At 50.5% G+C, this 57,671-nt stretch carries 51 protein-coding genes (1 of these 51 running past the window's edge); 34 read left to right on the forward strand and 17 right to left on the reverse strand.

Translation table 11 applies throughout. The annotated features are described in order from the left end of the window. The 3 genes from KK062_RS21055 to KK062_RS21065 form a co-directional block, all read left to right on the forward strand. On the forward strand, positions 1-688 hold a 688-nt coding region (locus KK062_RS21055; protein WP_317195801.1), incomplete at its 5' end, for a P-loop NTPase family protein. 179 nt (positions 689-867) lie between these two features. Continuing rightward, on the forward strand, positions 868-1,980 hold the full coding sequence (locus KK062_RS21060; RefSeq protein WP_254086327.1) for a GmrSD restriction endonuclease domain-containing protein: 1,113 nt from the start codon (positions 868-870) through the stop codon (positions 1,978-1,980). Then, positions 1,977-2,786, forward strand: coding sequence for an MAE_28990/MAE_18760 family HEPN-like nuclease (locus KK062_RS21065; protein ID WP_254086328.1), 810 nt, complete (start codon positions 1,977-1,979; stop codon positions 2,784-2,786). Before KK062_RS21060 ends, KK062_RS21065 begins: the two co-directional genes overlap by 4 nt. Before the next feature lie 274 nt (positions 2,787-3,060). Here KK062_RS21065 and KK062_RS21070 read toward each other — a convergent pair whose 3' ends face one another. Together KK062_RS21070 and KK062_RS21075 are read right to left on the reverse strand one after the other, a co-directional pair. After that, a complete protein-coding gene (locus tag KK062_RS21070; protein ID WP_254086329.1) occupies positions 3,061-3,480 on the reverse strand; it encodes a hypothetical protein in 420 nt (139 codons plus the stop codon). 12 nt (positions 3,481-3,492) lie between these two features. After that, entirely contained in the window at positions 3,493-4,113 is a 621-nt protein-coding gene (locus KK062_RS21075; protein WP_254086330.1) for a hypothetical protein, read from the reverse strand. A 234-nt stretch (positions 4,114-4,347) separates the two neighbouring features. Here KK062_RS21075 and KK062_RS21080 point away from each other — a divergent pair, with 234 nt between their 5' ends. Further along, complete coding sequence (locus KK062_RS21080) at positions 4,348-6,924, forward strand: DEAD/DEAH box helicase (RefSeq protein ID WP_254086331.1); 2,577 nt, start codon at positions 4,348-4,350, stop codon at positions 6,922-6,924. Between the two features lie 1,116 nt (positions 6,925-8,040). Here KK062_RS21080 and KK062_RS21085 read toward each other — a convergent pair. Next, positions 8,041-8,751, reverse strand: coding sequence for a hypothetical protein (locus KK062_RS21085; protein WP_254086332.1), 711 nt, complete (start codon positions 8,749-8,751; stop codon positions 8,041-8,043). A 282-nt stretch (positions 8,752-9,033) separates the two neighbouring features. Between KK062_RS21085 and KK062_RS21090 the strand changes: the two genes are divergently transcribed. After that, positions 9,034-9,444, forward strand: a complete 411-nt coding sequence (locus tag KK062_RS21090; RefSeq protein WP_254086333.1) for a DUF6943 family protein — start codon at positions 9,034-9,036, stop codon at positions 9,442-9,444. 29 nt (positions 9,445-9,473) lie between these two features. On the opposite strand, the gene KK062_RS21095 is transcribed toward KK062_RS21090, so the two are convergent. The 4 genes from KK062_RS21095 to KK062_RS21110 are packed head-to-tail and all read right to left on the reverse strand — an operon-like array spanning position 9,474 to position 11,050. Then, entirely contained in the window at positions 9,474-9,656 is a 183-nt protein-coding gene (locus KK062_RS21095) for a hypothetical protein (RefSeq protein WP_254086334.1), read from the reverse strand. Then, positions 9,643-9,882, reverse strand: coding sequence for a hypothetical protein (locus KK062_RS21100; RefSeq protein ID WP_254086335.1), 240 nt, complete (start codon positions 9,880-9,882; stop codon positions 9,643-9,645). The genes KK062_RS21095 and KK062_RS21100 overlap by 14 nt, the downstream gene beginning before the upstream one ends. Next, positions 9,879-10,283, reverse strand: a complete 405-nt coding sequence (locus tag KK062_RS21105; protein WP_254086336.1) for a DUF5675 family protein — start codon at positions 10,281-10,283, stop codon at positions 9,879-9,881. The genes KK062_RS21100 and KK062_RS21105 overlap by 4 nt, the downstream gene beginning before the upstream one ends. Further along, positions 10,283-11,050 carry a hypothetical protein gene (locus tag KK062_RS21110; protein ID WP_254086337.1) on the reverse strand — a complete coding sequence of 256 codons (768 nt, stop codon included), beginning with the start codon at positions 11,048-11,050 and terminating at the stop codon, positions 10,283-10,285. The genes KK062_RS21105 and KK062_RS21110 overlap by 1 nt, the downstream gene beginning before the upstream one ends. 213 nt (positions 11,051-11,263) lie before the next feature. On the opposite strand from KK062_RS21110, the gene KK062_RS21115 reads away from it, so the two are divergent. The 3 genes from KK062_RS21115 to KK062_RS21125 all read left to right on the forward strand — a co-directional run bounded on the left by KK062_RS21115 (position 11,264) and on the right by KK062_RS21125 (position 12,558). After that, positions 11,264-11,464, forward strand: coding sequence for a hypothetical protein (locus tag KK062_RS21115; protein ID WP_254086338.1), 201 nt, complete (start codon positions 11,264-11,266; stop codon positions 11,462-11,464). Positions 11,465-11,881: 417 nt separating this feature from the next. Then, on the forward strand, positions 11,882-12,157 hold the full coding sequence (locus KK062_RS21120) for a hypothetical protein (RefSeq protein WP_254086339.1): 276 nt from the start codon (positions 11,882-11,884) through the stop codon (positions 12,155-12,157). 128 nt (positions 12,158-12,285) lie between these two features. Continuing rightward, positions 12,286-12,558, forward strand: coding sequence for a hypothetical protein (locus KK062_RS21125; RefSeq protein ID WP_254086340.1), 273 nt, complete (start codon positions 12,286-12,288; stop codon positions 12,556-12,558). Here the strand turns inward: KK062_RS21125 and KK062_RS21130 are convergent. Further along, positions 12,555-13,169, reverse strand: coding sequence for an alpha/beta fold hydrolase (locus KK062_RS21130; protein ID WP_254086341.1), 615 nt, complete (start codon positions 13,167-13,169; stop codon positions 12,555-12,557). The two genes, KK062_RS21125 and KK062_RS21130, sit on opposite strands and share 4 nt — an antisense overlap. Positions 13,170-13,179: 10 nt before the next feature. Then, positions 13,180-13,434 (reverse strand): alpha/beta fold hydrolase, encoded by a 255-nt coding sequence (locus KK062_RS21135; protein ID WP_254086342.1) that lies wholly within the window; start codon positions 13,432-13,434, stop codon positions 13,180-13,182. Positions 13,435-13,551: 117 nt separating this feature from the next. Between KK062_RS21135 and KK062_RS21140 the strand changes: the two genes are divergently transcribed. Then, the gene (locus KK062_RS21140) at positions 13,552-13,920 is read left to right on the forward strand and encodes a MerR family DNA-binding protein (protein WP_254086343.1); all 369 of its coding nucleotides are present in this window, start codon (positions 13,552-13,554) and stop codon (positions 13,918-13,920) included. Positions 13,921-14,005: 85 nt separating this feature from the next. On the opposite strand, the gene KK062_RS21145 is transcribed toward KK062_RS21140, so the two are convergent. Then, positions 14,006-14,758, reverse strand: a complete 753-nt coding sequence (locus KK062_RS21145; RefSeq protein ID WP_254086344.1) for an SDR family NAD(P)-dependent oxidoreductase — start codon at positions 14,756-14,758, stop codon at positions 14,006-14,008. Positions 14,759-14,921: 163 nt separating this feature from the next. Between KK062_RS21145 and KK062_RS21150 the strand changes: the two genes are divergently transcribed. Next, on the forward strand, positions 14,922-15,287 hold the full coding sequence (locus tag KK062_RS21150) for a winged helix-turn-helix transcriptional regulator (RefSeq protein WP_262899285.1): 366 nt from the start codon (positions 14,922-14,924) through the stop codon (positions 15,285-15,287). A 12-nt stretch (positions 15,288-15,299) separates the two neighbouring features. On the opposite strand, the gene KK062_RS21155 is transcribed toward KK062_RS21150, so the two are convergent. Beyond that, positions 15,300-15,893, reverse strand: a complete 594-nt coding sequence (locus KK062_RS21155) for a methyltransferase domain-containing protein (protein ID WP_254086346.1) — start codon at positions 15,891-15,893, stop codon at positions 15,300-15,302. 86 nt (positions 15,894-15,979) lie between these two features. On the opposite strand from KK062_RS21155, the gene KK062_RS21160 reads away from it, so the two are divergent. Beyond that, positions 15,980-16,855 carry a helix-turn-helix domain-containing protein gene (locus tag KK062_RS21160; protein ID WP_254086347.1) on the forward strand — a complete coding sequence of 292 codons (876 nt, stop codon included), beginning with the start codon at positions 15,980-15,982 and terminating at the stop codon, positions 16,853-16,855. On the opposite strand, the gene KK062_RS21165 is transcribed toward KK062_RS21160, so the two are convergent. Then, positions 16,829-17,335, reverse strand: coding sequence for an SRPBCC family protein (locus tag KK062_RS21165; RefSeq protein WP_254086348.1), 507 nt, complete (start codon positions 17,333-17,335; stop codon positions 16,829-16,831). The two genes, KK062_RS21160 and KK062_RS21165, sit on opposite strands and share 27 nt — an antisense overlap. A 139-nt stretch (positions 17,336-17,474) precedes the next feature. On the opposite strand from KK062_RS21165, the gene KK062_RS21170 reads away from it, so the two are divergent. Continuing rightward, positions 17,475-17,831 (forward strand): nuclear transport factor 2 family protein, encoded by a 357-nt coding sequence (locus tag KK062_RS21170; protein ID WP_254086349.1) that lies wholly within the window; start codon positions 17,475-17,477, stop codon positions 17,829-17,831. A 10-nt stretch (positions 17,832-17,841) separates the two neighbouring features. Here the strand turns inward: KK062_RS21170 and KK062_RS21175 are convergent, their stop codons facing one another. Beyond that, positions 17,842-20,592 carry a T9SS type B sorting domain-containing protein gene (locus KK062_RS21175; RefSeq protein WP_254086350.1) on the reverse strand — a complete coding sequence of 917 codons (2,751 nt, stop codon included), beginning with the start codon at positions 20,590-20,592 and terminating at the stop codon, positions 17,842-17,844. An 87-nt stretch (positions 20,593-20,679) separates the two neighbouring features. Here KK062_RS21175 and rlmD point away from each other — a divergent pair, with 87 nt between their 5' ends. The 18 genes from rlmD (at position 20,680) to KK062_RS21260 (ending at position 44,580) form a co-directional block, all read left to right on the forward strand. After that, on the forward strand, positions 20,680-22,101 hold the full coding sequence (rlmD, locus tag KK062_RS21180; protein WP_254086351.1) for a 23S rRNA (uracil(1939)-C(5))-methyltransferase RlmD: 1,422 nt from the start codon (positions 20,680-20,682) through the stop codon (positions 22,099-22,101). 105 nt (positions 22,102-22,206) lie between these two features. Then, positions 22,207-22,782, forward strand: a complete 576-nt coding sequence (locus KK062_RS21185) for a gluconate 2-dehydrogenase subunit 3 family protein (protein WP_254086352.1) — start codon at positions 22,207-22,209, stop codon at positions 22,780-22,782. After that, positions 22,779-24,488 carry a GMC oxidoreductase gene (locus KK062_RS21190; RefSeq protein WP_254086353.1) on the forward strand — a complete coding sequence of 570 codons (1,710 nt, stop codon included), beginning with the start codon at positions 22,779-22,781 and terminating at the stop codon, positions 24,486-24,488. The genes KK062_RS21185 and KK062_RS21190 overlap by 4 nt, the downstream gene beginning before the upstream one ends. A gap of 164 nt (positions 24,489-24,652) precedes the next feature. Beyond that, the gene (locus KK062_RS21195) at positions 24,653-25,957 is read left to right on the forward strand and encodes a pyridoxal phosphate-dependent aminotransferase (RefSeq protein WP_254086354.1); all 1,305 of its coding nucleotides are present in this window, start codon (positions 24,653-24,655) and stop codon (positions 25,955-25,957) included. Positions 25,958-26,540: 583 nt separating this feature from the next. After that, the gene (locus KK062_RS21200) at positions 26,541-29,024 is read left to right on the forward strand and encodes an ABC transporter permease (protein WP_254086355.1); all 2,484 of its coding nucleotides are present in this window, start codon (positions 26,541-26,543) and stop codon (positions 29,022-29,024) included. A 320-nt stretch (positions 29,025-29,344) separates the two neighbouring features. After that, positions 29,345-29,467 carry a hypothetical protein gene (locus KK062_RS30790; RefSeq protein WP_262899281.1) on the forward strand — a complete coding sequence of 41 codons (123 nt, stop codon included), beginning with the start codon at positions 29,345-29,347 and terminating at the stop codon, positions 29,465-29,467. Between the two features lie 87 nt (positions 29,468-29,554). After that, positions 29,555-30,442, forward strand: coding sequence for a branched-chain amino acid transaminase (locus KK062_RS21205; RefSeq protein WP_254086356.1), 888 nt, complete (start codon positions 29,555-29,557; stop codon positions 30,440-30,442). 140 nt (positions 30,443-30,582) lie between these two features. Next, a complete protein-coding gene (gene ilvD / locus KK062_RS21210; RefSeq protein ID WP_254086357.1) occupies positions 30,583-32,268 on the forward strand; it encodes a dihydroxy-acid dehydratase in 1,686 nt (561 codons plus the stop codon). Further along, positions 32,243-34,009 (forward strand): biosynthetic-type acetolactate synthase large subunit, encoded by a 1,767-nt coding sequence (gene ilvB / locus KK062_RS21215; protein WP_254086358.1) that lies wholly within the window; start codon positions 32,243-32,245, stop codon positions 34,007-34,009. Before ilvD ends, ilvB begins: the two co-directional genes overlap by 26 nt. 30 nt (positions 34,010-34,039) lie before the next feature. After that, complete coding sequence (locus tag KK062_RS21220; RefSeq protein WP_254086359.1) at positions 34,040-34,336, forward strand: ACT domain-containing protein; 297 nt, start codon at positions 34,040-34,042, stop codon at positions 34,334-34,336. A gap of 54 nt (positions 34,337-34,390) precedes the next feature. Further along, entirely contained in the window at positions 34,391-35,464 is a 1,074-nt protein-coding gene (ilvC, locus tag KK062_RS21225; protein ID WP_254086360.1) for a ketol-acid reductoisomerase, read from the forward strand. A gap of 54 nt (positions 35,465-35,518) precedes the next feature. Beyond that, positions 35,519-36,772 (forward strand): threonine ammonia-lyase IlvA, encoded by a 1,254-nt coding sequence (gene ilvA / locus KK062_RS21230; protein WP_254086361.1) that lies wholly within the window; start codon positions 35,519-35,521, stop codon positions 36,770-36,772. A 151-nt stretch (positions 36,773-36,923) separates the two neighbouring features. Continuing rightward, positions 36,924-38,660 carry a hypothetical protein gene (locus KK062_RS21235; RefSeq protein WP_254086362.1) on the forward strand — a complete coding sequence of 579 codons (1,737 nt, stop codon included), beginning with the start codon at positions 36,924-36,926 and terminating at the stop codon, positions 38,658-38,660. Positions 38,661-39,213: 553 nt separating this feature from the next. After that, positions 39,214-40,620 carry a 3-isopropylmalate dehydratase large subunit gene (gene leuC, locus KK062_RS21240; RefSeq protein ID WP_254086363.1) on the forward strand — a complete coding sequence of 469 codons (1,407 nt, stop codon included), beginning with the start codon at positions 39,214-39,216 and terminating at the stop codon, positions 40,618-40,620. A 59-nt stretch (positions 40,621-40,679) separates the two neighbouring features. Next, the gene (gene leuD / locus KK062_RS21245) at positions 40,680-41,267 is read left to right on the forward strand and encodes a 3-isopropylmalate dehydratase small subunit (RefSeq protein WP_254086364.1); all 588 of its coding nucleotides are present in this window, start codon (positions 40,680-40,682) and stop codon (positions 41,265-41,267) included. Positions 41,268-41,317: 50 nt separating this feature from the next. Further along, positions 41,318-42,418, forward strand: coding sequence for a 3-isopropylmalate dehydrogenase (gene leuB / locus KK062_RS21250; protein WP_254086365.1), 1,101 nt, complete (start codon positions 41,318-41,320; stop codon positions 42,416-42,418). A 61-nt stretch (positions 42,419-42,479) separates the two neighbouring features. Further along, the gene (locus KK062_RS21255) at positions 42,480-43,640 is read left to right on the forward strand and encodes a 2-isopropylmalate synthase (RefSeq protein ID WP_254086366.1); all 1,161 of its coding nucleotides are present in this window, start codon (positions 42,480-42,482) and stop codon (positions 43,638-43,640) included. 106 nt (positions 43,641-43,746) lie between these two features. Continuing rightward, on the forward strand, positions 43,747-44,580 hold the full coding sequence (locus tag KK062_RS21260) for a sugar phosphate isomerase/epimerase family protein (protein ID WP_254086367.1): 834 nt from the start codon (positions 43,747-43,749) through the stop codon (positions 44,578-44,580). A gap of 23 nt (positions 44,581-44,603) precedes the next feature. Here KK062_RS21260 and KK062_RS21265 read toward each other — a convergent pair whose 3' ends face one another. The 4 genes from KK062_RS21265 to KK062_RS21280 form a co-directional block, all read right to left on the reverse strand. Beyond that, the gene (locus KK062_RS21265) at positions 44,604-45,521 is read right to left on the reverse strand and encodes an aspartyl protease family protein (RefSeq protein ID WP_254086368.1); all 918 of its coding nucleotides are present in this window, start codon (positions 45,519-45,521) and stop codon (positions 44,604-44,606) included. 236 nt (positions 45,522-45,757) lie between these two features. Further along, positions 45,758-47,446 carry a S8 family peptidase gene (locus KK062_RS21270; RefSeq protein WP_254086369.1) on the reverse strand — a complete coding sequence of 563 codons (1,689 nt, stop codon included), beginning with the start codon at positions 47,444-47,446 and terminating at the stop codon, positions 45,758-45,760. Between the two features lie 318 nt (positions 47,447-47,764). After that, the gene (locus tag KK062_RS21275) at positions 47,765-49,201 is read right to left on the reverse strand and encodes an aminotransferase-like domain-containing protein (RefSeq protein ID WP_254086370.1); all 1,437 of its coding nucleotides are present in this window, start codon (positions 49,199-49,201) and stop codon (positions 47,765-47,767) included. 81 nt (positions 49,202-49,282) lie between these two features. Then, the gene (locus tag KK062_RS21280) at positions 49,283-49,885 is read right to left on the reverse strand and encodes an RNA polymerase sigma factor (protein WP_254086371.1); all 603 of its coding nucleotides are present in this window, start codon (positions 49,883-49,885) and stop codon (positions 49,283-49,285) included. 297 nt (positions 49,886-50,182) lie between these two features. Here KK062_RS21280 and KK062_RS21285 point away from each other — a divergent pair, with 297 nt between their 5' ends. The 4 genes from KK062_RS21285 to KK062_RS21300 form a co-directional block, all read left to right on the forward strand. Next, positions 50,183-51,286, forward strand: coding sequence for a FecR family protein (locus KK062_RS21285; protein ID WP_254086372.1), 1,104 nt, complete (start codon positions 50,183-50,185; stop codon positions 51,284-51,286). Positions 51,287-51,461: 175 nt separating this feature from the next. After that, positions 51,462-54,920: a TonB-dependent receptor gene (locus tag KK062_RS21290; protein WP_254086373.1), complete on the forward strand. Its 3,459-nt coding sequence runs from the start codon at positions 51,462-51,464 to the stop codon at positions 54,918-54,920. A gap of 11 nt (positions 54,921-54,931) precedes the next feature. Then, positions 54,932-56,803 (forward strand): RagB/SusD family nutrient uptake outer membrane protein, encoded by a 1,872-nt coding sequence (locus tag KK062_RS21295; RefSeq protein WP_254086374.1) that lies wholly within the window; start codon positions 54,932-54,934, stop codon positions 56,801-56,803. A gap of 29 nt (positions 56,804-56,832) precedes the next feature. Next, positions 56,833-57,671, forward strand: partial view of a T9SS type B sorting domain-containing protein gene (locus KK062_RS21300; protein WP_254086375.1) — the 5' portion only. 1,540 nt of this gene lie beyond the right edge of the window; only the first 839 of its 2,379 coding nucleotides appear in the window; it begins with the start codon at positions 56,833-56,835; its stop codon lies beyond the right edge, outside the window.

Below are 57,671 nucleotides of genomic sequence, written 5' to 3' on the forward strand. Positions count from 1 at the left end.
AATTACGCGGAGCCCCTGTAGCCCACCCCCGCCCAGGGTTCCCCCGGCCGGGGGAACCGCTGCCGGCGGAGATTCCATTGCTGGCTACGATTTCACCTGGCTCACCCTGCAGTTGGAGAAGTATGGCAAGCAAAACTTCGGCGACCACTTCCACATCCACCAGGAGAACCACGACATTATACGCCGTCTGTTGGTATACTTCCTGGAAGACGTCCCCCAGGCCCGCCACCTGGGCATCGATCTCACCAAAGGGATTTTACTGACCGGCCCTATCGGTTGCGGTAAAACCGATCTCATGACCCTCATGCGCCTCGCCGCCAAGCCCGAACGCATCTTTACCATCAAAACCATCCGCGACGTATCCTTCGAGTTCATCCAGGAGGGCTACGAAGTAGTCCACCGCTACAGCAAGTTATCCTTCAATCCCAAAGGCCCTCGCACCGTTTTCTTCGATGACCTAGGCGCCGAGCAAGCCCTAAAGTACTATGGCAATGAGTGCAACGTCATGGCCGAGATACTACTATCCCGTTACGATCTTTATATTTCTTTCGACATGCTCACTCACCTTACCACCAACCTCTCCGCCACAGAGATCGAAACCATGTACGGTCCCCGCGTCCGTAGTCGCATGCGCGAGATGTTCAATCTAATCCCATTTAACGAATCGTCTGATGATCGAAGAATTTGAGAATTTCACATGTCGGGTTCCAAAGTCAGACAAAAAACATTCCTAGCCATTTAAAATCTCATTCTCTCGATGGAATCAGAACTTGATTGATAGCACGAATGACCTTTTATTTCGTTTCACATGTTCAATACATAGTGATTTGCAGATTATCATTTTTATATTGTAAGAAAAATAAGAGAATGTCGCTGAAAGGAAATTTGGACAATCTGCAGACTAAAGCAAAGGAACGGACTGTCAAAACGCAAAGCATTGAGTATGATCTTGAGACGCTCGTAAAAAAAATCCAAAAAGGTATTATTAAACTTGATCCTGACTACCAAAGACGACATCGATGGGACGAATCAACATCGTCTCGCTTAATGGAGAGTTTAATTCTAAATATTCCTATTCCAATTATCTATCTTTCCTACGATATTGATGTTGACACAAATGAAGAAGGGGCACGCTATTCCGTAATTGACGGACAACAAAGGCTAACTGCAATACTACAATTCTTTGAAGGTACGTACGCTTTACAAAACCTGGACATACTTGATGACTTGGAAGGTTGTTTCTACAAAGACTTGCCTCCATTTTTACTAAGACGTTTGGAGGAAAGGACAATAAAGTGTTTGCGAATTGATTCCACTATCGATCCGCAGGTTAAATACGATATTTTCGAACGTTTAAATTCCGGTGCAGTTAAATTGGAGTCGCATGAGCTTCGGAATGCAATCCATAGAGGACCCTTTAACGATTTATGTAAAAAGCTTGCTAAGGATACGGACTTTCGGCGACTGATTCAAATTCCTGAGGACGATCCAGAAAACAATTCAAAGGTAAAGAAAATGGAGGATGTCGAGCTCGTACTTCGTTTTTTTTCGCTGATGAACGATAACTATAAGAACTATAAAAAGTCTAAGGATAAACAGTTTAAAGATTTCTTGTCGGAGAACCTAGCGGTAAAGAATTCTCTGCCGACTGTTGAACTGAAAAAATCAAGTGATACTTTCATAAAGGTTATCCAGTTAATCAGGCTACATTTCGGTGATCTGGCGTTTGCCAAGTATAAATTTGAAAATGGTAAGTTCGTAAAGCAGTCTAACTTTAACGCAGCGGTGTATGACGCTTTGGCTGTTGGTATAGTAAGCGAAGTAGACTTAGAAAAGTCACACATTACAGACGGTCAAGTAAGCGCATTTAAGGAATTATTTAAGGATTCAGCATTTCACGACAGCGTTTCTGGGTCTATCTTAGATAATGCAAAAATTATAACTCGTATAGAAGCCGCTCGTAAGGTCTTTAAGAAATGAGTACGTTTATTAACCTGGGACTTGTTTCATTGAATAAGCGGCTCGCAGAAGTAGATATTATCCTGCAGGAGGCTAGACAACATTCGGATGATAATGCCGACTTGTACAACAGCCTTTGTCGATCTGCTCAAGTACTACTTTGCGCCCATTTCGAGGGTTATGTGAAGGATCTGGTAAAAAATGCCCTTGAAGATATTAATCTATATTCAGATTTCAGATCATCTAGGAGCGCACTGAAGAGGCGACACTGTGCATACTTCGTTAGGGTCAATGCTGAAGAAAAAGACAGCAAGGAGCATAACAAAAGGGTACTTGAATTGATTTCTGAATTTGAGGGACTTAATGCCAAGTTTAAAAAAGAAATATTTTCATATTCCGATAATCAGAATCCTAAGACTTCCGTCTTGGATAAGATTGCTGAGCAATTTGGAGTCAAAAATTTCTTTAAACAATTAAAAAAATCAAACCTTGATCTCGTTTTCTCAAATACTCATACTGAAAACTTACAATTGTGTCAAGAAATTGAAACACTGATGCTTCAAAGGACGTCCGTTTATCCATATCAGACAGACCTTGGCTACCTTGAAATTGACTCTGAAAAATCAGATTCTGATAACCTCTGGGACGTATTTATTAGTGATTTTCTGAAAAGGCGCCACGGTATTGCACATGGTGCTGAGTTAGAGAGTACTGTTGGACATTCAACGATAGAAAACGATAAGACAAAAATAAAAGTACTTCTTTATGCCTTTACGTCTTTCATCTGTATCGAATCTAACCCCGCCAACTACACGGCGGTTCTTTGATTGTTCCCTACGACTCATTTACGTAGAAGAGACGGCAATTTCCTGGTCCTGGACTCGCCGCAATGATTTAACAGACCTTTCCGTTATTATCCCTATTGTACTCGTGATCCATGCTCCGTGCTGAACAGGGAGGGGAGAGAGCCAACCGCTCCGCCACCGAGATTGAAAAACCATGTATAGCCCCGCGTCCGTAGCCGCATGCGGGAGATGTCAAATCTCCTAGTATCTACCGATCATAACGCCGATGGAAGAAATAACATCTCCGATTGGCGTTCTATCCATAACATGGACCTTCTTGCGCATCTCCACTAAACCAGCTTTCTTCTCTAGCTATAACAGTGGCACATTTGACTTTTGCTCGATCTAAATCCAAAGCACGAAATGTTCGACACCCACTCTCCCTTCCTCTCATACTTAATTCGTTACAGCGGAAGACTATACCTTCGTCAACCATTTCAATTCTATCTACAAAAAATCTCAATCCTACGTATCGCTCAAAATCTTTTATAAATCGAAATTTAATTTCATATTCCAATCCCTTCCTTCCATCTCTATCAGGCCCTATGAGACGACCAATCAACGCTCCTATGGATCTCGCGAAGACATTTTCTAAAGGAATAAACTCTTTATCATCAAAAGAATAAGCTCTAAGAAAAAGCCCTTCACTTGGAATGAGAGTGTGTTTTATAATCATGCGGTCAATTATCTATATTTCAAATACTAAAACTGCCCTGCAAAATATCAGCTTAAGCAAAATAGCCGTACCCCCAAAATAGAACGCTGCTGATAGCCAAAGCGCCGCTTTGTTCTTTTTTGATTTTATCTCAAAATCCTTGAACAGAAAGCGCTGTACGCATCCAGGGTAAATCATATTTAGCAAATCATCATACTCCATTTGGACTATTTTCCTCTCCTCTACGCCAAGACTAACATTTTTTAAGACGTTATTCAGGTGATGTATTTTGTTCATAGTATCTTCTTGGCTGTCGGCAATGTTGCTTTGAACAATGTTGTATTTTTTGTCGGGGTATGCACGCTCATATAAATCTTGATAAACATTTACATACTCGTCTGACGTATCAAATCGCTTTATCTCTTTAGGACAGAAGAATTGATACAACGCAATTCCTGTCGCATAGGATATACTTGCTGTATACATCCACTTAAATCCAGAAGGGAAATCGAAGTCCACATGTTGCTTTATCCAACTGTTTTGCAATGACTGATAAATCGTGGCAAGCAAAGGAACGCCTATCATAATAATGTAAGAGATGTTGAAGTATTTTACCCTTCCAAAATTCTTTACCACCAACCAATCCATTCCCATTTAATTTAAAAGTTATTACATACTAGGCCATAAGTCGGCCTCTCACGTAGCGCAAATCAATATTGACTAAGGTAAAATAAATAAGAAACTAGTACAACTAATTGATGGTTTCGGCCGTTAGCCTTGGTTTTGACCAGAAAAATCTGTAATTAGAATATCTAAGCGAGCCCATCCAATGCACTTAAAATGGTGTTATAGGATGGGCTTTCCCTTTTTTTGAAAAATTTATACTCCATGGCCTTCAAGAAAGCACAACCATCGCAAAATGTTCCAGACAGCCCTGAGAAAATTCTGCTCGACCTCCCTCGACGGAGAATTCCAGGGGTTCTTTTGCATCAGGGAGAAGTGCTAAAAGCTTATGTTGCCTCGGCGATAGATCCGACAAAAGCACCGGATGTTGCCTTACAGCTTCCTACGGGGAGTGGAAAAACATTAGTAGGTCTCCTTTTAGCCGAATGGCGCAGGCGTAAGTTCAAAGAAAGAGTAGTCTATCTTTGCCCAACAAATCAGCTCGTCAACCAGGTAGCAGAGCAAGCCGACAAACAATACGGTCTTACTGTAAATGCTTTTACGGGTCGTGCTTCTAACTTCGATCCGACAGCTAAGTCCGAATATCAAAGTGCTGACAGAATAGCTGTAACTAGCTACAGCGCTTTATTTAACACTAATCCATACTTTGACAACGCACAGATCATTATTGTTGATGACGCTCACGCCGCAGAAAACTACATTTCGTCCCTTTGGACAGTTAAAATCGACAGAACCGATAAGAAGCATAAGACTCTACACGCCGCAGTAGTAAACTTACTTACTCCATTTTTGGGCAGCAATTTCGATCGAATCAATGGCGAAATTAATAGCATGGCTGACATTACTTGGGTGGACAAGCTTCCAACACCATACCTAAATGAGATTCACAACGACTTGATTTCTGTTATTGATAGTAATATTGCAAAACTAGATATTTCGTATTCATGGAGTATGATACGTGATCACGTCCTCGCTTGTCATGTTTATCTTACTCCCAATGATATATTAATAAAACCATTGATACCACCAACGTGGTCGCATGCACCATTTACAGGCGCTGAACAACGCATTTTTATGTCCGCCACTCTGGGATTAGGTGGCGACCTTGAAAGACTGACTGGGAGAAAAAATATACTAAGATTGCCTATTCCTGAAGGCTGGGACAAGCAAGGAATCGGACGTCGTTTTTTTATGTTCCCTAGTATGTCATTGTCGGATGAGAATGCCGTGGATTTAAGGAACCAATTGATGATGCAGGCTGGCAGGAGTGTTATACTTGTGCCAAGCAATTCAATTGCAAGAGAGGTCACCGATCAAGTTACAGAATCTCTTGGCTTTAGTGTGTTCAACGCCGATGATATCGAGGAGTCGAAAGAGCCCTTTATCGCAGCGAAACAGGCCGTCGCCGTTATCGCCGGCCGATATGATGGAATCGATTTTCCAGGGAATGACTGTAGGCTACTTTTTGTAGACGGACTTCCTAAGGCAACGAATTCGCAAGAACGTTTTCTTATGTCTAAGATGGCAGCGAACGTGTTGTTCAATGACAGAATACAAACACGTGTGCTACAAGCAATTGGTAGATGCACTAGATCCTTAGAAGATTTCTCTACTGTAGTAGTGTCAGGTGAAGAACTTTCAAATTACCTGACAGATATAAGGCGAAGGAGTTATCTTCACCCTGAACTACAGGCCGAATTAGACTTTGGTATTGAACAATCTAAAGGCACAAGCAATGAGGACTTTTTCGAAAATTTTAAAATATTCTTAAAAAACGGCAAAGAGTGGGAAAAGAATGCTAATGAAGTAATCGTAGCCAAGCGTGAATCCGCTGAGCAAAAAAGCTTTCCAGCCATTAAAAATCTTTCAAACGCAGTCCTTTATGAAATTACATATCAAAAATGTATGTGGCAGCAAGACTATTCGGGGGCATATACAGCGGCGGAAAATGTCCTTGCCGAATTGGACGCGAAAGAACTAATAGGATACAGAGCGCTATGGCACTACTTAGCTGGAAGTGCAGCACAATTGGGAGGAATCAAGGGTAAAGATCGCATGCAATACGCAAACGCTAAAAAGGCAGCTACAGGAATCTCTTGGCTAGTAGGCCTTGCGCATAGTGACACACCGACCGAGGAACACGATTCTAGCAATTCAATTCTAATTACTCAGTTGGAGAGAGTCGAAGCCATTTTAGAGACATTGGGATTGAGCCATTCGAGAAAATTTAATGAGAGAGAAAAAGAAATACTCAATGGACTTGAGGATAAAGATCAATTCGAACAAGCGCATGTTTTATTGGGGCAAATGCTAGGTTACAGTGCCGGCAAAGAGGAGTCTGACGGGTCTCCCGATCCATGGTGGCATGTTGGCAAAATCTGTTTTGTTTTCGAGGATAACGCCGGTGCTGAAAGTGACATCCTTGCTGCAAACAAAGCCAGACAAGCTTCTACGCACCCTGATTGGATAAGAGATAGAGTTGTTTTAGACGATGATGCTGTGATAATTTCAGTGTTAGTCACCCAAAAGACCAAGGCAAAATCTGGAGCAATGCCACATCTTAAAAAAGTTCTTTTATGGGAGTTGAATGATTTCAAAAAATGGGCAAGAAACGCGCTAGCGATACTAAGAGAACTTAGAACAAAATTCTCAGAAGCTGGTGATCTTGGCTGGAGAGCTGAGGCAATGGAGATTTTTAAACAAAATGGACTTGATGCCACTTCTTTGATGAAAAAGTTAAAGGGAAACATCGCTGCCGAGAAAATGGAGGAAGTCAAATAGATACCTGCGTTCGCTGCCGCCTTAAAAACAAATTGAATCGATTGAGTAGCGGCAACTCATATTGATACTTTTTGTTCAAATGGAGATAATCTTAGGTAATTTTCAGTTAAACAACAGCTGTCGTGCTACTTGGAACGTGCGCGTCCTGAATACCGCCAACACCGCGCCAACGCACAAGCCTACCCCTGCCCTTTGCCTCCTTCGGCAGTCAACAAGGTAAAAGCGGAGCGCTTGCGCGCGGTGGGTTGTGGGGCCGGAACAAAGGTCCCGCCAGGCGCTCCACTCCGGGTACTAAAAAACTCCCGCAATGACCGTGTGACAAAGCGATCCAGGATGTATTTAATATATAGCGGTCGTATCGTTTCTCACACCGTCATTCTTTCCTGCCGCACAGGCCCCGTTTTTTAGCCCCCTCCGTTACGCCCCTGTCATGCCCTTTGTACCGGCCCTGCTGATACTGTTTTATCTGGCGCCACTGCGCTCTGCCTATCAAAGAGGACAGCTTTGGCACAACCCACGTGCTCGCGCGGTCTTGGCCTGCCTTTATTTTTTGCGGGGGGTCAGTGGAGGCAGGCCAATCCCAGTTATTGGTGCGCGCCTTGTACCTCGCCGGCTCCCCCCGCACCCCCCACACGCCGGCTCGGGCGCGCTCGGTCCCAAAGCGATGTGCGTTGTTGGATGGTGTATCTGAACTTGAAAGGAAGCAAAATACAGGGGCAGGTGGTCACGGGTATTTAAACATAGGACCAAAGTTACGGGCATGCGGATCAGAAAGGTGCAAGGGTTCGCTGGCGCCCGCTCAAAAGAAAATCTCCACCTTCCGTCAGTCGCTCGTTCCTCACTTCTTCCTCCAGGTAGTATTTTCTTTTGGCGGCCCTTGCACCTTTCTGACCGGTCCCGTGGGATGCGGGCCTATGTTTAAATACTTCGTTCGTGTACCGATTGGCTCCCGGTGGTTGCTGGTCGGCATTGCCCCTCGTCGTTGGGCAGCATTTAGTTTTCATTTTGGCTCTTCGCGTCGCTATCGTCACGAGTTTCTCCTCGTGCGCGTTTTCTGGTTCGAGGTTTGCATTTCAGAGCTCCCCTTTTAGGGGGGCTTTTTCTTACTTCGATAAGTCAGTCTTTGATTTCGAGGGCTTCCAGAATTGACCCCAGGTTATTGACGATCCGGGGGATTATATCTGCGATCCTGTAGGCGACGAGTAATAATAGGCCATTAATAGCAATAACCAATATTAAGGCCCCATAAAGCAAATGCCCAAAATGAGGGATAGTATTAAAATAGACGGTAGCCGCTAAGAATACCCGAAACAATAAGACGAAGTCCCGCTCGAACTGCAACTGGGCAGATCGCCGTTTACTCAATAATCGAGCATATTCGGTTGATGATATAGATTGGTTCGTCTGCCTTAATAATTCATGAATCCAATCTGCCTTAGTGGCCTTGATAAATAATACAAGTCTTTCTTTGGTTTCCATCTCATACGAGTCGATGCCTGTAAACTTCTTTACCACATAAGCTTCTATCCTTCTTTGATATTTTCGGACGACGCGAATGCTTAAAATCGTAAAAAGAACTTTGGCAAAGAGATCAGTGCCCCACCATAGGACATAGAATAGAAAAGCAGGTACGAGAAAGTCCCCGTTAATAAAAAACTGATAATATCCCTTGTGATCATCGAATGCCAAAATATCATATTCAAAATATGCGCACTTAAATGTTGCTGAGGTGACGCTCCCCACCAAGACTACATTCAGAAACGCCTTAATCTTCGCCGAAAGTCTGCCGTCCAGGAGTTTATCGGCAAGTGCAGTAATCGTATCCATTTTATAACACAGTTCATCCTAAGATAGGGAAAGAAATCAAAGATCAGCCAAAGGTTGGCCACGGGAGGGCGCTTGTCAAGGTCAAGCCCTGCGGGTTTTGAAAAAAATAGTTTTTGGGAACAGCAGGCTTCGACCGTCAACAGTACGGTGGAAAACTATTTTTTTCAAAAACCTTGACAAGCGCCCTCCCGTGGCCAGGTGATCGGCTTCTCTTTTCTTTTTTTCCTTTTTCTTTTCTCTGGAATTGTGCTGGGGCCGGAGGCAAAACAAATGCCTCGCTCTGTGAAAATCAAAACACATCAAATCAACAAAGAATATACCGGCGAATATTTCTTTATACTCTCGAAGGGAAATAATGCAGGTAAGCCGCTCGCGCAGCCTTGCGCAAATTGTTTCGTGCTGCTGGCCGATGATGCAAGGCAAAAGGAGGATCTATTCTGGCTTTGCTTTGGGCTCTGGCAGGGTGGCTTCTTCCTGCCGTTCTTGTGCGGATCGGTTATCCCGTTTATACACCTCGGAGATCTCCGGAAGATCATCAGCCAGGCCGGTGAGAAGGTCGCCCAGAAGCCCGAGCCTTTCGCCCAGGCCGTGCAGTTGCTCAATAGGTTGTCAGCTCACCAGGAGAATATAAAAGCGCAGCTGAAGCTAATCCAGGAGGCAAAACGTGCCCTAATGCACAAGCTACTAAAATGAAAAAAGGACCTCCACCTGGAGGCCCTTCATTAACGTGACCGAAACTTCTTTCTAATCCATTCCATCACCACCGACACCGCGAAACTTACCACGGCACCTATAACCGACAGCACAACCGTTTCAACCAGGTTCAGCAGGTGGAGGGATGCGAATATGGAAGAGAGGGTTCCACCGATCACGCCCGCAACGGTGTTGGCACTATGTACCGCCATCGTCGTCTTCCTCCTGGTCGCTCTCTTTAGTCACTGCCGTCTGGCTTACCGCCGTAGCTACGCTACCGGCCACAGCCAGGTATCCAGCTGCAGTGATCACTGCCGCCGGCAGTGCTATCGGAGCCACCAGCAGCGCGCCGCTGGCAGCGGCCAAAGCAAGGCCCACCGTCCGCAGCACTTTGAAAAATTTAGGCGTGGGCGCCTTCAATCGTTGAATTATATTCATGATCCTTCTGATTTAATCGTGATAAAAACTTTTTCATTTCGATCCAGGGCAGCAAGCACCAGGATCTTGAGCTTTTCATTGGCGAGTCTCGATTGATTTCCCCGACCTGGTCCGGTCAACGTCGTCACCGGTGCGATACATCCCAGCAGCTCCTTCTTCGCGTCGTTCGCCGGGTGAATGAGAATATTGCTTCGGCCCGGCACGTCCACTACGAGCAGATGATGCCCGCGTTTCTCCGTATACCGCCTACGTACCTCATACCGCCCCTCCGGTATACACGACACACTTCGCCGATTGTCCAACCAGGGGAGTTCAATAGAGGGGCAGACAAGCTGCCCCTCATTTTTGATTTCGCCGTTCGTTCCTTCAGGGTCATAGTCCCTGATCAACTCCAGCTCCATTACGCACCTCCACCGTCTACAGCCACCAGAGTCAGCGCGTTATACGCACCGTTCTTCAGCGAGTATTGTTGACCGTTCACCAGCTGGTAGAACTCCACGCCAAAGACGAGGAACATCGGCCGAACGCCGCCCGGGCCTACGAGCGTTGTCAATGTCTGAAGCGGCAACTGAGCTGCACCATTCACCGGCAGTTCCTCGGTAGCGGTCGTAATGACGTTGTAGTCTTCGTTTTCGAAGTCCACCACAGCCCCGCCGGCCACCAATCGCACGTGCGTCGCCCCTTGCGGAGCGGCAATCATGTTGCCTGGAACAAATGCCGGTATTTCTACCTGCAGCATACCGGTCTGCCGATTGATCGTCGTGGTAAAGGGCGCAAAAAATGTACGGTTCAGTTTACCTCGCTCGTTAAACTCAAACCCGCGCAGCAGCTCGGTTTCACCGTCGATCACGTTCCGTTCACCTCGCACGTTGGTCGCGTCCGCTTTAATCACCTTCACCATTTCACCCGTCAGGCGGCTCGCCATACGGCTATCCGCCGTGTTGACGATCAGCGCGCGGAATGCAGTTCGTAAAACCTTGCCGGCTTCGCCGGCCCTTCCAAACTCGCTACCGTTCTCCCTGGTGCGCGCAAACTCCGGACTGTTCTTGATACGGTCACCGTTCACGCCACCTTTCTGCCGCGCCAGGAACCCGTCCTGGGCGGTCTTGTAGAAGCTCACGCCTCCCATTTGCCCTATCAACTTGATAAGGCCCAATTGTCTTGCCATTCATTCTTGTTTCGTTGTCCGACCTGTATACATGCCCAGGTCGGTTAGGCCGCCGTTGCAACAACAGCAGCAAAAGAATGGAGTCAGAAGCTATCCTCAAAAGAGCAGGTTCCGTATCAGGTCATCCTGTGCCAACACTGCCTAACTCTTCCAGGTTGTATATTTCAGACCAACGCCCAGGCACAGGTATACCAACAGTATAGATACAGTATTATGGAAGTCAAACGCATCGTTATATACTCAAAAGACATAGAGAAGATCACCGGCCGTAGCGGCCGTTACGCCCGCAAGGTCATGGCTACCTTACGTAGAGATCTCGGCAAGCAGAAACACCAGTTCGTCTCCCTGGGCGAATTCTGTTCGTATACCGGTATCCCCGAAGCCGAAGTGATGCAATATCTTAACCTTAGTTAAGTATATAATAATCACTTATTATCGCTTAATCCATGGCCAAATCGAAGGTTTTTCGTATCTTTATAGCTATACGTTCTTACAAATTTTGATAGATTTTTCACTCTTTTGATGCCTCCGGTAATTCGGTTAGTAGCATCACTTGTAGTTTGTAAAATATTAATTCTGAGGCATTTCCGCGTTAGGTTAGAATACCAGCGGGATCACGCGGTAGTAACCAACAACACTCAAAAGCTCATCCCGACCTGTCGGGATGGGCTTTTTTGTTTTTAAGGCCTACCGAAAAAAGCATCTTATCTCGTATGTAGCGGATTAATTCGGAACCTGCGAGAAATTGGGAAACAGCGGTTGAATATTCCGGATCATATTGACCCCGCTGTAAACCATCATAAGCAGCAAAGTTTTACCATATTGTAGGGTATGGACGAATTTTTTAGATTTTTCTCGGAATCAAATATCACTTTATCCAAAGAGCAAATTCTAATGTTCAATCGGCTGACTGAAAAGTTGAGTAGTCTGGTCAAAGGGAACAATGACAAAAACGATGAAATCATCATGCGCTCTAAAGAGCAGGAGGAATTAACGAGATTCGTCTCCTTTGTCTTCATTACCAACAAAAAAGTGATGGGTGAATTCGCCTGGAGAACATTAGTCACTGGATTTGTAAGTGGAGCGAGGCGAAATAGGGAATACTAAATTCATACCGGCCAACTTAAAGATCGCATTGCAGAGCGCAAGGAAAACCGCCACGGCAGCTACTACGATCGCGCGGGAGAATTTAGGAAACAAAGGTAAACTCCAACTATAACGTATAATCAAGAAACATGAAACAAGAACTGGTACAAAGCCTCAGTGCATTCCGTGATGCAATTACAAAAAATGGCCACGCTGATGCGTCCAAATTCTTAATCGAGGCCGACGATGCTGTAACCAATAAGGGTGCGCTTAATGATATTGATAGCGAGTACGAAGAGCAACTTTTTGAGCTTATCACCGATATCGAAGCGATCGAAAACGTCAGCGCACCCAACAAGGAAAGATTTGATGCAACCGTCGAATTGATAGAGACAACGTTATACGAGAATGACGAAGATTAAACATAGCATTCTAAGAACTGAGTAATGACGTGTGCCGTTTCTTCAGGCTTTTCCGCCAAAATAAAATGCCCGGCATCATCGATTTTTTCCAGGCTATACGTGGTAGCAACCGCGGGTAGTGCATGCTGTAATAAAGCGTAACCGCTTCCGCCCACACCTAATACGGGCATGGTAAGTTTGGCATATGTTCGACTGTCCGCGATATCTTGTGGAAATGCCTGGTACCAGGCATTTGAAGCACGAATAGCATCTGCGCTGTTGTAAGCAGCGGCATAAACAGCGCGATCAAAGTCGGTAACAGAATCTTTCTTCCGTAGCAATTGGTTGAAAATCCAATCGATCACGATTGACATGCGCCCTTCCAGAAGCTGTTTGATCTGATTAAATGCCAGCCACCAGGGATACACATAGTCCGCTCCCGGTATGGGCAGCATGGGTAGACGGTACATACTATCATCAGGATGTGGTGTGTCCAGAAGAATAAGGCTGGATACGAATGCTGGGTAATTGGCAGCAAAGCTGAAGGCAACGTGAGCGCCGATGTCGTGTCCGCCAATAGTCACTTGATTATAGCCCATTACTTTCACCAATTCGAATAAGTCACACGCCATATTCCGTTTTTTATAACCTCCTAACGGTTTGCCCGACCCCCCCCATGCCGCGCAGATCGACAACGATCACTTCATAGTGTTTAGCCAAAAGAGGCATTACTTTGTGATAGGTCCACCAGGTTTCCGGCCATCCCGGAAGTAATACCAACGGTGTACCCACGCCTCCCTTTACGTAGTGAAGGTCTACATCGTTTACGTTTGCGTAGCCATGGGTAAAACCAGGCAGCAGCTTCACAAGCTCGTCGTCTGAATAGTTCATTTCCATAAGGTAGTTTCGATGACAAATTTTACGGTTGCTCGGCTCAAAAATAAGCCGGACTTTTGTGCGTAACAACCATACAGTATACTGCATGGTTTGAATTTATTTTTAATACGGACGCGAATGAAATTGATCAGCCAACTCTCTAAAGAAGCCGGCATTCCGGTGGGAACGATACGTTTTTACGAAAAAGCGGGACTATTCAGTGGCGTGAAGAAGAAGGATGTTACGACCAACAACTATGTCTATTATGAACAGGATGTTGTTGAGAAAATACGGTTCATTAAGATGGCGAAGGCGGTTGGATTTACGCTGGCGGAAATTCGTGAAGTAGTCGATGCCTGGTATAAGAAACAATTCACTAAAAATGCAAGGCTGCGTGTGCTGGACAAGAAGCTGGTTCAACTGGATGAAAAGATCGCTGAGCTAAAGGCCATGAAAAAACAAATTGCGATCTGCAAAGATAATATCGAGAACGATCGGAGCACATAATTTGCTGCAGGCACATATAAACCCCAAAACAAAAAAGGCCTTCCACAGGAGGCCTTCATTGATGGCACAAAATTCCTCGTCGAGGTTAGAGCAGTCCGCCTGCAACTGTAATTCTCTCGCCGGTTACCCACCCGGCATCATCCGAAGCCAGGAACACAGCAACTTTTGAAATATCTTCCGGCTGCCCGGTTCGGCCCAGCGGCGTATTGGCCACCATTTGTTTTTCCAGCTCTCCCCCAATGATGCCGGCAGCATGCGTGCCTTCGGTTTCTGTGACACCGGGTGCTATTGTATTGATCCGGATTTTTCTCCCACCCAGTTCTTTTGCCAGTAATTTTGTCATGGTATCAACAGCGGCTTTTGCTGCACAATAGACCACCAGGCCGGGCATCGGGTTTTGGCTTACGGTAGAGCTGATATTGATGATACTTCCACCGCGATCACCGAACAACTCAACCGCATTTTGCGTCGCCAGTAGATTGCCCCAAACATGCGTGTTGTATTGTGCATAGAACGTCTCCTCTGTCACTGCCTCCAACGGTTCAAATTTAAAAACACCGGCATTGTTGACGAGGATATCCAATCTGCCGAAGGCGGTTTTTATTTCTGTAAAAAGTCTTTTTACATCGGCTGCTTTTGTCACATCGCCGTGCACGGCAATGGCGGTGCCGCCGTTTCGTGTAATCTCCTGTACGACTTTATCAGCACCTTCTTTACTCGATGCGTAATTGACAACGACTTTTGCGCCTGCTGTGGCAAATGCTTTTGCAATGCCAGCACCAATCCCTTTTGACGCACCCGTCACCACGGCTACTTTATCCTTTAATCTTAGGTCCATTGTTATTTGTTTTACTATGCTGCAATAGTGGATCAAATAGTCGCTGTTGGCAAGTATGTACTTTTTTGTATCGTATGAACCAAAAGGTATGTAATGGTGGTTATCAGGTGCTTGTAATGAAATAAAAATGAAAAATAAATCGGTTGTTGCTGAGGCAACGCAAATGTGCGCAGTGGATTACGCATTCAAGCGCATTGGTGGGAAATACAAAGCTCGGATCTTGTGGTACCTGAACATGAAAAAGGTACTGCGCTATGGGGAGCTGACCAGGACCCTGCCCGATATCACCACGAAAATGCTTACCCAAACGTTACGGGAGCTGGAGGACGATAACTTGATCGTTCGAAAGATGTATTACGAGGTGCCGCCCAAAGTGGAATATTCCTTAACCGAGACGGCACATGAGCTGATTCCGTTTATAGCGCATTTGCACAACTGGGGAAAAAAACAAATAGAAAAGGAATCGTTGACCAACCGCATTCATCCCGATGAGCGTGCCCTGGCGGTTTGTCAAACCGAGTGTGACTGACTTTTCGCAAAGTCAATACATTTTTTCCCAGAGCTTAAGATTTCCCTTGAATAGTGTGTCGATCAGCTCGAAGTTGGTCGGAACGATCCACTCGTCTGTGAAATAGGTGGCAAGGCGTACGCCAGACGGTAAGGAGCTAAGCTTGTTAGATGTATGGGCACCGTAGGTGGTATAAAACCCGGCGCTCAGCGAAATGGTTTTGTCAATGCTATTGCGCGGGTCCATGTTCTCGAAGAACGAATTATACAAATAGAATCCGTTGTAATCACGGAAGTCAATCGAAATGATGTTTGCGTTGATGTAGTTCGTATTGGTAAGTCCGTAAGAAGCGGAGAGCATTCTGGATAATTCAACAAGCTCCGACCGCTGCTCGACTCCGGTAAAATGACCGTGGGTAAGAGCGGCGCCGACCATACAGAACTTGCCTACACCTGAACCGATATCCAGCACCTTAATGCCACGCCGGCTAACCAGAAATTGAGCCGCAGCTTTCGCTACGGAAATTGGAGTCCAATGCTTTCGGGCCAACTGCCTGATATGGTCCGGATAGATCGCGTCGAAGTCATCGTCCGTACTATCAATCAGGGGCTGGAGCTCGAGGTTCATAAATGAATCCCAAATTTAGCGGCAATCCTCTTCAAAACACCCGTTTAGCGACAAAATCTGACAGAAGCTACGTAGCTTTCGAAGCCATGAGAAGTTTTACCCTTACCGACCATCCTGCCTTCTCCACAACGGCTCTCCCTTATTTTCCAGAACATGTAATTTTTACGAGTAAGGTCTCGGATTTCGTCATTCCCGAGCACCGATGTCACCACGGGTTGATTTATTCTCTCGGGGGGACATTCTCTTTTAAGCTCAATGGATTGACCCGCACGCTGGATGAGAACAAGTTTCTGATCGTGAACGGCAACAGCACACTCAGGCTACACGTGGGCAGCGCGGTCGTGCAGCCTATGATGTTGTATTTTCAGTCGCGGACTCCGGCGTTGCACGCGGGCGGTGATGCGGCGGACTGGAATTTAACAGAGCGGATTTATCCGGCAACCGATGTATTTAAAGAACGCATTCGCTTGCTGGCGTCATTGCCCGACAGTTGCTCGTCGTTTATCACGATGAAAGCCGATGCCGTGATCCGGTCGATCCTGGTCGAGATCCTTTCGTTTAATCAATACGCTTCGGAAGAGTCGATGAAGCTGGATGTGCGGAAGGCCTCCACCCGGCAGGAGAACTACAAGCGTCTGGCGGTAGTGCGCGAGTGGATCGAAGATAATTTCAATCGCACGTTAACGCTGGATGAGCTGGCGAGTATCGCCGCCATGAACCATCAGCATTTTCTAAGGCTCTTCAACAAGGTTTTTCACAAGACGCCTCACCAATACATTATAGACCGCCGCATAGCCGAGGCCAAGCAGTTGCTGCTCGACCCCGGCATGGTGGTAGCGGATGTATGTCTGGCCATAGGCTGGGATAGTCTCAGTACCTTCAGCCAGTTGTTTAAACAACGCACAGGACAGACGCCCGGTGATTACCGAAAAGCCTCAGGCGGTGATCACATTCTTGAGTGACGGATTGAAATTCCGCAAGTCCAAACCGCCTTCGAGTACCGACTTGAGGTTGGTAAGGAAGAATGTCCAGCCCATGGTGTTGCTGGTGTAATGTTTGAAAATCCGCGCATTGTCTACCGGTATGTTGTCTTCGATCAACTCCACGATCACTTCGTCCTGCTCCTTATAGATTGAAACGGTAACGGGGCAATTGGACGAGAAGCTGAACGCGAACTTGTCTTTGCCGTTGGCCTCCAGCACGGCGCCTTCGTGTTTCATGTCATCGCTGTAACCGTGCCAGGTCCACAGGTAGGTATCGTCTTTCGACAACAGCTCGTTGGTTTTACGATTTTTGCCCTGTGCGTCCGTGGCGGCGGCTTTCCGGAGGAACCATGCCTCCAGGCCTTGCTGTGTAGCCCACGAGCTATAGGCTTTTTCGATGGTGGTTTTGATGTTAATCCGGAGCTTGATCTGGCTCCAGTCTTTATTAATTGCTTCCATAAATGTGTTTGTTTTTTAACGAAGGTAGCGGGGGAGTGTTCGCGGCTGTTTCTTGAAAATGGAGAAATTTCAGAACCGGCACCCCTGGCACGACGTTTTCTCTGTCTTCCGAACGACTATAAACCTAAGACAGATTAATATGTCAGAGAAAAATAAAGCAACATTATTAAAGGGAAACGCGGCCATCGCGGAGGGTAATCATGAGGGATTCCTGTCACTCTGTACCGACGACACAGCGTGGACGTTTGTTGGCGAGCAGACCCTGAAAGGCAGAGCGGCTGTACGCCAATACATGGCAACAACGTACTTAGAGCCGCCCAACGTTACGGTCGCTAACCTGATCGCGGAGGGTGATTTCCTCACGGCCGTCGGTGACATCACCATGAAGGACAAAGACGGGAAAGCGACGCATTACGCGTACTGCGACGTCTGGCGTTTTCACGAGGGTAAGATGGCTGAGCTGCGGGCTTTCGTCGTCAAAGCAGTGGCCCCTTAATGCAAGAAATTTATTGGTCTTTGCCCGAGTAGGCGACGGTAATAACTCCGCGGTATTCATTGTTTGAATAGCCGATGTGATAAAAATACATTCCAGGAGCCTCCCCGTTGGGATACCACTGAAACTCCCGGCTGCCACTCGAGAATACGCGACGACCCCAGCGATTAAAGATTGTAATTCGTTCAAAATGCCCCGCGCAGTTGTCGAGCGGTAGGATGTTGACCAGCTCGCCGGCATCGTCGAGTTTTAGCATGGCGAAATAGTCGTTCTTGTCGTCGCCGTTAGGCGTAACGAAGTTGGGCGGAAGGAATTTATCGTCGCTGCCGTCGACATCTTCGATGTGCAGGCTTACCGTTACCGTGTCGGCGAGGTTGGCGAAGCAGCGGTCGTCGCTTACGCGGAAGGTAAAGGTATAATCGTTCTCATATACCCGGTTTACGAAGATGCTACAGTCCGGCTCCCAGAGGAAGGTGCCGTTCACAATGCTCTGTGCGGGCGAGGACGTAAAGGTATAGCCGGAGGGCTCAACGGTGCCCGTGGCGCCGACCAGGCTCATGGTGAGCATGTCGGGTTGAGGAAAGAGGTCGGGGTCGCGGCCGGTCAGGGCCAGGGAGATGGGCTGGCCGAGGATGATGTTCATGGAGTTGTCTGCCGCCAGCACCAGGTCGGGGTTGGTGTTCGCGACGGACAAGGCAGGGGCGCGGTTGTCGGGCGGCGAGACGTTGACATTTACGACCAGGGTGTCCTGGTATTTAAAGCGGCATTTGTTGTTATAGTCCTGTACGATGAAGTGGAACGTGAAAGAGCTCTTCAGGCGCAGGTCGATCGGGCCACAACGGAGATCCCATGCAAACGGCGACTCTACCTCTCCTGCGCTTTCCTCTTGACGGAAGATAGCGTTGTAATCTGACAAGGCAAAGTCTTTGCCTTCACCATACAAGGTTAGCATGTCGCCGTTCTCGTCATGTCCTAGGACCTTGAAATTAAGCGACTCGTTTATTTTTCGTTCGACTGTTACCGAGTCGTCGAAGCGATCACTGGTGAGTCCGAGGGATGAGATTATGGGCTTGCTATTGAGGGGCAGGATGATCCGGAGATTCATGTTCAGGAGATCCGGCTCTTTGAAAAGGCATTGATCGGCGTCCTCAACCTGGAGTATTACGGGGAAGACCGTCTGTTGGGTGAAATCAAATACGTCACACCGAATGTCCCATTGAAAAATAGCGGTGCGTGTATTACCGGTCTGCGGGTTTACGGTCAGGCTCATACCGGCTTCGGCGAGGGATGTGGGACCGGTCAAAGGTAAAGCGGTAATGTCCATCGCATCGCCGTCGGCATCAAATGCTTCAATGTTCCAGGTCTTTATGCCACTGCCTTCGTTAAATTGTTCGTTGATGTCGTTCGTGACGAATACCGCGGGCGCGTTGAGCGGCGGCGTGATAGTGATGGTAACGAGTAGTGTGTCGAGGTTTGGCAAGCTACAGGCGTCGTCGGCGGCAATGAAGGCGATCTGGAATGGGCGGTTTACAAAGGGACATTCCGGAAAGCAGACGCGGAACGTCGCGAAGGGGCTGGTGCGTGTGAGCCGTGCGGACGTGATGGCGGGAAGGATGTCGCTGATATCGGCGTTGAACCCGATCGGAACCGCATGTAGCTCGATCTCTTCGGCAAAGCCATCGGCGAGGTTGTTTATATCGTCGTCGGAGATGCGCACCTCGATGCAGCGGTTGGCATCCGGCATACCGGCGGGAAACGTAACGTTCATGATATCGTCGTGGGTGAAGGTGCCTTCACTCAGGGTGCGGCCAAGGATCTGTGGCGGCACGGCGGTGGGGCATTCATCGACGACATACATCTGGAAGTCGCGGCGAACCTCGCCGATCTTACGACCTCCACGATATTCTTCACAACGGACACCAAAGACATACAAGCCCACACCGCTGAAGGACGGCGTGACGGTAAGCAAGCCTTCGCGGCTAATGGCCAGGTCAGGACTGCCGCGCATGACGTTGGTGAGGCTGTACGGCGATTCCCAGCGTACGTCGGGATAGGGGCCCGGGTGTGGACCATTGGCCGGGACCGCTTCGGCCGTGACGGTGTTCAGGGGAGTAACAAGTGAGTAGACAAGCGAATCGCCATCGGGGTCGGTGCCGGAGAAATCGGCATAGTACTGCTTGCCGGGGCACGCATAGTCGCTCAAGGGCCGAAACAACGCGGGCGATGAATTGATGAACGCCCGGTTGCGCCATACGACGGCGGGGAACTCCATGTAAAATGTCTGACCGGCGGCGTTGGGAAAGTCCACCGTGCCTTCGGGCGGCTCTTTGCTGACGATGTTGACCAGGCCTACGCTGTTATAGTTGCGGCAACAGCGCTCCCAGCTGATGTAGTAGCCATCGGCGTGATTGAAGGCGTTGCTGCGTAGCTGTATCGTATCGGTATACACAATCTTGTCCGTAATGATGCCACCATTGGAGCAGTTGGGTTGCGTGTACTCGACCGAAGTGCGTGACCAAAACGTGAGCGGCTTCAGGCGCAGGCGCCGGTTGTCGAATTTTCGAAAGATCCCCACTTGAATGACGCGCTCTTCCGCTTCGGGATCGCGCGTGGGATTGTTCTGAACGTCGAGGTAATAGATGAGGTTGATGCGATAGATGTTTCCGGATACGTGCACAAGCTCGATTTCTCCCCCCACAATATGCCGGGCTGCAGCAGGAAGGCAGAGGAATACGAGCAGAAGGAGAAAAACAATGCGATTCATACGCTACACATGCCGGTTCGGGAATGTTAAAGATAGAGAATCAGGACGAGGGGGAAAACCCCCGCCAGTTTGTATTTTTGCGCCTTTATGCGAAAAGGCGACGTAATCGAAAATATTGTAGTCGAAACCATGGCTTCTGAAGGCAAATGCGTTTCGCACGTAGACGGCAAAGTGATTTTCCTGGAAGGCTGCGCACCCGGCGACACGGTCGATGCAGCCCTCACCAAGATCAAAGGCAGCTACCTGGAAGGCCGCGTAACGCAGATCCGCGAGCTGTCACCCGACCGCGCGCAGCCGTTCTGCATGCACTTCGGTCTGTGCGGTGGCTGCTCGTGGCAGCACATTCAATACGAAAACCAGCTGCACTACAAACAACAGCAGGTAGTCGACAACCTCGAACGTCTCGGGGGCCTCACGCTGCCGCCGCTTACGCCGATCCACCCCTCGGCCAGAACCCGCTTCTACCGCAACAAGCTCGACTATACATTCTCCGCGCAACGCTGGCGCACATGGGCAGAGATGAGCGATGAGAATAAACCCGGAGAGGGTGAAGTGGCGCTGGGGTATCACATTCCGCGCAAATACGATTTGGTATTTGATGTAAAGGAATGCCACCTGCAACCCGATCCCTCCGACGCCATCCGGCTGGTGGTAAAAGATGAGGCTGTAAAAAATAATATACCCTTCTTCGATCTGCGCAAGCAGATCGGATTCCTGCGTACGGTTACAATCCGTACGGCTACCACGGGCGAGACGATGATCATCTTGCAGGTAGTCTACGACAAGATGGAATGGACAGAGCTGATTCTGCGTCGCCTGGAGCGTGACTTCCCGCAGATTACGTCGTTCCAATATGTGATTAACGGCAAGAAGAACGACACGTTTGCCGATCTTACTATTCTTACCTGGAAAGGCAATCCCTATATCACGGAGCAAATGCCGAAGCCGGACGGCAGTGGTGTGCTGCAGTTCCGTGTAGGGCCGAAGTCGTTCTATCAGACAAACTCGGATCAGGCGTTTGAGCTGTATAAGATTGCGTGGAGGATGGCGGACTTGAAAGGACATGAGCTGGTGTATGATTTGTATACCGGCACCGGTACCATTGCCAATTTTGTGGCGGGCCAGGCGCGGAAAGTTGTGGGTCTGGAATATGTGGCGGCGGCAATTGATGACGCGAAGGTCAACTCGCAGATCAATGGTATTACCAATACCGATTTTTATGCAGGCGATATCAAGGACCTGCTGGACGATGAATTCCTGTCAACCCATGGGCGGCCGGATACGGTGATTACGGATCCGCCGCGGGCGGGGATGCACGAGGATGTGTGCAAGATGTTGTTAAAGGCAGAGCCGGAGAAGATTGTGTATGTGAGCTGTAATCCGGCAACGCAGGCGCGCGATCTGAAGTGGTTGTCGGAGAAATATGAGATTTCGGCGGTGCAGCCGGTGGACATGTTCCCTCACACGATGCACGTAGAAAACGTCGTCCGACTAGACCGGAAGCGATAAATATCGCCCTATTTCGCTCTCGCGCTCACACTCACACTGTTTTTTACCGGTGGTGGAGAGGGAAATCTATAATATTAGTAGTTTAGTGCAGACGATTGAAATTACATGCAACGAAGAACGGCATTAAAACAACTGGGGTTGATAGCGGGGGCGGCGATCATTCTGCCGCACTGTACCAGCAAGGAGGCGGCCACCGAAGCCACCATCAAATTAAACAAGCTTCAGGTGAGCGGTCAGCAGGAAAATTTGTTGGCAACCATGACCGACGCGCTGATTCCCAAAACCGATACGCCTGGTGCCAAAGAACTCAACATCCACCAATATGTATTGCGGATGATGGACGACTGCTTCGATGCCGACGCCCAGAAGAAATTTATGGCCGGCCTGACGCAAGCGCAAAAGGCCCTGGCCGACAAAACCGGCAAGGACGCGGAAGACTGCACACCGGCCGAGTGGCAGGCATTCTTCCAGACCATTGAAGCCGGCAAGACGGCCACGCCGGCGCAGAGCGACGACAACCTCAAGGCTTTTTACGAGCCCTTCCGCCAGCTTACCATTCGCGGCTATCTCGGCTCCGAATATGTCATGACCAATGTGTTTGGCTATAAGATGATTCCCGGCAAGTTTACGGGTGAAGTGAAGATTGATGCCAACAGCGACCTCAAAACGATTCTTGCATGAACGCCAATATTGACGCAACCAAACAAAATACCTTCGACGCGATCGTCATCGGCTCCGGCATCAGTGGCGGCTGGGCCGCCAAAGAGCTGACGGAAAAAGGTCTGAAGACGCTCGTGCTCGAACGCGGCCGCGACGTAAAACACCTCAAGGACTACCCCACCACCAACATGCAGCCGTGGGAGTTCCCGCACTACGGCCAAATGCCGAAGGAGGTTAAAGATGCCAACCCGATCGTGAGCAAGTGCTATGCCTTCAACGAAGATGCCGCACACTTCTTTGTGAAAGATCAGGAGCACCCGTATGTACAAGACAAGCCGTTCGACTGGATCCGCGGTTATCAGGTGGGCGGCAAGTCGCTGCTCTGGGCACGTCAGACACAACGGTGGAGTAACTTCGACTTTGAAGGTCCCGCGCGCGATGGCTTTGTCGTTGACTGGCCGATCCGTTATCAAGACATCGAGCCCTGGTATAGCTATGTTGAAAAGTTTGCCGGCATTTCCGGTAACAAAGACGGCATCCCGGCACTACCCGACGGCGAGTTCCTGCCGCCGATGGAAATGACCAAAGTAGAAAGCTATTTCAAAGAGAAAGTAGCAGAGAATTATAAAGATCGTCACATCATCGTCGGCCGCTGCGCGCATATCACCGAGCAACAACCGATCCACGCGCAGCAAGGCCGCGCCAAGTGCCAGCACCGTAACTTGTGTCAGCGGGGCTGTCCGTTTGGCGGCTACTTCAGCAGCAATGCCTCGACGATACCCTGGGCGGAACGCACCGGTAACATGACACTGCGTCCAAACTCGGTGGTACACTCTATCATTTACGATGAACAGAAAGGTCGTGCGACCGGTGTACGCGTCATTGACGCCGAAACCAAGGCGACTACAGAATACTTTGCACGCATCATTTTCGTCAATGCTGCTGCGATGAATACAAACCTTCTTCTCCTCAACTCCACCTCCAACCGTTTCCCGAACGGTCTCGGGAATGACAGCGGTGTGCTGGGTAAATATGTGGCGTTTCACAACTATCGCGCCCGTGTATCGGCTGAGTACGAAGGCTTCGCCGACTATACCAAAGCCGGCAATCGCCCCAACGGATGTTATATACCACGCTTCCGCAACGTACAGAAACAAGAGACCAACTTCCTGCGTGGCTATGCTGCGGGCTTCCAGGCCTTTCGCCACGTCGAGCGCTCGTTCGATGGTATCGGGGCGGACTTGAAAGACAATATTTTACATCCGTCGCTCGGCATGTGGAGCGTAGGCTCACACATGATGGGGGAGACGATTCCGAAGGAAAGCAGCTATGTTGCCCTCGACAAAGACCAGAAAGATGCGTGGGGCATGCCACTGCTCAAGATCTCGATGGACTACGATGACAACGACGAGAAAATGGTAAAAGACTATCTCGAACAAATCTCCGAGATGTATAGCAAAGCCGGCTTTACCAACATCCAAACCTTCGACAGCCACCAGGCCCCTGGCCTCGACATCCACGAGATGGGCGGCGCCCGCATGGGCCACGATCCGAAGACATCGATACTCAACAAGTGGAACCAGGTGCATGCGTGTAAAAACGTGTTTGTGACGGATGGAGCGTGTATGACATCTACGTCTACGCAGAATCCATCGTTGACGTACATGGCCTTTACGGCGCGCGCCGCAGACTATGCGGTGAAGCAGATGAAAGCAAACGAGCTGTAGGAAGAACTGAAAGATTTAAATATTCATTGCCCCATGTTTAACGACATGGGGCAATTTTTTTGGCTATTCCCAACAAACACTTGTTTTCAAAAAAATAAAATCCTCCATCTGCTTGAATCCTTTCTCCAAACTTCTCAACATCGCCTTTCAATTTTTTTTGGAGTATGCGACAAAAGCTGCTAAGTGAAGGAGCAAAAGAGCTCAGCTACGAAATCCGGGAGATCGTAAAGAAGGCAGACCAGCTGCAAAAGCTCGGTGTGGCCATTTCATGGGAGAACATCGGCGACCCCATTCAAAAGAACCACAAGCTGCCGCAGTGGATCAAGGACGTCATCGCCGACCTCATGAAGCAAGACGATACCTATAGCTATTGTCCATCCAAAGGCATGCAGGCCACGCGCGAATTCCTCGCCCGCCAGACAAACGCCATGGACGGCGTACAGATTACGGCCGATGATATCTGTTTCTTCAACGGCCTGGGCGACGCCATCTCCAAAGCATACCAGTTCATCTCGCGCACGTCGCGCGTCATCGGTCCTTCGCCGGCATACTCCACGCATTCCAGCGCCGAAGCGGCCCACGCAGCCCACGAGCCGCTGACGTATAAGCTCGATCCGGATAACAAATGGTACCCGGACCTGGACGATCTATACAACAAGATCAAATACAACCCCAACGTTGTCGGCATCCTAATCATCAACCCCGACAACCCGACGGGCATGGTATACCCGCTGGAAACCTTGCAGCGCATCGTCGCCATCGCGAAAGAGTTTAACCTGTTTTTATTAGCCGACGAAATCTATATCAACATTACCTACAACGGGGCGCGCGCGTATTCGCTCGCAGAGATCATTGGCGATGTGCCGGGCATCTCCATGAAAGGCATCTCAAAGGAGATGCCGTGGCCCGGGTCACGCTGCGGCTGGATGGAATACTACAACCGCGACAAAGACCAGGACTTCAACCGCTTCTGCCAGGCGCTCGACAACGCCAAGATGATCGAGGTGTGCTCGACGAAGCTGCCGCAGCTCGCGATTCCGAAGATCCTGGGCGACCCACGCTTTAAAGGCTACCGCGAGGCTACGAACACCAACATCGGGCGTCGCAGTAAGATCATATCCGACATTCTCGGCACCGTGCCGGAGCTAACCTTCAACGAAACGTTCGGTGCTTTTTATAACACGATCATCTTCCGCGAAGGCGTGCTGAAGCCGCATCAGCAGATGCGCATTGATAATGCCGAAGTACGAACCTTGGTAGAGGCCTGGGTGAATCAGGAGAATATTCAACAGGACAAGCGCTTTGTTTATTACCTGCTGGGATCGAAAGGGGTTTGTGTCGTGCCGATCTCGTCGTTCTGTTCCGAGTTGCAAGGCTTCCGCGTAACGCTGCTGGAGGAAGACGAAGATACCCTCGTCCGCACCTTCACGGCTATCCGCGACGGCCTGGTAGAATACCTGGCGTCCTGAGTGATCGCTTTTTCTGAAAAAAGCGCCAGATTGGCAGACTCCTGGCGTAGGGTACTGCCGGCATACAGTAAGTATACTCTATGTATACTTTAAGTATACTTTATCCCTACTCTATCTCTCTGTTGTATTTGTCTATTTTATGGCGTTTCTGTAGCGTCATGGGTGCTCTTTGGCTAAGGTATTCCTGCCATTGTGTCTAGGTTGTATTGCTTGCAAGCCTGAGGCTCCGGGGCACTTGTGACTACGACGTGGGCTCAGGTAAAGGCGTGGACCATTGGCGAATTGCCGCTGCGGGGCACTCGGCAGTCTAAGACTGCTGGCAGTTCCAGTCACAAGTTCCGCCCCTACGCTAACGCTTGGGACTAAAACTTGCGCCAGCCTTTCTTATATGATTTGACTCCTCAGTACGTAGTATAATGGTGCGGCTTCCCCGCGCACTGTCCGCAGAAAAGTATTCGATATCGGACATCCTGTAACAATATCGAACGTCTTTCAGACGTAACAATGGGCCTTAATCGCTAAAAAACACGATTTTCAGCAACTGGTACGACCTTTGGTCCCTGTCTCATCAAATCTCCGCCCCATGATCAAATACCACGTTCTTCTCTTTCTGCGCAACATGCGGCGCCAAAAGCTATTTTCGGCCATCAACCTGCTGGGCTTAACGGCCGGTATCGTCAGCACTTTGCTAATCTACCTGTATGTGCAGCACGAGGTGAGCTATGACCGTTTTCACGCAAACGCCGACCGCATCTACCGCATCAACCAGACCTTCATCTGGGGCGAAAACGACGACCACCTGTTCTCTTCCACCGGTCCGGGCGTAGCCTATGCGTTGGATGCCGAGATTCCGGAGGTAGAGCAGGTAACACGCGTACATCCGACGGGCAACTTCCTGGTATCGTATACGGATACGAAGCACGAAGCGCATGCCTTTGATGAAAGCAAGATTCTGGCGGTGGACTCTAACTTTCTTTCCGTTTTCACCTTCCCGCTTGTAAAGGGCAACGCTGCCACAGCCTTGACGCTGGCGCGGAGCATTGTCCTGACAGAAGAAGCCGCACGCCGCTATTTCGGCGACGAAGACCCCCTGGGCAAACTGCTCGAAGTAAAAGACACGAGCCCGCAGGGCGATGGCGCCCTGGTGACATACCAGGTAACGGGCATTGTAAAAGAAGTACCCTCGAACTCGTATATCGACTTCGACATGCTGGTGTCTATGAACACCTTCGAAAATATCGCCAAGGCCGACTGGAACTGGATCTGGACAACCTTCGAGACCTTTGTACTGCTCGACAAACATGCTTCACCCGAAGCGCTCACGGCCAAACTGCCGATCCTTCCACGCAAGTATGCTGAAACAACCTTGCGTCGCACCATGAACCAGTCCTTCGACGACTATACAAAAAGCGGTCGTTCGTGGGAGCTGTTCGCACAGCCGCTTACCAGCATTCGCTTATACTCGGACAATATCTATAACCGCCTGAATACCGTCAGCAGCGTCGTGATTTTATACGTGCTGTCGGGTGTTGAGATCTTTATCGTGTTGCTCTCGTGCATCAACTTCATGAACTTATCGACGGCGCAGTATACACGTCGTATCAAAGAGTCAAGCTTGCGTAAGATCCTGGGGTCGAACCGCCTGCAATTGGCCGTGCATTTCTTCGTGGAGGCATTGATGTTCTGTGTATTGGCGGCAGGTATGGGCCTGGCGGCAGCGCAGCTGGTATTGCCGCTCTTCAACGTACTGACGGGCAACGACCTTCATCTCAACCTGTTCACGGACCCTCAAATTCTCATGGTGCTGGGTGCACTGATCCTGATCATGAGCGCCTTGTCGGGTAGCTACCCCGCCATCTTCCTGAGCCGCTTCTCACCCGTAGAGGCGATGAAGGGTACCCTGCGTACCGGCAAGCAAGGCAAGGTGCTGCGCAACGGTCTGGTGATGTTCCAGTTTGCCATCTCGATGGTGCTGATCGTCTGTACGGTAGTGGTATTCCAACAACTGCACTTCCTGGCTAACAAAGACGTAGGCTTTAACCGCGAGAACCTGGTCGTGGTAAAACGCGGTGAATGGATTAAAGACAGAAAAACATTCGCGCATGCGCTCAAGAACATTCCGCATGTAGAGGAAGTGGCCTGGTCTACCTCGGTACCGCCGCGCCTGTACGATGGCGACCAGTTTCAGGCAGAAGGCCATACCGATAAAACTTCTTCGCTGAACTATGTAAAGGCAGACGAACAATATATATCCACGCTGAAGCTGCAGCTCGTGGTGGGCCGCAACTTCTCGAAAGATATACCCGCCGACAAAGAGCGCGTCATTTTGAATGAGAACGCGGTGAAGGCCTTTGGCTGGAATGTAGACGAAAGTGTATTGGGCAAGAAAATATTCTACCCGGGCATCGAGAAGACGTACGAGGTAGTGGGTGTCGTGAAAGATTTCCACTACTGGGCGCTGGCCGCACCGGTACAGCCGATGGGCATCTTCCACATGGAGGGATCGGCATATTCCAGTCAGCAACAGTTTGCCGTGGTACGGGTGGAGGCTGGACAAGCCGACGTATGGAGCAACGTACTGGCATCGCTGGAGAAAGAATGGAAAGTATTTGCCGGCGACGCCCCGTTCCAATACGAGTTCGTGGATCAGGCTTTTGCCGAAGCGTTCAAGGGACAGGAGCAATTCGCCCGTGCCTTAACAATCTTCGCGGCAATGGCCATTCTGATCGCTTGCTTCGGCTTGTTGGGCATGATCATTTTTACCCTGGAGCAACGCACCAAAGAGATTGGTATTCGCAAAGTAGTCGGTGCCTCGGTCTGGAGCATCTGGGTGCTGGTGGTACGCGAGTATACCGTACTGATCGTGGTATCGGTGCTGATGGCGACACCGTTGTGCATTTACCTACTTACAAAGTGGCTCGAGACCTTCCAGTACAGAGTGCCGCTGACGCCCTGGGCCTTTATCCTGGCGGCGGGCAGTATGCTGGCGACATCTATCCTCATCACCGGCTACCATGTGTTAAAAGCCGCGCTGATGAATCCTGTGGCAGTATTAAAAGATGAATGATCCTGACGTTGTGGTTATTGATAGTTTAGGTTAATGTTAAAGTTCAAATGTGCAGAAGGCTGCCGGTTCGCCGGCAGCTTTTTTTATGTCAAGACCTAACAGACCGACTCGCTCAGCAATCAACCTATATACTTTCCTTAACTTTTAAGGAAACAAAAATGCGTTTCCCGAAAACGCTTGCGGAATGGTGACAATCCGCGCAAACGAAAGCCAGTAACTGTCAACCTAACATTCGTTTTTGAGCTGGATTCGAAACATTTCCGGAAGTTTGCTTGAATAGTAGATGATAATTCGTGATAATTGTACTCGCACAGAATTTTATGATGAAAGATCTAAAAATAACCGAACGATCGTTAAGCCTCACAGGGCTGACCAGCGTTACTGTGCTCGTCATCGTCGTCATTCTCCTCGTGGTCAAACCCGCAGGGGCGATGGTGATTTAAGATTTTAAACAAGATATCACGAACCGCCCCGACTACTCGGGGCGGTTTTGTTTTATACAGGCAACTACAAACTAACAGTTGTAAATTATGTACTACACGAAAGACACGATCCTTTTCCTGAATGGGAAATTTATCAAGGCGGTCGATGCCCACATAGATCTGTACAGTCAGACACTGCACTATGGCTTCGGAGCGTTCGAGGGAATCCGTGCCTATCAGACCATGAACGGCACGAAGGTTTTCAAAGCCGTCGAGCACTTCGAGCGCCTCAAGAAAAGCTGCGCGCTGGTCGGCATTCCGTTTCAGTACGAAACCGAAGAGCTGGTACAAATTGCCTATCAACTGTTAGAGAAAAACGACCTGTCCGACGCCTACATCCGTCCGTTGGTATACAGCGGCGCCAACATGCAGCTGACGCAAACGAACGAAGTATACCTGATGATGTGCGCGTGGGAGTGGGACAAATACCACGGCGACAAACACCTCCGGATGTGCATCTCGTCGTATCAGCGCCCCAATCCGGGTGCGTTGAAGGTGGAAGCCAAAGTAACCGGACATTATGTGAACTCGATCCTGGCGACCAGCGAAGCCAAAGTACGCGGCTACGACGAAGCCCTCATGCTCGACATGAACGGCAACATCGCCGAAGCCCCCGGCGCCAACTTCTTCCTGGAAAAAGACGGTGTGTTGTACACGCCGGCGCTGGGCCATATTCTGCCGGGCATCACGCGGCAAACGGTGCTAAACATTTGCCGTGAGCTCGACATACCGGTGAAAGAAAAACAAATCCGTCCCGAAGAGCTGGAAGCAGCCGACGGCGCGTTTTTGTGTGGCACCGCGGCCGAAATAGTAGGTATCGAGTCCGTTGATGCAAAACCTTTTAAAAAAGAATGGTTTGACAGCTTAGGGGCGACCGTGCAGGAAGCTTACAAATGTCAAGTATTGGAGAAATCATTTAGCTACGTCATCATCTAGACAACCAGATGGTCCGTGGAGGCGGAGTATTCAAGCTCGGAATACTCCTGCCGTCCACGAGTAACCGGAAGGTTATAGGGGAAGAGTGATCAGCAGGGGAGAAAATTTTTTAAACTAAGTTTCATCATAGAGTCAACAACGTGAGTACAGAATTGAATAAGTACAGCAAGACACTGACCCAGGATCCGACGTTACCTGCCGCACAGGCAATGCTTTACGGCATTGGTCTGACGGACGAAGACATGCAGAAGGCGCAGGTAGGCATCGTGAGCACGGGCTTCGACGGCAATACCTGCAACATGCACCTCAACGGACTGGCGCAGGATGTGAAGAAGTCAGTGTGGGCGAGCGATCTGGTAGGATTAGTCTTTAACACCATCGGGGTAAGCGACGGCATCAGCAACGGTACGGCGGGTATGCGTTATTCACTGGTGAGCCGTGATATCATTGCCGACTCGATTGAGGCGGTGTGTGGTGCACAATATTATGACGGCCTCGTCGCGATCATGGGCTGCGACAAAAACATGCCCGGTGCGTTGATCGCCATGGGCCGGTTGAACCGTCCTGCGATTATGGTATACGGCGGCACGATTGCCGGTGGCCACTACAAGGGCCAGGAACTGAACATCATTTCGTCGTTCGAGGCCCTCGGTAAAAAACTCGCAGGCAACCTCAGCGACGAAGACTACAAAGGCATCATCAAAAACTCTTGCCCCGGCGCCGGCGCCTGTGGCGGGATGTATACTGCCAACACGATGGCTTCGGCGATCGAAGCCATGGGCATGTCGTTGCCGAACTCGTCGTCGAACCCGGCGGTGGATCAGTCGAAGAAAGATGAATGTGCTGCTGCGGGTCAGGCGATTTACAATCTGCTGAAGCTTGACCTCAAGCCCCGCGACATCATGACGCGTAAGGCCTTTGAAAACGCCATTACCGTGGTCATGGCCACCGGCGGCTCCACAAACGCCGTCCTCCACCTCATCGCTATGGCCAAAGCCGTAGACGTCGCGCTGACGCAGGACGACTTCCAGAAGATCTCGGACCGTATACCGCTGCTCGCTGATTTCAAGCCCAGCGGCACGCACCTCATGGGCGCACTGCACAAGATCGGTGGCATGTCGTCGGTATTGAAATATTTGTTGGAAAAAGGTTTCCTCCACGGCGACTGTATCACCGTAACAGGGAAGACCCTCGCCGAAAATGTAAAAGATGCCCCGAGCCTCGTCTTCGGTGAAAACAATGTTATTTATCCGGTAGAGACACCACTCAAGCCCACCGCTCACTTGCAGATTCTCTATGGCAACCTGGCCGAAAAAGGCTCAGTCGCCAAGATCACCGGTAAGGAAGGCGAGCGCTTCAAAGGTCCGGCCCGTGTCTTCAACGGCGAGTTTGAATTGATCGACGGCATTCAGAATGGTCGCGTAAAATCCGGCGACGTAGTGGTAATCCGCTACGTAGGACCGAAAGGCGCCCCCGGCATGCCCGAAATGCTCAAGCCCACGTCAGCCATTATGGGCTCCGGCCTTGGCAAAAACGTGGCCATGATCACCGACGGTCGCTTTTCCGGCGGCTCCCACGGATTTGTGATCGGACACATCGTGCCGGAAGCTTTCGCCGGTGGCCTCATCGCCCTGGTAGAAGACGACGACCTGATAGAGATCGATATTAAGGGTCATTCCATCAACCTGTTGGTGGATGATAAAACGATAGCCGTGCGCAGAGCAGCGTGGAAGCAACCCGCGCTGAACGTTAAGAATGGAGTTTTATGGAAGTATGCTAAACAAGTAAAAACTGCTGCTGATGGATGCGTTACTGACGAAGAATAAGCCTGCCGTAGCTGTAACCAGCGAGGTTGAAACCGCCAAGAAGATCACCGGATCGGAAGTGCTGCTCAACTCGCTCGTGTCGGAAGGTGTTGATATAATTTTTGGTTACCCGGGTGGGGCCATTATGCCGGTATACGATGCGTTGTACGGCTATGCCGACCGCCTCAATCATATCCTGGTGCGCCACGAACAAGGCGCCATACATGCCGCCCAGGGTTTCGCCCGCGTATCGGGCCGCACGGGTGTGGTATTTGCCACGTCCGGTCCCGGCGCTACCAACCTGGTAACAGGACTGGCGGATGCGCTGATCGACTCGACACCGCTGGTCTGTATTACAGGCCAGGTGTTTGCTCACTTGCTGGGCACGGATGCCTTCCAGGAAACGGATGTGGTCAACACGACCCTTCCCGTCACGAAGTGGAACATTCAGGTGGCGGAAGCCAAAGACATCGCGCCCGCGGTGGCAAAGGCTTTCTACATCGCCAACACGGGGCGTCCCGGACCGGTGTTGATCGACATCACCAAGAATGCACAAAATGAAATGATCGCGGAGCAACCGTACGAAAAGTGCGAACACATCCGTACCTATAAACCGAAGCCGGTGCTGCAGGCAGCACAAGTCGACAAGGCCGCGGAGATCATCAATGGTGCGAAGCGTCCCTATATCCTGGCGGGACAAGGTGTACTGCTGTCGGGTGCGACAGACGCGCTGGTAGCCTTCTCGGAAAAGACCGGTATACCAGTGGCCTGTACGTTGCTTGGCCTGGGAGGTTTCCCGGCCGACCATCCGAACTATGTGGGCTACCTGGGCATGCACGGCAACTACGGCCCCAATCTGAACACCAATGAGTGCGATGTGCTGATCGGCATCGGCATGCGCTTTGACGACCGTGTAACCGGTAACGTCAGCAAATATGCCAAGCAAGCGAAGGTCGTACACATCGACATTGACAAGGCGGAGATCAACAAGATCATCCTGACCGAAGCCTTTGTACATGCCGATGCGAAGGAGGCGTTGCAAGCGCTGTTACCGAAGTGCAACGTGGCCAAGCATATCGACTGGGTGGACAGCTTCCACAAACTGAACAAGATCGAATTCGATAAAGTCATTCACCCCGAGTGTAATCCGTCAGGGAAGATCACCATGGGTGAGGTGATCAGCAATCTCACGAAATATTCCAATGGTGAGGCCATTGTGGTGACAGACGTAGGGCAGCATCAGATGGTCACCTCCCGCTACTATCAATACAAGAACCCGCGCAGCAACGTCACGTCGGGCGGTGCGGGCACGATGGGCTTTGCCCTGCCGGCAGCACTCGGCGCCAAGATGGCGATGCCGCTGAAGCAAGTGGTGGCTGTCATTGGTGATGGTGGTTTCCAAATGACATTGCAAGAGCTGGGCACCATCATGCAATACAACATTGCTGTGAAGGTGATGGTACTGAACAACAATTTCCTGGGCATGGTGCGCCAGTGGCAGCAGCTGTTCCACGGCAAGCGGTATTCGTTTACCGAAATGACCAACCCGAACTTCATCATGCTGGCCCAGGCCTATAGCATCCAGGCCCGCAAGGTGGAGGCACGCGAAGACTTACACGATGCTCTGAAAGAAATGCTGGCTTCGAAAACCTCGTACTTCCTGGAAGTAGTGGTGGGCAAAGAAGACAACGTATTCCCGATGGTACCGGCGGGTGCCGGTGTCGCCGATGTGCTGCTGGAAGCGCCGGAAGACTGTAAATAGACCCGACGGAGTTAGATCAAAGACTGAGACATGAAACAGGATTTCACATTAGAGATACATTCGGATAACAACTTTTCGGTGATCAACCGGATCGTCAATATCCTGAACCGTCGGCGGGTACGCATTAAGCGGCTGCTCGCCCACGAAGCCGAAGATGATTTTCGTCGTGGTACCGCGGTACTGCTGCTGGTGGCGACGGAAGACATGATGGAAAAAGTAAAACACCAGGTAGAAAAACTCATCGAAGTAGAGCAGGCGCTGTATTATACCGGCAGCGCATTGTACTGCGAGCTGAGCGCAAAACACAGTGCGATTGAAAACGCATAGCATTCCGAAGCACCTATTTTAACTGTAAAACATAAACAATTAAACACATAGACAATGGCTAAGATTAATTTTGGCGGAACCATAGAAGAAGTAGTAACACGGGAAGAATTTCCGATGGAAAAGGCCCTGGACGTATTGAAGAACGAAACCATTGCCATTATCGGATATGGCGTGCAAGGCCCTGCACAGGCGTTGAACCTGCGCGACAACGGATTTAAAGTGATCGTGGGACAACGCAAGGGTTCTAAAACCTGGGACAAAGCAGTTGAGCACGGTTGGGTTCCTGGCGAGACGCTGTTCGAGATCGAAGAAGCTGCCAAGCGTGGTACGATCCTCGAGTTCCTGCTCTCAGACGCCGGCCAGATTGCCCTGTGGCCTACCATCAAGCCTTTCCTGACCAAAGGCAAGACGCTGTATTTCTCACACGGCTTTGGTATCACCTTCAAAGACCAGACCGGCATCATCCCTCCGGCCGATATTGACGTAGTACTGGCTGCACCGAAAGGTTCGGGTACTTCGGTACGCCGCCTGTTCTTGCAAGGTAAAGGTATTAACTCGAGCTATGCTGTATTCCAGGACGCCACCGGCAACGCTACACAGAAGGCTATTGCCCTCGGTATCGGTGTAGGCTCAGGCTACCTGTTCCAAACGGATTTCAAAAAAGAAGTATACTCTGACCTTTCCGGCGAGCGTGGTACGCTGATGGGCGCTATCGCCGGTATCTTCGAAGCACAATACGAAGTATTGCGTGCCAACGGTCACTCACCTTCAGAAGCATTCAACGAGACGGTAGAAGAGCTGACACAAAGCCTGATGCCGCTCGTAGCCGAGAACGGTATGGACTGGATGTATGCCAACTGCTCGACTACCGCTCAGCGCGGTGCGCTCGACTGGAAGAAAAAATTCAAAGCCGCTACGTTGCCTGTGTTCCAGGAACTGTACAAGAGCGTAGCGACCGGTGAAGAAGCAAGACGTACGATCGACACCTGCAGCAAGCCAGATTACCGCGAGAAGCTTGCCGAAGAGCTGAAAGAGCTTCGCGAAAGCGAGCTCTGGCAAGCAGGCGCCGCGGTGCGCCAGCTGAGACCTGAAAAGAACCAGGTGGAAGCCAGCATGATCAACTCATAATTCAGATCAATGTGCAGGTAAAAAATACCTGCACATTGTTTTTATAACAAGACCATGGTATCAGATAAACAAACGGAAAGCCTCGATGTCAACGCCGCCGCTGCCGTGCTCAAGTCGGTAGTGTTGAAAACCCCGTTGCAGTTTCACCGGAAGCTTTCTGAGAAATTTAAAGCGGAGATATACCTCAAGCGCGAAGACCTGCAAGTAGTGCGCTCTTACAAGCTGCGGGGCGCCTATAATCTCATTCAAAGCCTGACCACCGACCAGCGCCAGCGTGGCGTGGTCTGCGCCAGTGCCGGCAACCACGCGCAAGGCGTAGCCTTCTCGTGCCGCCAGCTGGACATTAAAGGGGTGATCTATATGCCGGCCATTACGCCCAAGCAGAAGATCAACCAGGTAAAAATGTTCGGTGGTGAGAACATCGAGATCGTACTGATTGGCGATACGTTTGACGAATGCCAGGCGCATGCCCTGGTCTTCACGCAAGCGAACAACATGGTGTTTATTCCGCCGTTCGACCACCTGAAGGTGATTGAAGGGCAAGGTACTGTTGGTAAAGAAGTCCTCGACGAGCTGAGCGACATCGACTATATGTTTGTGCCCATTGGTGGCGGCGGTTTGTGCGCCGGCGTGGGCCAGTACTTTAAACTATTTTCTCCAAAGACAAAGATCATCGGTGTGGAGCCCCTGGGCGCACCGTCTATGAAAGAAGCGCTGAAGGCTGGTCACCCCGTGGTGCTGGATACTATTCAGCGTTTTGTAGACGGCGCTGCGGTGAAAAAGGTAGGCGACCTGACCTTCGCATTGAGCAAAGATTTGCTGTCCGATATGCTGCTGGTGCCGGAAGGCAAAGTCAGCACGACCATTCTCCAGCTCTACAACGAAGATGCTATTGTGGCCGAGCCGGCCGGTGCATTGTCTATCGCGGCACTGGAACAATATGCCGACCAAATACGGGGTAAGAAGGTCGTGTGTATCCTGAGCGGCGGGAACAACGACATCGACCGCATGCAGGAGATCAAAGAACGCTCGCTGCTGTACGAAGGACTAAAACATTACTTCATTGTGCGCTTTGCGCAACGCCCCGGAGCGTTGAAGCAATTCGTGAACGAGATCCTGGGGCCGACGGACGACATCGTGCGGTTTGAATTTATCCAGAAACACAACAAAGAATCGGGGCCGGCCCTGATCGGCATCGAGTTGAAATCGAAAGATGATTTTAATACACTTATTGCCCGTATGGATAGCCACAAGCTGAACTATACACTTGTGAACCAGAACGAGAACCTCTTCGAATACTTAGTCTAAAACCACTATGCTACAACGTACCTCTACGCAAACAATCTTCGTGGAGGTACGTAGGTAGCGAATTGCGGTGCTGCCAGTTAAAATACGTAGATCGTCGTATTGAATGGGGTGCGCAGGCCATCGAATTTTACTTCATAACAAAAAAAACCTTATGAAGATCATTACTCGATGCCTCCGGCACGCAACGCTGGCGCTATGCCTGATGCTCGGTAGCGTAGCATGGGCACTTGCCCAGGACAGCTACATGGCGCGTGAAACCGCCTACGCCATCTCAAACAAAGCCGAACAGGGGTACCTGGGCAACGTGGAGATGGATGAAGCGCAACGCGAAATCAGGCTCTACTTCGTCACGGCCACTAAGGCCAAGAAGATCAAAATGGAAAAGTATATTTTTGATTTTGACCTGACCTTCAAGACCTCGGAGAAAGAAGAGTACGACAAGCCTAAGGATCTTAAAAGCAAACACAGCTGGTTCAAATTCCGCAACGAAGAAGTCGAGACGGTTGTCGGCGTGACTGCCGAGCCCAACATGATGGGTAACCTGGTGTTTAAGCGCAAAGAGATTACCAACTACTGGAGCTGGTTTTCGGGCGGTTACAAAACGAAAGTGAACGTAACCGACAAACTGAAACCGAAGGGTGAAGACGGTAAAAAGTTTTTCTACCGCAGCCACTTCGACAACGACGAGAACGGCGAAGTACTGGCCCTGGTATCGCCTAAATATGGCGGCGCGAACTACAACAAGATGCAGGAGGAGTACAGCATTCTGCGTGTTAATACAAACCTGGACATCGTCAGCACGACGCAGATCAAGTTTGACAAACCGCAATGGAACATCTTCTCCGGGCGGTATACATTCGCGGGAACTTCCGACGAAGACCTCTACCACGGTGACTACGTAGCCATCTTCGCGCCGTTTGATGGCGCGGGTGTTAAGAATGCCTCGGAGAAACCGACAGAATATACTTATGTGCGTATCTCGCCGCAGGGCGAGGTAAAAGAGCAGGTCACCTTTGATACGAAGTCCTCGCGTTGGCAGATCGAGGGTGTATACGACAAAGACGGTGTCGTGACGATCTACGGTGCGGGCTTCCGCATCAAGAAGCCGTCAGATGCCTATGGTAACCTGAAGAATTACAATCCGGCCGAAGATTCCAAGGGTTTTGACAACTTCCAGCTGGTAACGATCAAAGGCGGTAAAGTAGATTTTGTTACCGCCCCGAACCTGGAGGAAATGGCCACCAAGACGGTGGCTCCTGCAGGACAGAAGAAGGCCAGAGAATACGATGGCGGCCGCCTGCAGGTGACGGGCCTGGAGACCGCCGGGAACGGCGACATCATGGTGATGGCGCAGATGGTGAATAAGAACTTCAAGAGCCACCAGTTTGTCTACAAGGACTTCATGGTGCTGCACTTTAACGGCAAAGGCGATCTGAAAAAACTGTACAGCATCGACTCGCCTGCGAAAGGTGGTTTGTCGAACGCCACCGACCCGGTAAGCTCGCCGGCCACACGTGCGTCGAGCTCCAACATCTTCCTGGGCGCAGACGGCAAGTCGGCCTACTGGATGACGGGCCTGGTGACAAAAGTGGACAAGGCGACGCAGCGCTATTACTTCTCGGGCTCGTCGGTTACAACCTATACGCCGCGTGAGCAATTGCTGATCGGCCGGATCGATCTCGAGAGCAACACCATGGGGCAAGTGATTGAGACGGGTGATGGGGCGAAAGGAAAAAAGGACTTCTTCCTGCGCCAGGATATTCGCTACGTGCCGTACAACAATAGCAACGGTTTGCTGGTGATTGGCGAAGATCGCGCGGGCTTAGGCCTTTTTAGCAAGTCTGGTAATTATATTTATCTTGGCATGATCGACATGTCAAAAAAATAAAAGACAAGAGCAGACCCTCTTTACGAAAATGGTGTCCCGATGCAAAGCGGGTTGCGCCGGCAGAACAATCCAGAGCCTGTTCCTGCTAGTTGCACCCGCAGAAGCTTGGGGCACCTTTTCTGTTTTAGAAGATAACCCCGCCGCGGGGCCATCCTCTAAAAACAGTCTTCACTCTCGCTCCCACACTCTGCATTTCAAACGCCCGAAAACATAGCGAACTACTTCCTCCATTCCCGTGTTAAATATCAACGCAGGGTTCATATTACTATACTATACTACCTACTGATTGTTAGGAATCATAAAAAAATGTTAACAATTCGTTGATGCACGCCCTAACTTTTGTGATCTTCGTGTACAAGAACCCTCGTTGATTTTACATTGACAAAACAGACAGGCTTGGGCCTGAATGAAATAGAAAATATCGAAAGCAATCGTCACCGTCCCGATACCCTCGGGACGGTTTCGTTTTTTTTAGACTGGAACAAACTAACAGTTGTTACTGCTTCGGGATTTTCAGGAAAAGCTAATGGATTTTACAGACACGAAAACAAAAATGAGTCAACCAAAAACACTGTTCGACAAGCTCTGGGACGCGCACGTGGTGAAGAAAAGCGAAGGCTATCCGGATGTGGTGTTCATCGACCGTCATTTCATTCACGAAGTAACCAGCCCCCAGGCATTTGACGGCCTGCGTAAGCGCGGTATTTCCGTGTTTAACCCCAGCCGTACCACCGCAGTGCCCGACCACAACGTGCCTACGTTGGATCAGCACCTGCCCATCAAAGAAGCGCTTTCCCGCCACCAGGTAGAAACGTTGCGCAAGAACACCGCCGAATTTGGCATTACGCTCTATGACCTGGGCCACCCGTACCAGGGCATCGTACACATCATTGGCCCCGAGCTGGGCCTCACCCTGCCCGGCATGACCATCGTCTGCGGCGACAGCCACACGTCCACCCACGGCGCGTTTGGCAACATCGCCTTTGGCATTGGTACCAGCGAAGTAGAACAGGTGCTGTCCACGCAGTGCATTCTGCAATACCGCCCCAAAACCATGCGGATCGAGATCAACGGAACCCTCGGCAAAGGCGTGGTAGCAAAAGACATCATCCTGTACGTGATCGCGAAGATCTCTGCCAGCGGCGCCACGGGTTATTTCGTGGAGTATGCCGGCGACGCCATTCGCAACCTCTCGATGGAAGCGCGTATGACGATCTGTAACATGAGCATTGAAATGGGTGCTCGCGGTGGCCTGATCGCTCCCGACGAAACAACCTTCAACTATATCAAAGGCCGCAAGTTCGCACCGCAGGGTGCTGAATTTGACCGCCAGGTAGAAGCCTGGAAAGAGCTGAAGACCGACGAAGGTGCGCAATACGACGAAGTACTGAAATACGACGCCGCGGACATCGCCCCCATGATCACCTACGGTACTAACCCGGGCATGGGCATTAAAGTAATGGACCGCATCCCGACCGTAGAAGAGCTGAAAGATGTATCCGAACGGACTTCTTTCAAGAAGTCGCTGGAGTATATGGGCCTCGAGCCCGGCTCACAACTGTTGGGCAAGGCGATTGACTACGTGTTCATCGGCAGCTGTACCAACGCCCGCATTGAAGACCTGCGCGCTGTAGCAGCGCTGGTGAAAGGCCGTAAGAAAGCCGAGAATGTAGAGGTGTGGGTTGTGCCCGGCTCGAAACAAGTGGAAGAGCAAGCCCGTCTGGAAGGTCTTGACAAAGTATTTGAAGCAGCAGGATTTCAATTGCGTCAGCCCGGTTGCTCGGCGTGCCTGGGTATGAACGAAGATAAGATTCCCGCGGGTAAATATTGCATCAGTACGTCTAACCGAAACTTCGAAGGGCGTCAGGGCCCTAAGTCCCGCACGTTCCTCGCCAGTCCGCTCAGCGCCGCTGCGGCAGCCATCACGGGTAAAGTAACAGACGTACGGAGCCTGGTATAATTCCTCCTGAGGAGAAACGAAACGTGAACAAGTAAGACAGGAGCCCTAAAAAGTATTTTATGTCGAAAGAAAAATTCACCACATTAAAAAGCTCGGCAGTACCCCTGCCGATCGAAAATATTGATACCGACCAGATCATTCCTGCGCGCTTTTTGAAAGCCACCACGCGCGAGGGATTTGGCGACAACCTCTTCCGCGACTGGCGCTACAACGCCGACGACACGCCGAAGGCGGACTTTGTATTGAATGACAAGACCTACACCGGCAAGATTCTGGTAGCCGGCAAGAACTTTGGCTGTGGTAGCAGCCGCGAGCACGCCGCGTGGGCGATTGCCGACTACGGCTTTCGCGTGGTGATCTCGAGCTTCTTTGCCGACATCTTTAAAAACAATGCGTTGAACAACGCAACGCTGCCGATCCAGGTATCCGATGCGTTTCTGAAAAGCGTGTTTGCCTTAATCGAAAAAGACCCGCATACAGCCATTACGGTAGACCTCCAAAACCAGCGCGTAACCCTGGCCGACGGTACATCGGAATCCTTTGATATCAATGCCTACAAGAAAACGTGCCTCACCAACGGGTACGACGACATTGACTACCTCCTCAGCCTGCGCGAAGAGATCCGCCAGTTTGATGCAGTACACTAAACCATAACCTAAACCGATACTTGCTGCCCGGCGGCAAGCCTGTAAGAACAATGAAAAAGAAAATCGTAATCCTTCCCGGCGACGGCATTGGAAAAGAAGTGACGGCCTGTGGCAAGAAAGTGCTGGAGCAGGTAGCCGAATGTTTCGGCCACCAGTTTGTATTCGACTACGCTACGATCGGCCACGAAGCCATTGAAGCGACCGGCAGCCCGCTTCCCGATACATCGCTGGAGAAGATGAAGAACTGCGACGCGATATTGTTCGGCGCGGTAGGACACCCGAAATACGACAACGATCCGTCCGCCAAAGTTCGCCCGGAGCAAGGTTTGCTGAAGATGCGTAAGGAGCTGGGCCTCTATGCCAACCTGCGTCCCATCAAATTATTTGATGAGCTGCTCGAAGCATCCAGCATTAAGCCGGAGATTCTGAAAGGTGCGGATATACTTTTCTTCCGCGAGCTGACCGGCGATGTATACTTCGGCGAGCGCGGCCGCAAAGACGAAGGCAAGACGGCATACGATACGATGATCTACTCGCGTTATGAAGTAGAGCGCATCGCGCACAAAGCCTTCAAGGCGGCACTGACCCGCGGTAAAAAAGTTACTTCTGTCGACAAAGCCAACGTACTGGAAAGCTCACGCTTGTGGCGCGAGGTGGTACAAGACGTAGCACGTCAATATCCGGACGTAGAAGTAGAGCATATGTTTGTAGACGCTGCTGCCATGAAGCTGATCCAAAACCCGCGCGGTTTTGACGTGGTGGTGACAGGCAACCTGTTTGGCGATATCCTCACCGACGAGGCCTCGCAGATCGCCGGTTCCATGGGCATGCTGGCCTCGGCATCCATCGGTGACACCGTCGGGCTATACGAGCCGATCCACGGCAGCGCGCACGACATTACCGGTAAAGGCATTGCCAACCCGCTCGCGTCCATCCTGTCGGCGGCTTTGCTGCTGGATATCTCTTTTGGGTTAAAAGAAGAATCAGAAGCGGTGATCAAAGCGGTGGAGAAGACACTGCGCGAAGGATACCGCACCCGTGACATTGCCGATGCGAACACCGCCCACGAGAAGATCCTGGGTACGGAAGTGATGGGCAACGTAGTATGCAACAACGCCCGCATGCTGGTGAACTGCCAGGTAGCGGTATAACAATACGAACACAGACGCCACCACAATATAAAACGAACATCAAAAGTCTTATTCCAAACCAATGAGCAGAAAAATTGAAATCTTCGACACTACGCTGCGCGATGGCGAGCAAGTGCCCGGCTGTCAATTGTCAACCGAAGAAAAGGTCGTCATAGCACGGGAGCTCGAGCTACTCGGTGTGGATGTGATTGAAGCCGGTTTCCCTATTTCGAGCCCGGGTGACTTTCTTTCCGTGGTGGAGCTCTCCAAAGCGGTGAGCATCGGCGTCTGTGCGCTGACCCGGTCTAAAAAGGAAGATATCGATGTAGCCGCCGAAGCCCTGCACCACGCCAAACGTGGTCGGATTCACACCGGCATTGGCTCGTCGGATATCCACATCAAGACCAAATTCAACAGCAGCCGCGAGAAAGTACTCGAGCAAGGCGTATGGGCCGTGAGCTATGCCAAGGCCAAAGGCTATGAAGTCGAGTTCTTTGCCGAAGACGCCGGCCGTGCCGACCTGGCCTTCCTGGCGCAGATGGTGGAGGCCGTTATTGCTGCCGGTGCCGACGTAGTAAACATTCCCGACACGACAGGCTACTGCCTGCCACACCTGTATGGCAAACGCATACAATACCTGTTCGAGCACGTAAAGAATATACACAAAGCGACGATCTCCGTACACTGCCACAACGACCTGGGTATGGCGACCGCCAACACCATGGCCGGCCTCATTGCCGGCGCCGGTCAGGCCGAAGTGACCATTAACGGTATCGGTGAGCGCGCAGGCAACACGTCGCTGGAAGAAATAGCGATGATCATCCGCACGCACAAAGATCTGGACTTGCATACCAACATTGTCTCCGAGCGCCTGTACGGTGTCAGCAACCTGGTGTCTGACCTGATGCGTATGCCCGTGCAGCCGAACAAAGCCATCGTGGGGGCTAATGCGTTTGCACACTCGTCCGGTATCCACCAGGACGGCTTCCTGAAAAACTCGGAGAACTACGAGATCATCAACCCTTCGGACGTAGGCGTGCCGACATCATCGATCGTACTGACCGCCCGAAGCGGTCGTGCCGCACTGAAGCACCGCCTGGAGCTGCTGGGCTACCAGCCGAGCAAGCCGGAGCTGGACCAGCTGTACGAAGCGTTCCTGACGGTAGCCGACGAAAAGAAAAATGTCAACGACGAAGATCTAATGACCCTGGCAGCCAACACGCCGCTGCTGGTACAGAAATAATCTTTTTCAAGCCAAACCTCCCAAACCCGAAAGGCATCATCGCAAGGTGATGCCTTTTTGTTGGTTCCGTTGCTTTCCGCTACCTTCATGTCCGGAACCGTCTGCTATGCAACCCTCTCTGAAAAGTATCTGCTTTTTAGTCATACTTCTTATTTCCCTATCCCGGCTCAACGCCCAGGAGATTGGCTTACAATTGTACAGTTTACGCGATCAGTTCGCGAAAGATGTGCCCGGCACCATGGCCAAAGTGGAGGCTATGGGCATTCGCGAAGTAGAAATGGCAGGCACTTATGGGCTGGAGTTTCCCGAGATGATCAAGCTGATCGCCAAACACAAGTTACAAGTGATCAGCTTTGGCGCCGACTTTGAGCGTCTGGCCAAGTCGCCCCAATTGGTGGCGGATGAGGCGCGCGCCTATGGCGCGAAGTTCGTAGTATGCGCCTGGATACCTTTCGGCGATATGTTCGACTCGGACGACGTAAACTATGCTGCTTCTGTCTTTAACGAGGCTGGCAAGGTCATGGCCCGCAACGGTTTGTTGTTATGTTACCATCCGCATGGATATGAATTTCAACCCTACGAGTCGGGCACGGTGTTCGACTACATGGTTGACGCGCTTGACTCGCGGTATGTATACTTTGAGATGGATGTGTTTTGGATCAAACAAGCCGGGCAGGACCCGGTCGCGTTGCTCAAGAAATATTCCACCCGTTGGGTACTGCTCCACCTGAAAGACCGCAAGCGCGGCACCCCCAACAGCAACGACGGCAAAGCCCCCGACGAGACCAACGTCGTGTTGGGCCAGGGCGATGTCGGTATTGCCGCCGTGATGAAGGAGGCAAAAGCGATGGGCATCCAGCACTTTTTTATTGAAGACGAATCGCCTAAAGCTGAGCAACAGATTCCCAAGAGCCTGGCATATCTAAAGACACTGAAATAAAAACCGTGTCTTCTCCCTGCGCGCTACACATGGAGGCTCTTAAAGCCCGCATACCCTTTGCAATAGTTTAATACGAGCTTGTAATCTTTGAGTACCTCCATGCCTACCGAAGCATAGTTCTGCCACTGTGCATAAATAATACCGGTAGATAAATTATTCATCTCCAGGGTTGCCAAAAGCAATTTATGGGAGAATGTTTCATACCCTCTGATCAGACCATTAAACCCGCGGCCTAGTGTCCGCGAAGGGCCTTTGCGATAACTGCGCAGGTCGGTGGTCTTTAATAACAATCCGCGCGCAGAGCCCGTATCGATCATGAGGTTACAAGCCTGGCCATTCTCCTGCTTTTGGAGAAAAACCGTGGCTTGGATCAGCGGGCGGGAGTCGGTGACCTCGATCGGCACATGCTGATAGCCCGCGGGCAGCGAGGCCGTGGCGGCGGGGCGTAGCGTAATCTCTTGCTTGCCGGGATGCAGCTCTACTTCAAATTTGATAAACAGGTCATAGCCAATCACCCCGTGCACATTGGGATACTCGCTGAAGAGATTTTGCTCCGGAATAATCACGACGGGAATGCGGTTTCCCAACACGGCATCGATCGATACTTTGTTGCCAAGCGAGAGTTTACCCTGTACCGTACGGCCGGAGCCAAGCCCGGAGAATTCTACCGTACGGCCCGACTCCGTGTGAAACAACTTGCCAAACTTTTTGCCAAAGAGTACCAGGTTGCGACAGCCGGTATCCAGGATGAGATTGACCTGTATGGAATCGTTGATGCGTACGGGCAGTACGATAAGATTATTGATGACTGTATACTTAAACTTGGTTTCCTGCAGATGTGAGGGAAGATAAAAACCTGCCTCGGTCGGTGTGTGAAGGGCAAAACATGGTGCGCTCAACAAGAGCACGCTTGCGACAATGATCCGGTAAAATGTGGCCATACCCAGTGTGATTAGGGTATGAAGCTACCGTTATGCTATAGGCGGCGAAACACGCGGGAAGGCTGATTTTTAGATCACCCCGAAAGCTCTGCTGCGCTGCGCGAAGAAAGGGTTACACCAGAAGTCGGTAGGCAGGAGGGTAAATATACCTTAATTCTATCCCGTGCTTCGTGGTACAAACAAAAGAGGCACCCCCGTTCGGAGATGCCTCTTTGTTATAACATTTATACTATAAATTACTTGCTCTTGGGCTGGGTCTTGATGGTGGAGGCCAGCTTCACCGCTTCGTATACATTGACCAGGCCACCCGTGTTGCTAAGGTCGCTGAACGGCACCTCGTCGTGCGTGCCGGGCTTGATTACTTTCAAACCGTCAAACTTGCGGGTTGACTGGCGCAGGATGTCTTTTAACTGTGCGGCCGACAGGTCAGGGAAGTAGGAGAGGAGTACTGCCGCTACGCCGGCGGCGGCGGGGCTGGCCATGCTGGTACCTTGCAGGTTCTCATACGTGTTGTCGGGTGTAGTAGAATAGATCTGCACACCGGGTGAGAACAGGTCGACAGACTTCTTGCCGTAGTTGGAGAATGAGCCTACGAAGTTCGAGTCTGCTCCCCACGAAGAAGCACCGATCTCCAGCCAGGTCTTGGCTTCGCCGCCTTTCAGGAATTTGCGGTTGGGAAAATTAGATTCCATGTCCGTATTGTCGCCGTCGTTGCCTGCAGCGTGTACCAGCAAAACACCTTTCGATACCGCGTATTTCACCGCTTTATCCACCAGCTCTTTGTTCGGCGAGAAAGCTTTGCCAAAGCTCATGTTAATGATCTTCGCGCCGTTGTCGGTCGCATAGATAATAGCGTTGGCTACATCTTTGTCACGCTCGTCACCGTTGGGTACGGCGCGTACGGACATGATGCGAACGTTGTCGGCAATGCCTTTTACGCCGATGTCGTTCTTGCGGTTGGCGCCGATGATACCGGCTACGTGCGTGCCGTGTTTCGGATCAGGGCCGGCTACGTCGTTGTTGCCATAATTCTTTTCGGTCAGGTTCTTTGCATCATCGCCCACCACCGTGCGCGAGTTGAAATCGAGGTTGTAACCGTAGTTTACGGCAGTGCCGAAATGGTCGACGGCTTCTTTGAGCATGTCTACATAGCGTTGCAGACCTTCGAGGAACTCGCTCACCTGGATGTCTTCATCAATGGAACCGAGCACTTCCACCAGGATGGTCTTGGCTTGACGAAGCGTGTCACTGGTGGGGTTGATGGCTTCCAGCGTAGATTTGCTCAGGGGCTTACCGACGCTGCGCGAAAGAATGCTATCGCAGAAGGTGAGATTTTTCATGGCGCTGCTATACATCATGTACTGGCCGTTGTATTCGTCGTACTGATCTTTGTTGGCCTTGAAGTCGCGCTCGTATTTGAATTTCACACGCTTCCAGTACTCATATTCAGCTTTGTCTTTTTTGCCCACCTTAGCCTCCTCTATGGTTTCATACTTAGGCTTGAGACGCTTGTATTCGCGGGTTACTTCATACGTGTCTTCGTTCACGTTTCCGCTTTTGCCGCCGATGAAGTTCCAGCCGTGAACGTCGTCGATGTAACCGTTTTTATCATCATCGATGCCGTTGCCGGGAATTTCGTCCTCGTTGGTCCAGATAATATCTTTCAGATCTTCGTGGTCAACATCGATCCCCGAATCGATAACCGCTACCAGTACTGTTTTGGAAGGTTTTCCTTTCAGGAGTGTGTTATAAGCCTTTTCGGCGCTGACACCCTGCACGTGGTCGTCTTGCGGGTCGCGTAAGAACCAGTCGGAAGGTGTCGTTATTGTGTCCTGATCTTGGTTTTCTGCCTGAAAGGCAGCAGCCCAATGGGTTGTGAGGGTCATAATTGCCGCAACTACCACCCCTGCGTTTCTTCTTATCATAAATCGTTGGTTTTCAAGTCAACAAGCGCGCAAGATAATGAGTTATGGTTTAAATCCGGAGCCCTTTATACGCGCGGGTTGTTTTTTTGAAATCTGGCAAATCGCGGGCCGATCTTACGTCGGTGACTCTCCAGAGGAGACAATTAAGCGTCGCAACAGATAATATTGCACCTTTGTTATCAGGAAACCGCTACGCTTATGACATTAGTATTTACATCTATAGCCGCGTTTTTTACCGTTTTTTTCCTCTGCGTCGGCAAATTGAATAACGACGTACAGTGGCCTGGATTGGCCCGGATCTTTCCGCGTCTGGCGCGGTTATTTCCATTCGCGGACTAGTTTTCCGAGTGTTTTAATTCCTTCTTCTACGCTTTCCGTCCACAATTCGCCGTAGCTCAGGCGGAAGCAATTTTCAAATCGGCCCTGTGTAGAAAAAATGGGACCGGGCGCAATACCAATGTTGTATTTCAGCGCCTTGCGGTGCAGCTTGTAAGCATCCACTTTTTTGTTCATCTCCAACCACAACGTAAAGCCACCGGTCGGTCGCGTAACGCGTGTATCCTCCGGAAAGTATTCAGCCACCGCCTGCTGGTAACGCAGCGACTGAGTGTGCAGTGCTTTGCGCAAGTGCCGCAGGTGTAGCTCATACCGACCGTTGCTCAGAAAGTTGGCCAGTGCCGCCTGCGTAAGCGTATTGGTCGACACGGAGTGCATACGTTTCAACCGCATGACCTGCGCTTTAAACTTACCCGGTATGGTCCAGCCGATGCGATAGCCGGGCGCGAGCGATTTGGAAAACGACGAGCAATATAGGACCAGTCCTTTGCGATCGAACGACTTACAGGTCCTCGGACGCGTCTTACCAAAATACATCTCACCATAGATGTCGTCTTCCACCAACGGAATATCTTTCTTCGCCAACATATCCACGAGCTTCTTCTTGCGATCGTCGGGCATGCAGCTACCCAAAGGGTTGTTGAAGGTGCTGACGAACAAACAAGCTTTGATATCAAAACGAGGGATGGCCTGTTCCAGGTAATCGATGTCGATGCCCACTGTGGGGTCGGCCGGAATCTCAACCACCTTTAACCCGTGACTTTCCATCACCTGGAAGATGGCGTAGTAGGTCGGCGTTTCAATGGCCACCGTATCGCCGGGCTTGGTAATGGCCTTCACACAAAGTGACATCGCCTCGACAGCACCAGCGGTTACAACAATATCGTCTTCGCTGGGCGTACCACCCCAGTTGAAGGCCTGGCGGGCGATCTGTTTACGCAGCGCCGCGTTGCCTTGCACATTCTCATAATTCAAACAGCCCGCCGGAGAGTCGCGAATAGCCTGCATCGTAGCCTTGGCCAGCTTGGCCACCGGCAGCAGCTTAATAGAAGGAGTAGCAACAGAAAAATTAACAATACCTTTTGCGTTGAGATCGGAATATACCTGCCGGATCATGTCATCAACGCTGACAGGCAAAGCATCGTCTACCGGATCACACACACTGGGCAGCTCCAACGCATGCTCGTGCGAATGTTTAACATAATAACCCGACTGCGGCCGCGCCTCGATAAGACCTTTGCTCTCCAGAAAGTAATACGCCTGAAAGGCCGTGCTCAGACTAATCCCCTGCTCTTTGCTCAACGCTCGTACCGACAGAAGCTTATCTCCCATCTTCAGCACTTTCTTTTCAATAAGCGACTCGATGCGCTCAGCGACTTCCGCGTATTTATGATCGGGCTTTAATACAGTATTTTCCATAGCATGCGTGGACGTAATGTCTGCAAGCCTCAAGTTAAACTGATATGGGCTAAATTGCTAAAATGGAAACTGTTTTTTGAGCTAGCGCGTCAGCTCATCTACTACCGCCAACAACATAACTGAAGAAATATGATGCTGCAGCCGATGCCTGATAAATTGCAACGCAGCCACCATTTGGTTTTTTACAGTATTGGGCGAAATCTGCAACCGCTCAGCAATAGCCTCATGACTCAGCCCCTCGACCTTCGCCAATTGAAAAATGTGCTTCCGTTGTGGTGGCAAAAGATCGACCGCTTGTTCTAACAAAGCTTCGTACTGTTTATCCAATACCGCGGTCTCGCCCGCATTAATAGAGGGAGTCTCCTTTTTCGCGAATTCATAATTCGCAACAGCTTCCGTAGCAAGCTTCTTTAAATGCTTGTAGGCCATGTTGCGCGTCATAGTCACGAGATAAACATGCAGGTGCTGCACTTCCGTGAACTCCGTGCGTTTTTGCCAAAGCTTTGAAAAGATCTCTTGTACAATGTCTTCGGCCAGAGCAGCCGAGTGAAGATAACGATAGGCCACCTTATATATCGCAGGCCAATGCCGATCGTACAGTTGCCGGAACGCCGCTTCGTTTCCCTGCGCCAGCAATGCTAGCACCTCATTTTCATGATATGAAATGGATTGAGTTGTAGGCATTAGGTTTAACGAAAGAATACATATTTAAACGATTCGCTTAACTAAAGCAAAACATTAAATTAAATTTTGATTCATTTCAATAAACCACAACACACTACATCATAACAATCGTTACGACTCTATTCCTGTTGTAAAGTTGTTACAAGGAAACGTTTTGGCGCTTTCCAAAAAATATTTCAGCCCCCAATAGTCCTACCCCCTTCCCAAAAGACTCTTAGTATTAAAATGTGCCAAATTCCGTGTTTGGCATATTTTGACTTGATAAATAAACCTAAAACCAATAAATCTTTTGTCTGCATGGCAAGTCGTTTTACCCTTTTGCTCGAACGTTACCTGGAAAATAAGGCCTCAGAATCTGAGCGACTTGAGCTCATGCAGCTGCTCTCGACGGGACAGTTTGAAGAGCAGATCAAGCAAGGCATCGCTCAACAAATGCGTGCCGAGATGCAGACTGATTCCGTTGTACACGATGATGTTTTGCTTGCCAACAATGCTTACGATCGCGCACAACAGATCGTAGAACGCATCCTTTCAGAAGACCATTCCGAAACAAAGGTGGTGCCGATACAACGCGCAGCGTCCACAAAACGCTGGTGGCTGGCCGCCGCGGCCGCCGTCGCGATCCTGCTGGCAGCAGGCTATACTATACTATGGACGACGATGATAGCACCGGCAGCGGAGCATCAATTCATGGCGAAGAATGCTGCAAACAGCGTATTCGAAGAAATAAACGAAGGCACTACGCAACGGCAAATAGTGCTGTACGACAGCACGCACGTGACATTGCAACCCGGCGCTCACCTGATCTATCCCACACAGTTCTCTCCCACCAAACGCGAAGTATACCTCACGGGCGAAGCCTTCTTTGAAGTAACGAAAGACCGGTCACGACCCTTCTTTGTTTATAGTAAAACGCTTGTGACCGAAGTGGTGGGTACCAGCTTTAGGGTGCGCGCCGACAACACAGTGCAGACCAGCGAAGTGGTGGTGATGACCGGCAAGGTGCGTGTGGTGCAGAACGAGGAGGACAAAAATCTGTTGCAGCGGTTTATGCCCGCGGGCAAAGAAATAATGCTGACGCCCAACCATCGCGCGGTGTATCAACGTGAGACGGAAGAGATGGTGATGACGCTGGTGGAAAAACCGCTGCCCCTGGCGGTGGACAATGTAAAGGCCAGCGTTTTTCGCGCGGCATCGCTGGCGCTGGTGCTGAAAAATCTATCCTCTGCCTATGGCATCGAGATCGTTACGCAGAACGCGCGCATAAACCAGTGCACGTTTACGGGCGATCTATCGAAAACGGACGACTTATACATACGCTTAGCATTGATCTGCCAGTCCATTGGGGCTTCATACGTCATACGTGACGCGAAGATCCTCATCACGGGCAACGGCTGCTAAGCGACGAAAATCCTATTACAAACCCTAACCCAACCCTATGCAGAAAGATCAATACAAGAATCCAACCTGATAGCAAAAAAAGAAAGCCGGCAATGTGGGGACATCGCCAGCTTTTAACTACCCAGGGTAGTGTTTTGTCCGGACTTATCACATCAAGAACAAAACTTTCTAATTTATGAAAAAGAAGCGAATTGTTGCTTTACTAAAGACAACAATGAGAATATCTATTATCCAGCTTGTACTGGCAGCGGGCTTCACCTGCAGTGCGCTGGCCGGCGATGTTGAGGCCCAAATACTCGATAAACCGATTTCCATCTCCTTATATCAGACTCGTATGGAGCAAGTTTTGCTCCAAATTCAGAAGATGACAGAGGTGAAGTTTGTTTACAGCCCTTCTATTGTCGAAGTCGAAAAGAAAATCTCGCTCAACGTTACCGACCGCAAGCTCAGTGCGGTACTGGACGAGATCCTGAAGCCCAGCGCCATTCAATATAAATTGATCAACGATTATATTTTACTGTACCGCAACCCGTTGGTGCCGGCAGAGGAGCTGGCGCCGGCCAAAGAGGAACCCGGTGATCATTCCAGTATCGATGAAAATGAATGGAAACTGCTGCAGTTTACGATAAAAGGCCGCGTGACCGACGACACCAACGAACCGCTGCCGGGCGTGAGCATTTTGCTGAAAGGCACCATCCTGGGCACAACCACGGATGCCAACGGCGAATACTCTATTAGCGTGCCCGACGACATGGCCTCTACGGGTGTGCTGGTGGTCTCTTTCATTGGTTATACCAAGCAAGAAATTGCGATTGGCAGTCAAACCACGGTCAACGTGCAGTTGGCGTCAGACATTACCTCGCTGGGCGAAGTGGTGGTGGTAGGATTTGGTGAACAACGTAAGATTAGCGTCGTGGGTGCGAATGCCGAAGTAAAGGTAGACGAGCTCAAACAACCGGTAGCCAACATCGGTACAATGCTGGCCGGCCGCGTAGCAGGCGTTGTACAGGTGCAGCGCTCAGGTGAGCCGGGCCGCGACGGTGCTAATATTTGGATCCGCGGTATTTCCAGCTGGCCCGACTATGGCGGTGTGTCCCCGCTGATCCTCATCGATGGCGTCGAACGAAGCCTCGACAACATAGACCCCGAAGACGTAGAGTCTTTTAATATTTTGAAAGACGCTTCCGCAACGGCCGTATACGGTATGCGCGGTGCCAACGGCGTGATCCTGATCAAGACCAAATCGGGCAAGATCGGCAAGACGAAAATCGACTTTAACTACTCGCAAGGTGTTACCAGCTTTACCCGTGTGCCCGAACTGGCGGATGGCCCTACGTTTATGCGGCTCACCAACGAAGCGCTGACCACCCGTGGTGATGTGCCGAAGTTTAGCCAGGAGCAGATTGACGGCACCGTGCTGGGCGAAGACCCGTATGTATATCCCAACGTAGACTGGTACGATGCCGTGTTTAACAATACTGCGAGGAACCGAAAGATAAACCTGAATGCCCACGGTGGCAACGACCGTGCGACGTATTACATCTCGCTGGGCTACTACAATGAAGAAGGCTTCTTTAAGACCGAAGGTCTGGAGCAGTATAATTCCACCACCAGCTTTACCCGTTATAACTTTACCAGTAACCTCGATTTTGAGCTGAGTCGTACGACAAAGCTGATGCTTGGGGTGCAAGGGTATATTTCGGAAGCAAACTATCCCGGCGAAAAGTCGGAGGACGTTTTCCAGCAGATCATGTATACCTCTCCGGTGGCATACCCGATCATGTATCCGGGCGGCCTCGTGCCGGGGCGTGAGACCAACGGTGATTTCCGTAACCCGTATGCCGACATCACGCAACGGGGGTATCGCAACAATTTTCGCAACCAGATATTCTCTAATGTGCGGCTCACGCAAGACCTGAAGGCCATCGCACCGGGACTGAGCTTTACCACGATGTTTAGTTTTGACGCCTGGAACCGGCACGATATCGAACGTAAGAAGAGAAAGGATACCTACTTTGTGGATCCAAACGACCCGCGCAATCCGGATGGATCGCTTAATCTCAACCTGACCTACACGTCGAACAACAACACGCTGGAGTATAATCGAATTACCGCGGGCAATCGCCGCTACTATACCGAGTCGGCCCTGAATTACAATCGCACTTTTGGCAAACACGTCGTTACCGGCATGCTGTTGTACAACCAGTCCGACTACACAAACGTAGTGCCGACCGACTCGGAAGACGACAACTTCACCAACTCCATTCCCTTTCGTACGCGGGGCTTGGCAGGTCGGATCACCTACTCGTTCATGGATCGTTATTTCGTAGAATTGAATGGCGGATACAACGGTTCGGAAAATTTTGCGCCCGACCGCCGCTTCGGTTTCTTTCCATCGTATGCCGTCGGATGGCTTATTTCAGAAGAAGCTTTCTATGAGCCCATTCGCAACGCAGTTCCCTTCCTGAAGGTTCGTTTCTCCGACGGTCTTGTCGGTATTTCGGGCGGTGGCCGTCGCTTTGGCTACCTCACCATTCTTGACAACGAAGACAAACCGGGCTATACGTACGGAACACCGGGCAACACCAGTGGCGTTGGCGGTATCGAGATTCAAGACTACGGCGTAGATGTAGGATGGGCGAAAGCGCGCAAGACCAACCTCGGTATTGACATCCGCACATGGCAGGAGAAACTTTCCCTTACGGTGGATCTCTGGAAAGAGCACCGTACTGACATTTTCCTGAGACGCGGGGTTGTGCCCGATTATATAGGCCTCTACAACCTGCCCTGGGGTAACCTGGGTGTAGTAGATAACAAAGGTATTGACATAGCCCTGGCCATCACGGACCTAAAGCTCGGCGAAACAACGTGGTCGCTGCGCGGCAACTTCAATTACAACCGGGATGAAGTAATTGAAAACGACCAACCCGCACAGCCTTATTCCTGGTTGGAGAAGCGTGGTTCGAATGTATTGGCCTACTGGGGCTTTCAGGCAGAAGGTCTCTTTGAAAGCCAGGAAGACATCGACAATCACGCGGTACAGAACTTTGGACCCGTACGCCCCGGCGACATTAAGTACAAGGATATGAACGGTGATAATCTCATCAACAACCTGGACCAGGTGAAAATTGGTATCGGCGACGTGCCGCGTATGACCTATGGTTTTGGGTTTACCACATACTGGAAAGGATTTGATGCGGGTGCGTTCTTTCAAGGTACAGCGCAGGCCGATCGCAACATTAATGGCATGGCGGTGATGCCCTTTTCGGGAGGAGCCGGTGCAGGGAACGTATATGCACTGGCCACGGATCGGTGGACCGAAGAAAACCCTTCGCAGGATGTCACCTATCCACGCCTGGCCTATGGCACGGAATATTCTAACAACACCCAGACGAGCTCGTGGTGGGTACGTGATATGAGCTTCCTCCGCTTGAAGACCGCGGAGATAGGATACACCCTGCGCTCTGAAATGTTACGTTCCATCGGCATTACCAACACGCGCTTTTACGTGATGGGGGTGAACCTGCTAACCTTTAGCAAATTCAAAATGTGGGACCCCGAGCTTAACACCGGCAATGGGACCACATATCCGAACGTACGGACCATCTCGATCGGTGTTAATGTTTCACTCTAATTCACGCCTATATGAAACTGACAATAGCAAAGCACTGCCTGGCAGTGATCATGGTATGGAGCGTATGTTCTTGCGAAGAAGGATTCCTGGATCAGGTGCCGGATGACCGCCTCACAGAAGACGACGTTTTTATCAATAAGAATAACACCGAAATGTTTCTGGCGAATATCTATGCCAACGTTCCGGATGAAATGGCGCAACGATTTGTAACCACTGGAAATGGCTATGGCAACTCAGGGCCCTGGACGGGCGGATCCGATGAAGCGGAGTATGCTCCGTGGAGTGGCACGCCCAACGAAATAAATACGGGCAACTGGAACGCCAGCAGCGATTGGGTAGAGACTTTTTGGAGTCGCTACTACCAGGGCATTCGTAACGCAACCTATTTCATGGCAAATGTAGACAAGTGCGTGCCGTGCCGTGAGCCACTCGTGAATCAATACAAAGCGGAAGCACGTGGCCTTCGCGCACTGTATTACTTTTACCTGATTCGCATGTTTGGTCCCGTCATTCTGTTGGGTGACGAAGTGATTGCGCCCGATGCTGGTCTCGAAGAAGTAGTGCTGCCACGCGCTTCGTTTGACGAGTGCGTAGAGTATGTGGTAAGTGAAATGGAAGCCGCCGCCTTGTCGCTGCCCAATGCGCCTGCCGGTTCTTCGGCCTATGGCCGTATGACGCGCAGCGTTATGCTGGCTATGAGGCAGGAAGTACTGCTGATGGCTGCCAGCCCGTTGTTTAACGGCAATGGCGACTACGCCGACTTGAAGAACGCGGACGGCAAACAACTGATCAGCCAGGAATATTCACCCGCGAAATGGCAACGCGCTGCGGAAGCAGCAAAGGCCTATATCAGTGAGTTTGTGCCCCAGTACCACGACCTGTATCGCAAAAATGATTCGGGTGGAAATTTTAGCGCCTTCCTGTCTTGTCGCGACGTAATGTTGGATAGTTGGAACACAGAGTGGATTTTCGGCCGTCCGGGCAGCGACGTGACGACGCGTCAATACGATATGACACCCTACCATGCCGGTGCATTGGACGTGAGCCGCGGAGGTGGCGGCCTGGGCGTGACGCAGCAAATGGTTGATGCGTACTTCATGGCGAATGGCACCAGTCCGGTGACAGGCTACAATCCCGACGGGACACCGATCGTGAACCCGGCGTCTGGTTATCAGACCACGGGCACAAGCGCCTTCCGTGCCCCCGACGACTCTCAATCCCGTACCGTCTATAATCAGTGGGTAAACCGCGAGCCCCGTTTTTATGTGGGCATTACCTACGATGGCCGCGCATGGCTCAACCCCAATACAGCGGGGTTGATAACCTATACACGCAAGACGGGTAACTCAGGCTCCAGCCAAAGCCAGTGGGATTTTAGTCCTACCGGATACATTGCGCGCAAAAACATGATTGTAGGCGACCGTGGAGTAGGTGGACGCGCCCTGGTACTATACCGCCTGGCCAATGTATACCTGAACTATGCCGAGGCATTGAACGAATACGACCCCGGCAACCCCGACATTCTGAATTATCTCAACAGGATTCGTGAGCGTGCAGGCATACCGGGATACGGCGATGAGGTGGATGTTCCGGTACCGGCATCGCAAGAAGAAATGCGGGAGGCGATCCGCAAAGAACGTCGCGTAGAGTTTGCTTTTGAGAGCGTGCGCTGGTTTGACACACGCCGCTGGAAGATCGCGGAGGAAACCGACAATGGACCGCAGTACGGATTGGACATCAACTCAGATCCACCAAATTTCTACAACGTCGTGCGTTTCGAGACTCGCGTGTTTGAAAAGAAACACTACTTGTTCCCGATCCCGCTGGACGAAACCTTGATTAATAATCTATTGGTACAGAATACAGGTTGGTCTGCAAACTAAGCAGACCTCCCACATCAAAATAACCTATCATGAGAAGATTATTATACTTTATCACATCCTTGATCTGTGCGGGAACGGTCGTGTCGACCACCAGGCTACAGGCACAGGATATCATTGCACAAGGCGGGACGGTGTCCGCGCAGTATGATGGCAATCCTCCGGGCGAGCTTATTGAAAAGCTTGTTGATAAAAATACGGCAACGAAATACCTGGCCCGGCAAAACGCCCCTTTGTGGGTCAAGTGGAAATGCAATACGCCGGCGGCAGCCGCCCAATATGCCTTGACGTCGGGTAATGACGCTCAGGGCCGCGATCCAAAAGACTGGACATTTGAAGGTTCTGACAGTGGTTCTGATAATGACGCTGACTGGATAGTACTGGATACACGTACGGGCGAGGATTTTAAGGACCGTGGCATGACGAAAACCTATACATTTTCGAATAACACAAACTATACCTATTACCGTTTAAAGATCTCAGCGCTATATAATCCTAACTCGACTATATTTCAACTTGCCGAATGGAGCCTTGCAGGTTCCAATCCTCCCGACGCACCGTCTAACGTTACCGTCGTAACCACCGGTGGCCAGGAAGCGATCCTCACATGGACTGACAACGCTGCTACCGAGAGCGGTTTTGAGATTGAGCGTTCGGAGAACGGAGTGGATTTTGTAAAAGTCGGTGCAGTGGCCGCGAACGCAACCCGGTATACAGACGCGGGCGTTGTAGCCGGCTCTACATATTACTATCGGATCCGGGGCATAAATGCTTTTGGTGGCTCTGCCTATACACCTCCCGTTAATATTACCACGCTGGGGCCGACAGGAGCGCTGATCGATCTGACGGACGATGGCGGTGTGTTGACGGT

The organism is Dawidia cretensis (assembly GCF_018598175.1).
Classification (GTDB): Bacteria; Bacteroidota; Bacteroidia; order Cytophagales; family Cyclobacteriaceae; genus Ohtaekwangia; species Ohtaekwangia cretensis.

Coding starts and splice junctions, on each gene's coding strand:
- KK062_RS21060 (WP_254086327.1), top strand. CDS start 868: ATGTCGCTGAAAGGAAATTTGGACAATCTGCAGACTAAAGCAAAGGAA.
- KK062_RS21065 (WP_254086328.1), top strand. CDS start 1,977: ATGAGTACGTTTATTAACCTGGGACTTGTTTCATTGAATAAGCGGCTC.
- KK062_RS21070 (WP_254086329.1), bottom strand. CDS start 3,480: ATGATTATAAAACACACTCTCATTCCAAGTGAAGGGCTTTTTCTTAGA.
- KK062_RS21075 (WP_254086330.1), bottom strand. CDS start 4,113: ATGGGAATGGATTGGTTGGTGGTAAAGAATTTTGGAAGGGTAAAATAC.
- KK062_RS21080 (WP_254086331.1), top strand. CDS start 4,348: ATGGCCTTCAAGAAAGCACAACCATCGCAAAATGTTCCAGACAGCCCT.
- KK062_RS21085 (WP_254086332.1), bottom strand. CDS start 8,751: ATGGATACGATTACTGCACTTGCCGATAAACTCCTGGACGGCAGACTT.
- KK062_RS21095 (WP_254086334.1), bottom strand. CDS start 9,656: ATGGCGGTACATAGTGCCAACACCGTTGCGGGCGTGATCGGTGGAACC.
- KK062_RS21100 (WP_254086335.1), bottom strand. CDS start 9,882: ATGAATATAATTCAACGATTGAAGGCGCCCACGCCTAAATTTTTCAAA.
- KK062_RS21105 (WP_254086336.1), bottom strand. CDS start 10,283: ATGGAGCTGGAGTTGATCAGGGACTATGACCCTGAAGGAACGAACGGC.
- KK062_RS21110 (WP_254086337.1), bottom strand. CDS start 11,050: ATGGCAAGACAATTGGGCCTTATCAAGTTGATAGGGCAAATGGGAGGC.
- KK062_RS21115 (WP_254086338.1), top strand. CDS start 11,264: ATGGAAGTCAAACGCATCGTTATATACTCAAAAGACATAGAGAAGATC.
- KK062_RS21120 (WP_254086339.1), top strand. CDS start 11,882: ATGGACGAATTTTTTAGATTTTTCTCGGAATCAAATATCACTTTATCC.
- KK062_RS21125 (WP_254086340.1), top strand. CDS start 12,286: ATGAAACAAGAACTGGTACAAAGCCTCAGTGCATTCCGTGATGCAATT.
- KK062_RS21130 (WP_254086341.1), bottom strand. CDS start 13,169: ATGGCGTGTGACTTATTCGAATTGGTGAAAGTAATGGGCTATAATCAA.
- KK062_RS21135 (WP_254086342.1), bottom strand. CDS start 13,434: ATGGAAATGAACTATTCAGACGACGAGCTTGTGAAGCTGCTGCCTGGT.
- KK062_RS21140 (WP_254086343.1), top strand. CDS start 13,552: ATGAAATTGATCAGCCAACTCTCTAAAGAAGCCGGCATTCCGGTGGGA.
- KK062_RS21145 (WP_254086344.1), bottom strand. CDS start 14,758: ATGGACCTAAGATTAAAGGATAAAGTAGCCGTGGTGACGGGTGCGTCA.
- KK062_RS21150 (WP_262899285.1), top strand. CDS start 14,922: ATGTGCGCAGTGGATTACGCATTCAAGCGCATTGGTGGGAAATACAAA.
- KK062_RS21155 (WP_254086346.1), bottom strand. CDS start 15,893: ATGAACCTCGAGCTCCAGCCCCTGATTGATAGTACGGACGATGACTTC.
- KK062_RS21160 (WP_254086347.1), top strand. CDS start 15,980: ATGAGAAGTTTTACCCTTACCGACCATCCTGCCTTCTCCACAACGGCT.
- KK062_RS21165 (WP_254086348.1), bottom strand. CDS start 17,335: ATGGAAGCAATTAATAAAGACTGGAGCCAGATCAAGCTCCGGATTAAC.
- KK062_RS21170 (WP_254086349.1), top strand. CDS start 17,475: ATGTCAGAGAAAAATAAAGCAACATTATTAAAGGGAAACGCGGCCATC.
- KK062_RS21175 (WP_254086350.1), bottom strand. CDS start 20,592: ATGAATCGCATTGTTTTTCTCCTTCTGCTCGTATTCCTCTGCCTTCCT.
- rlmD (WP_254086351.1), top strand. CDS start 20,680: ATGCGAAAAGGCGACGTAATCGAAAATATTGTAGTCGAAACCATGGCT.
- KK062_RS21185 (WP_254086352.1), top strand. CDS start 22,207: ATGCAACGAAGAACGGCATTAAAACAACTGGGGTTGATAGCGGGGGCG.
- KK062_RS21190 (WP_254086353.1), top strand. CDS start 22,779: ATGAACGCCAATATTGACGCAACCAAACAAAATACCTTCGACGCGATC.
- KK062_RS21195 (WP_254086354.1), top strand. CDS start 24,653: ATGCGACAAAAGCTGCTAAGTGAAGGAGCAAAAGAGCTCAGCTACGAA.
- KK062_RS21200 (WP_254086355.1), top strand. CDS start 26,541: ATGATCAAATACCACGTTCTTCTCTTTCTGCGCAACATGCGGCGCCAA.
- KK062_RS30790 (WP_262899281.1), top strand. CDS start 29,345: ATGATGAAAGATCTAAAAATAACCGAACGATCGTTAAGCCTCACAGGG.
- KK062_RS21205 (WP_254086356.1), top strand. CDS start 29,555: ATGTACTACACGAAAGACACGATCCTTTTCCTGAATGGGAAATTTATC.
- ilvB (WP_254086358.1), top strand. CDS start 32,243: ATGGATGCGTTACTGACGAAGAATAAGCCTGCCGTAGCTGTAACCAGC.
- KK062_RS21220 (WP_254086359.1), top strand. CDS start 34,040: ATGAAACAGGATTTCACATTAGAGATACATTCGGATAACAACTTTTCG.
- ilvC (WP_254086360.1), top strand. CDS start 34,391: ATGGCTAAGATTAATTTTGGCGGAACCATAGAAGAAGTAGTAACACGG.
- ilvA (WP_254086361.1), top strand. CDS start 35,519: ATGGTATCAGATAAACAAACGGAAAGCCTCGATGTCAACGCCGCCGCT.
- KK062_RS21235 (WP_254086362.1), top strand. CDS start 36,924: ATGAAGATCATTACTCGATGCCTCCGGCACGCAACGCTGGCGCTATGC.
- leuC (WP_254086363.1), top strand. CDS start 39,214: ATGAGTCAACCAAAAACACTGTTCGACAAGCTCTGGGACGCGCACGTG.
- leuD (WP_254086364.1), top strand. CDS start 40,680: ATGTCGAAAGAAAAATTCACCACATTAAAAAGCTCGGCAGTACCCCTG.
- leuB (WP_254086365.1), top strand. CDS start 41,318: ATGAAAAAGAAAATCGTAATCCTTCCCGGCGACGGCATTGGAAAAGAA.
- KK062_RS21255 (WP_254086366.1), top strand. CDS start 42,480: ATGAGCAGAAAAATTGAAATCTTCGACACTACGCTGCGCGATGGCGAG.
- KK062_RS21260 (WP_254086367.1), top strand. CDS start 43,747: ATGCAACCCTCTCTGAAAAGTATCTGCTTTTTAGTCATACTTCTTATT.
- KK062_RS21265 (WP_254086368.1), bottom strand. CDS start 45,521: ATGGCCACATTTTACCGGATCATTGTCGCAAGCGTGCTCTTGTTGAGC.
- KK062_RS21270 (WP_254086369.1), bottom strand. CDS start 47,446: ATGATAAGAAGAAACGCAGGGGTGGTAGTTGCGGCAATTATGACCCTC.
- KK062_RS21275 (WP_254086370.1), bottom strand. CDS start 49,201: ATGGAAAATACTGTATTAAAGCCCGATCATAAATACGCGGAAGTCGCT.
- KK062_RS21280 (WP_254086371.1), bottom strand. CDS start 49,885: ATGCCTACAACTCAATCCATTTCATATCATGAAAATGAGGTGCTAGCA.
- KK062_RS21285 (WP_254086372.1), top strand. CDS start 50,183: ATGGCAAGTCGTTTTACCCTTTTGCTCGAACGTTACCTGGAAAATAAG.
- KK062_RS21290 (WP_254086373.1), top strand. CDS start 51,462: ATGAAAAAGAAGCGAATTGTTGCTTTACTAAAGACAACAATGAGAATA.
- KK062_RS21295 (WP_254086374.1), top strand. CDS start 54,932: ATGAAACTGACAATAGCAAAGCACTGCCTGGCAGTGATCATGGTATGG.